This window comes from Rhodococcus sp. BP-241, from assembly GCF_019836145.1.
Lineage (GTDB): Bacteria > Actinomycetota > Actinomycetes > Mycobacteriales > Mycobacteriaceae > Rhodococcoides.
Window position 1 is genome coordinate 288,358 of sequence record NZ_JABUEI010000003.1, and the last position, 56,064, is coordinate 344,421.

57 protein-coding genes (2 of these 57 cut by a window edge) are annotated in these 56,064 nt (G+C 69.4%); 33 read left to right on the forward strand and 24 right to left on the reverse strand.

Translation table 11 applies throughout. From position 1 onward, the window contains the following. Window positions 1-384 carry the final stretch of an alpha/beta hydrolase gene (locus HQ308_RS07765; protein WP_261775847.1) on the forward strand. The gene continues 441 nt to the left of window position 1, outside the view, so only the last 384 of its 825 coding nucleotides appear in the window; the start codon falls outside the window, past its left edge; its stop codon occupies window positions 382-384. Here HQ308_RS07765 and HQ308_RS07770 read toward each other — a convergent pair. From HQ308_RS07770 to HQ308_RS07780, 3 genes are read right to left on the reverse strand one after another with little or no spacing between them, the layout of a single operon-like run. After that, window positions 371-1,174 (reverse strand): carbon-nitrogen hydrolase family protein, encoded by an 804-nt coding sequence (locus HQ308_RS07770; protein ID WP_222646076.1) that lies wholly within the window; start codon window positions 1,172-1,174, stop codon window positions 371-373. The two genes, HQ308_RS07765 and HQ308_RS07770, sit on opposite strands and share 14 nt — an antisense overlap. A 6-nt stretch (window positions 1,175-1,180) precedes the next feature. Continuing rightward, a complete protein-coding gene (glyA, locus tag HQ308_RS07775; RefSeq protein ID WP_222646077.1) occupies window positions 1,181-2,485 on the reverse strand; it encodes a serine hydroxymethyltransferase in 1,305 nt (434 codons plus the stop codon). 23 nt (window positions 2,486-2,508) lie between these two features. Then, entirely contained in the window at window positions 2,509-3,702 is a 1,194-nt protein-coding gene (locus tag HQ308_RS07780; protein ID WP_222646078.1) for a DUF885 domain-containing protein, read from the reverse strand. A 78-nt stretch (window positions 3,703-3,780) separates the two neighbouring features. On the opposite strand from HQ308_RS07780, the gene coaA reads away from it, so the two are divergent. Next, a complete protein-coding gene (gene coaA / locus HQ308_RS07785) occupies window positions 3,781-4,713 on the forward strand; it encodes a type I pantothenate kinase (RefSeq protein ID WP_027503933.1) in 933 nt (310 codons plus the stop codon). A 30-nt stretch (window positions 4,714-4,743) separates the two neighbouring features. Here the strand turns inward: coaA and HQ308_RS07790 are convergent, their stop codons facing one another. Beyond that, on the reverse strand, window positions 4,744-5,511 hold the full coding sequence (locus tag HQ308_RS07790; RefSeq protein ID WP_027503934.1) for an isoprenyl transferase: 768 nt from the start codon (window positions 5,509-5,511) through the stop codon (window positions 4,744-4,746). Window positions 5,512-5,667: 156 nt separating this feature from the next. On the opposite strand from HQ308_RS07790, the gene HQ308_RS07795 reads away from it, so the two are divergent. Genes HQ308_RS07795 through HQ308_RS07805 form a run of 3 tightly spaced genes read left to right on the forward strand, consistent with a single transcriptional unit; the run spans window position 5,668 to window position 8,417 of the window. After that, window positions 5,668-6,108, forward strand: a complete 441-nt coding sequence (locus HQ308_RS07795) for an SRPBCC family protein (RefSeq protein ID WP_027503935.1) — start codon at window positions 5,668-5,670, stop codon at window positions 6,106-6,108. Then, on the forward strand, window positions 6,105-7,706 hold the full coding sequence (locus tag HQ308_RS07800; RefSeq protein ID WP_222646079.1) for an NAD(P)/FAD-dependent oxidoreductase: 1,602 nt from the start codon (window positions 6,105-6,107) through the stop codon (window positions 7,704-7,706). The genes HQ308_RS07795 and HQ308_RS07800 overlap by 4 nt, the downstream gene beginning before the upstream one ends. 42 nt (window positions 7,707-7,748) lie before the next feature. Next, on the forward strand, window positions 7,749-8,417 hold the full coding sequence (locus tag HQ308_RS07805; RefSeq protein WP_056447363.1) for a hemolysin III family protein: 669 nt from the start codon (window positions 7,749-7,751) through the stop codon (window positions 8,415-8,417). A 7-nt stretch (window positions 8,418-8,424) separates the two neighbouring features. On the opposite strand, the gene HQ308_RS07810 is transcribed toward HQ308_RS07805, so the two are convergent. The 3 genes from HQ308_RS07810 to mca are packed head-to-tail and all read right to left on the reverse strand — an operon-like array spanning window position 8,425 to window position 11,578. Beyond that, complete coding sequence (locus HQ308_RS07810; protein ID WP_222638198.1) at window positions 8,425-10,434, reverse strand: thioredoxin domain-containing protein; 2,010 nt, start codon at window positions 10,432-10,434, stop codon at window positions 8,425-8,427. A 55-nt stretch (window positions 10,435-10,489) separates the two neighbouring features. Further along, window positions 10,490-10,729, reverse strand: coding sequence for a hypothetical protein (locus tag HQ308_RS07815; RefSeq protein WP_027503939.1), 240 nt, complete (start codon window positions 10,727-10,729; stop codon window positions 10,490-10,492). Beyond that, window positions 10,730-11,578 (reverse strand): mycothiol conjugate amidase Mca, encoded by an 849-nt coding sequence (gene mca, locus HQ308_RS07820; RefSeq protein ID WP_037184227.1) that lies wholly within the window; start codon window positions 11,576-11,578, stop codon window positions 10,730-10,732. It lies immediately after the preceding gene. 136 nt (window positions 11,579-11,714) lie between these two features. Between mca and HQ308_RS07825 the strand changes: the two genes are divergently transcribed. From HQ308_RS07825 to HQ308_RS07835, 3 genes are all read left to right on the forward strand, one after another. After that, on the forward strand, window positions 11,715-12,146 hold the full coding sequence (locus HQ308_RS07825) for a DUF4307 domain-containing protein (RefSeq protein ID WP_027503941.1): 432 nt from the start codon (window positions 11,715-11,717) through the stop codon (window positions 12,144-12,146). A gap of 288 nt (window positions 12,147-12,434) precedes the next feature. Beyond that, complete coding sequence (gene greA / locus HQ308_RS07830) at window positions 12,435-12,929, forward strand: transcription elongation factor GreA (protein ID WP_027503942.1); 495 nt, start codon at window positions 12,435-12,437, stop codon at window positions 12,927-12,929. A 144-nt stretch (window positions 12,930-13,073) separates the two neighbouring features. Next, window positions 13,074-13,796, forward strand: coding sequence for an FAD:protein FMN transferase (locus HQ308_RS07835; protein WP_222646080.1), 723 nt, complete (start codon window positions 13,074-13,076; stop codon window positions 13,794-13,796). A gap of 19 nt (window positions 13,797-13,815) precedes the next feature. On the opposite strand, the gene ilvA is transcribed toward HQ308_RS07835, so the two are convergent. The 3 genes from ilvA to HQ308_RS07850 form a co-directional block, all read right to left on the reverse strand. Beyond that, a complete protein-coding gene (ilvA, locus tag HQ308_RS07840) occupies window positions 13,816-15,033 on the reverse strand; it encodes a threonine ammonia-lyase (RefSeq protein ID WP_027503943.1) in 1,218 nt (405 codons plus the stop codon). 37 nt (window positions 15,034-15,070) lie between these two features. Continuing rightward, window positions 15,071-16,243, reverse strand: coding sequence for a cystathionine gamma-synthase (locus tag HQ308_RS07845; RefSeq protein ID WP_222646081.1), 1,173 nt, complete (start codon window positions 16,241-16,243; stop codon window positions 15,071-15,073). 63 nt (window positions 16,244-16,306) lie between these two features. Next, window positions 16,307-17,692, reverse strand: a complete 1,386-nt coding sequence (locus tag HQ308_RS07850; protein ID WP_027503945.1) for a cystathionine beta-synthase — start codon at window positions 17,690-17,692, stop codon at window positions 16,307-16,309. 118 nt (window positions 17,693-17,810) lie between these two features. On the opposite strand from HQ308_RS07850, the gene HQ308_RS07855 reads away from it, so the two are divergent. Together HQ308_RS07855 and HQ308_RS07860 are read left to right on the forward strand one after the other, a co-directional pair. Then, complete coding sequence (locus tag HQ308_RS07855; protein WP_222646211.1) at window positions 17,811-18,785, forward strand: SGNH/GDSL hydrolase family protein; 975 nt, start codon at window positions 17,811-17,813, stop codon at window positions 18,783-18,785. Between the two features lie 64 nt (window positions 18,786-18,849). Then, window positions 18,850-20,067 (forward strand): acetyl-CoA C-acetyltransferase, encoded by a 1,218-nt coding sequence (locus HQ308_RS07860; RefSeq protein WP_222638200.1) that lies wholly within the window; start codon window positions 18,850-18,852, stop codon window positions 20,065-20,067. A gap of 79 nt (window positions 20,068-20,146) precedes the next feature. Here HQ308_RS07860 and HQ308_RS07865 read toward each other — a convergent pair whose 3' ends face one another. Continuing rightward, complete coding sequence (locus HQ308_RS07865) at window positions 20,147-20,995, reverse strand: Bax inhibitor-1/YccA family protein (protein ID WP_222627467.1); 849 nt, start codon at window positions 20,993-20,995, stop codon at window positions 20,147-20,149. Window positions 20,996-21,195: 200 nt separating this feature from the next. Here HQ308_RS07865 and HQ308_RS07870 point away from each other — a divergent pair, with 200 nt between their 5' ends. Continuing rightward, entirely contained in the window at window positions 21,196-21,651 is a 456-nt protein-coding gene (locus HQ308_RS07870) for a hypothetical protein (RefSeq protein WP_056447352.1), read from the forward strand. 39 nt (window positions 21,652-21,690) lie between these two features. On the opposite strand, the gene HQ308_RS07875 is transcribed toward HQ308_RS07870, so the two are convergent. Further along, window positions 21,691-22,812: a class I SAM-dependent methyltransferase gene (locus HQ308_RS07875; protein WP_222646082.1), complete on the reverse strand. Its 1,122-nt coding sequence runs from the start codon at window positions 22,810-22,812 to the stop codon at window positions 21,691-21,693. 65 nt (window positions 22,813-22,877) lie between these two features. On the opposite strand from HQ308_RS07875, the gene HQ308_RS07880 reads away from it, so the two are divergent. From HQ308_RS07880 to HQ308_RS07910, 7 genes are all read left to right on the forward strand, one after another. Then, complete coding sequence (locus tag HQ308_RS07880) at window positions 22,878-23,861, forward strand: NAD-dependent epimerase/dehydratase family protein (protein WP_222646083.1); 984 nt, start codon at window positions 22,878-22,880, stop codon at window positions 23,859-23,861. A 106-nt stretch (window positions 23,862-23,967) separates the two neighbouring features. Then, the gene (locus HQ308_RS07885; RefSeq protein ID WP_037183888.1) at window positions 23,968-24,555 is read left to right on the forward strand and encodes a biotin transporter BioY; all 588 of its coding nucleotides are present in this window, start codon (window positions 23,968-23,970) and stop codon (window positions 24,553-24,555) included. 1 nt (window position 24,556) lies between these two features. After that, window positions 24,557-25,687, forward strand: coding sequence for a thiolase family protein (locus HQ308_RS07890; protein ID WP_222646084.1), 1,131 nt, complete (start codon window positions 24,557-24,559; stop codon window positions 25,685-25,687). Further along, window positions 25,684-26,364, forward strand: a complete 681-nt coding sequence (locus tag HQ308_RS07895) for an energy-coupling factor ABC transporter ATP-binding protein (protein ID WP_222646085.1) — start codon at window positions 25,684-25,686, stop codon at window positions 26,362-26,364. Before HQ308_RS07890 ends, HQ308_RS07895 begins: the two co-directional genes overlap by 4 nt. Beyond that, window positions 26,361-26,978, forward strand: a complete 618-nt coding sequence (locus HQ308_RS07900; protein WP_222646086.1) for an energy-coupling factor transporter transmembrane protein EcfT — start codon at window positions 26,361-26,363, stop codon at window positions 26,976-26,978. Before HQ308_RS07895 ends, HQ308_RS07900 begins: the two co-directional genes overlap by 4 nt. Then, window positions 26,975-28,384, forward strand: a complete 1,410-nt coding sequence (locus tag HQ308_RS07905; RefSeq protein ID WP_308115716.1) for an AMP-binding protein — start codon at window positions 26,975-26,977, stop codon at window positions 28,382-28,384. Before HQ308_RS07900 ends, HQ308_RS07905 begins: the two co-directional genes overlap by 4 nt. 170 nt (window positions 28,385-28,554) lie before the next feature. Continuing rightward, window positions 28,555-29,562: a substrate-binding domain-containing protein gene (locus tag HQ308_RS07910; RefSeq protein WP_027503955.1), complete on the forward strand. Its 1,008-nt coding sequence runs from the start codon at window positions 28,555-28,557 to the stop codon at window positions 29,560-29,562. A 75-nt stretch (window positions 29,563-29,637) separates the two neighbouring features. On the opposite strand, the gene HQ308_RS07915 is transcribed toward HQ308_RS07910, so the two are convergent. Beyond that, complete coding sequence (locus HQ308_RS07915) at window positions 29,638-30,990, reverse strand: MFS transporter (protein WP_222627478.1); 1,353 nt, start codon at window positions 30,988-30,990, stop codon at window positions 29,638-29,640. A gap of 138 nt (window positions 30,991-31,128) precedes the next feature. Between HQ308_RS07915 and HQ308_RS07920 the strand changes: the two genes are divergently transcribed. Continuing rightward, window positions 31,129-32,514, forward strand: coding sequence for an FAD-binding oxidoreductase (locus HQ308_RS07920; RefSeq protein ID WP_222646087.1), 1,386 nt, complete (start codon window positions 31,129-31,131; stop codon window positions 32,512-32,514). Window positions 32,515-32,537: 23 nt separating this feature from the next. Beyond that, window positions 32,538-33,182: a class I SAM-dependent methyltransferase gene (locus HQ308_RS07925; protein WP_037184236.1), complete on the forward strand. Its 645-nt coding sequence runs from the start codon at window positions 32,538-32,540 to the stop codon at window positions 33,180-33,182. On the opposite strand, the gene HQ308_RS07930 is transcribed toward HQ308_RS07925, so the two are convergent. Genes HQ308_RS07930 through HQ308_RS07940 form a run of 3 tightly spaced genes read right to left on the reverse strand, consistent with a single transcriptional unit; the run spans window position 33,158 to window position 36,235 of the window. After that, a complete protein-coding gene (locus tag HQ308_RS07930; RefSeq protein WP_285188373.1) occupies window positions 33,158-34,255 on the reverse strand; it encodes a prenyltransferase in 1,098 nt (365 codons plus the stop codon). The two genes, HQ308_RS07925 and HQ308_RS07930, sit on opposite strands and share 25 nt — an antisense overlap. Next, on the reverse strand, window positions 34,242-34,994 hold the full coding sequence (locus HQ308_RS07935) for a class I SAM-dependent methyltransferase (RefSeq protein ID WP_222646088.1): 753 nt from the start codon (window positions 34,992-34,994) through the stop codon (window positions 34,242-34,244). The genes HQ308_RS07930 and HQ308_RS07935 overlap by 14 nt, the downstream gene beginning before the upstream one ends. Beyond that, window positions 34,988-36,235, reverse strand: coding sequence for a glycosyltransferase family 4 protein (locus HQ308_RS07940; RefSeq protein ID WP_222646089.1), 1,248 nt, complete (start codon window positions 36,233-36,235; stop codon window positions 34,988-34,990). Before HQ308_RS07940 ends, HQ308_RS07935 begins: the two co-directional genes overlap by 7 nt. A 173-nt stretch (window positions 36,236-36,408) precedes the next feature. Between HQ308_RS07940 and HQ308_RS07945 the strand changes: the two genes are divergently transcribed. Next, entirely contained in the window at window positions 36,409-36,888 is a 480-nt protein-coding gene (locus HQ308_RS07945; RefSeq protein WP_222646090.1) for an SRPBCC family protein, read from the forward strand. A gap of 8 nt (window positions 36,889-36,896) precedes the next feature. On the opposite strand, the gene HQ308_RS07950 is transcribed toward HQ308_RS07945, so the two are convergent. Genes HQ308_RS07950 through HQ308_RS07965 form a run of 4 tightly spaced genes read right to left on the reverse strand, consistent with a single transcriptional unit; the run spans window position 36,897 to window position 41,406 of the window. After that, a complete protein-coding gene (locus HQ308_RS07950) occupies window positions 36,897-38,990 on the reverse strand; it encodes a xanthine dehydrogenase family protein molybdopterin-binding subunit (RefSeq protein WP_222646091.1) in 2,094 nt (697 codons plus the stop codon). Further along, window positions 38,987-40,006, reverse strand: a complete 1,020-nt coding sequence (locus tag HQ308_RS07955; protein ID WP_222638210.1) for a xanthine dehydrogenase family protein subunit M — start codon at window positions 40,004-40,006, stop codon at window positions 38,987-38,989. The genes HQ308_RS07950 and HQ308_RS07955 overlap by 4 nt, the downstream gene beginning before the upstream one ends. Continuing rightward, entirely contained in the window at window positions 40,003-40,560 is a 558-nt protein-coding gene (locus HQ308_RS07960) for a 2Fe-2S iron-sulfur cluster-binding protein (protein ID WP_222646092.1), read from the reverse strand. The genes HQ308_RS07955 and HQ308_RS07960 overlap by 4 nt, the downstream gene beginning before the upstream one ends. A 48-nt stretch (window positions 40,561-40,608) precedes the next feature. Next, complete coding sequence (locus tag HQ308_RS07965; RefSeq protein WP_027503965.1) at window positions 40,609-41,406, reverse strand: PIG-L family deacetylase; 798 nt, start codon at window positions 41,404-41,406, stop codon at window positions 40,609-40,611. 118 nt (window positions 41,407-41,524) lie between these two features. On the opposite strand from HQ308_RS07965, the gene HQ308_RS07970 reads away from it, so the two are divergent. The 5 genes from HQ308_RS07970 (at window position 41,525) to HQ308_RS07990 (ending at window position 45,900) form a co-directional block, all read left to right on the forward strand. Further along, window positions 41,525-41,860 (forward strand): DUF3140 domain-containing protein, encoded by a 336-nt coding sequence (locus HQ308_RS07970; protein WP_056447328.1) that lies wholly within the window; start codon window positions 41,525-41,527, stop codon window positions 41,858-41,860. A gap of 278 nt (window positions 41,861-42,138) precedes the next feature. Then, entirely contained in the window at window positions 42,139-43,377 is a 1,239-nt protein-coding gene (locus tag HQ308_RS07975; RefSeq protein WP_222646093.1) for a glycosyltransferase, read from the forward strand. 185 nt (window positions 43,378-43,562) lie between these two features. Beyond that, window positions 43,563-43,955 carry an STAS domain-containing protein gene (locus HQ308_RS07980; protein ID WP_051612937.1) on the forward strand — a complete coding sequence of 131 codons (393 nt, stop codon included), beginning with the start codon at window positions 43,563-43,565 and terminating at the stop codon, window positions 43,953-43,955. Beyond that, window positions 43,952-44,461, forward strand: a complete 510-nt coding sequence (locus HQ308_RS07985; protein WP_204866650.1) for an ATP-binding protein — start codon at window positions 43,952-43,954, stop codon at window positions 44,459-44,461. The genes HQ308_RS07980 and HQ308_RS07985 overlap by 4 nt, the downstream gene beginning before the upstream one ends. 89 nt (window positions 44,462-44,550) lie before the next feature. Continuing rightward, the gene (locus HQ308_RS07990; protein ID WP_307109085.1) at window positions 44,551-45,900 is read left to right on the forward strand and encodes a PP2C family protein-serine/threonine phosphatase; all 1,350 of its coding nucleotides are present in this window, start codon (window positions 44,551-44,553) and stop codon (window positions 45,898-45,900) included. Here HQ308_RS07990 and HQ308_RS07995 read toward each other — a convergent pair. Then, complete coding sequence (locus HQ308_RS07995) at window positions 45,880-46,431, reverse strand: CinA family protein (RefSeq protein ID WP_308115717.1); 552 nt, start codon at window positions 46,429-46,431, stop codon at window positions 45,880-45,882. The genes HQ308_RS07990 and HQ308_RS07995 overlap by 21 nt on opposite strands. Window positions 46,432-46,570: 139 nt before the next feature. Here HQ308_RS07995 and nadE point away from each other — a divergent pair, with 139 nt between their 5' ends. Beyond that, complete coding sequence (gene nadE, locus HQ308_RS08000) at window positions 46,571-47,395, forward strand: ammonia-dependent NAD(+) synthetase (protein ID WP_027503969.1); 825 nt, start codon at window positions 46,571-46,573, stop codon at window positions 47,393-47,395. A 342-nt stretch (window positions 47,396-47,737) separates the two neighbouring features. Here the strand turns inward: nadE and HQ308_RS08005 are convergent, their stop codons facing one another. Then, window positions 47,738-48,712, reverse strand: coding sequence for a hypothetical protein (locus HQ308_RS08005; protein WP_027503970.1), 975 nt, complete (start codon window positions 48,710-48,712; stop codon window positions 47,738-47,740). Window positions 48,713-48,866: 154 nt separating this feature from the next. Here HQ308_RS08005 and HQ308_RS08010 point away from each other — a divergent pair, with 154 nt between their 5' ends. Beyond that, window positions 48,867-49,121, forward strand: coding sequence for a hypothetical protein (locus tag HQ308_RS08010; protein WP_027503971.1), 255 nt, complete (start codon window positions 48,867-48,869; stop codon window positions 49,119-49,121). Window positions 49,122-49,251: 130 nt separating this feature from the next. Here HQ308_RS08010 and HQ308_RS08015 read toward each other — a convergent pair whose 3' ends face one another. Next, window positions 49,252-49,719 (reverse strand): NUDIX domain-containing protein, encoded by a 468-nt coding sequence (locus HQ308_RS08015; RefSeq protein ID WP_222646095.1) that lies wholly within the window; start codon window positions 49,717-49,719, stop codon window positions 49,252-49,254. Window positions 49,720-49,817: 98 nt separating this feature from the next. Between HQ308_RS08015 and HQ308_RS08020 the strand changes: the two genes are divergently transcribed. Continuing rightward, window positions 49,818-51,476 carry a catalase gene (locus tag HQ308_RS08020; RefSeq protein WP_222638228.1) on the forward strand — a complete coding sequence of 553 codons (1,659 nt, stop codon included), beginning with the start codon at window positions 49,818-49,820 and terminating at the stop codon, window positions 51,474-51,476. 254 nt (window positions 51,477-51,730) lie between these two features. On the opposite strand, the gene HQ308_RS08025 is transcribed toward HQ308_RS08020, so the two are convergent. After that, window positions 51,731-52,642, reverse strand: a complete 912-nt coding sequence (locus tag HQ308_RS08025) for a manganese catalase family protein (protein WP_222646096.1) — start codon at window positions 52,640-52,642, stop codon at window positions 51,731-51,733. A gap of 131 nt (window positions 52,643-52,773) precedes the next feature. Here HQ308_RS08025 and HQ308_RS08030 point away from each other — a divergent pair, with 131 nt between their 5' ends. From HQ308_RS08030 to HQ308_RS08045, 4 genes are all read left to right on the forward strand, one after another. Continuing rightward, a complete protein-coding gene (locus tag HQ308_RS08030; RefSeq protein ID WP_222627492.1) occupies window positions 52,774-54,120 on the forward strand; it encodes an APC family permease in 1,347 nt (448 codons plus the stop codon). A gap of 84 nt (window positions 54,121-54,204) precedes the next feature. Then, window positions 54,205-54,462, forward strand: a complete 258-nt coding sequence (locus HQ308_RS08035) for a hypothetical protein (RefSeq protein WP_027503975.1) — start codon at window positions 54,205-54,207, stop codon at window positions 54,460-54,462. Continuing rightward, window positions 54,459-55,718, forward strand: coding sequence for a cupin domain-containing protein (locus HQ308_RS08040; protein ID WP_222646097.1), 1,260 nt, complete (start codon window positions 54,459-54,461; stop codon window positions 55,716-55,718). Before HQ308_RS08035 ends, HQ308_RS08040 begins: the two co-directional genes overlap by 4 nt. A gap of 8 nt (window positions 55,719-55,726) precedes the next feature. After that, window positions 55,727-56,064: the start of a sucrase ferredoxin gene (locus HQ308_RS08045; protein ID WP_222646098.1), read on the forward strand. 565 nt of this gene lie beyond the right edge of the window; the window shows 338 of its 903 coding nt (coding positions 1-338); the start codon lies at window positions 55,727-55,729; the stop codon falls past the right edge of the window.

Sequence of the window (56,064 nt, forward strand, 5' to 3'; positions counted from 1 at the left end):
GACGAGATCCCCGAGATCCCGATAGACCCGTCCGTGCTGTCCCGCGACCCCGAGGTCGGCGCCGCGTACCAGGCGGACCCGCTGGTCTTCCACGGCCCCTTCGCGCGCGTCACCCTCGAGACCTTCACGGCCGCGGTGGAGACGGTGTCGTCCTCCGGCACTCTCGGCGACCAGCCGACGTTGTGGCTGCACGGCGGCGACGATCAGCTGGTGCCGCTGGAGCCGACGACCGAGGCGATGCGCTCACTGCGCGGCCCGTCGTTCGAGGAGAAGGTCTACCCCGGTGCGCGGCACGAGATCCTGAACGAGACCAACCGCAGCGAGGTCGAGTCGGACATCCTCGACTTCCTGGGCCGCGCCGGCCTGCCGCTCACTCGCGACTGAGGTCGCGGGCGATCGACGAGTAGAGGCCGGGGCGGCGGTCCACCAGGTAGGGGTTGTCTCGATGGGCCGCCGCCACGACCTCGGTGTCCACCGTGCCGAGAATCAGGCCGGTCTCGTCGTCGAGCCGGTCGATCACCTCTGCGTCGGGGCCGACGATGCTGCTACGGCCGACGTAGGTGGTGGCGCGCTCGGTTCCGACGTGGTTGACGTACGCGACGTAGAGCTGGTTCTCCCATGCGCGCGTGCGGATGACGACGTCGGCCACGAATGTGAACGGCACCATCTGCGCGGTGGGAACGAGCAGGGCGTGCGCGCCCGCGAGGGCCGCGGCTCGGACGTTCTCGGGGAACTCGACGTCGTAACAGATCATCAGACCGAGCCGCACCCCGCGGAAGTCGACGACCGTCACCGAGTCGAGCCCGGGCGAGTACCACTCCCGGTCGAGCTCACCGTAGAGGTGCGACTTGCGGTGCTGCGCGATCACACTGCCGTCCGCATCGACGAGTGCGACCGTGTTGTACACCGCTCCCGCCTCGGTCTCCGGCAGACCCACGAGCAGCGCGATGCCGCGGCGGCGCGCCAGTGCGCACACCTCGGAGAGAAGCTCCCGTGACGTCAGCTCACCGAGGCGATCGCCGATGTCGTACCCGGTCACGAACATCTCCGGCGTGACCAGGAGGTCGGCTCCGCGCGCCAGAGCCGCCCCCGCGGCTCCGTCGAGTTCCGCGAGGTTGGCGTCGACGTCACCCGGTGACCCCGCCGTCTGCAGACCCGCCACAGTGAGCCGCATGTCGGATCAGCCCAGCAGTCCCCAGCCCTCGAGTCCCTCGTACAGCGGGAAGTCGTGGGCGAGCGTGCTGACGCGACCACGCAGGTCGTCGGTGGCCTCGCCGGTGGCGAGCGCCGTCGCGATGATGTCGGCGACCTCGGTGAACTCGGCCTCGCCGAACCCACGGGTCGCGAGCGCCGCGGTACCGATACGCAGACCGGAGGTGACCATCGGCGGGCGCGGATCGAACGGCACCGCGTTGCGGTTCACGGTGATGCCGACCTCGTGCAGCAGATCCTCGGCCTGCTGGCCGTCGAGCTGCGAGTTGCGCAGGTCCACCAGCGCGAGGTGGACGTCGGTTCCGCCCGTCAGCACCGAGACACCCTTGTCGGAGACGTCGGCGCCGGTCAGCCGCTCCGCGAGCAGCGACGCACCGAGCAGGGTGCGTTCCTGACGCTCCCGGAACTCGTGAGTGCCGGCGATCTTGAAGGCGACGGCCTTGGCCGCGATCGCGTGCATGAGCGGACCGCCCTGCTGGCCGGGGAACACCGCGGAGTTGAGCTTCTTCGCCCACTCCTTCTTGGCGAGGATGATGCCCGAGCGGGGCCCACCGAGGGTCTTGTGGACGGTGGAGGACACGACGTCCGCGTAGGGCACCGGAGACGGGTGCACACCGGCGGCGACGAGCCCGGCGAAGTGCGCCATGTCGACCCACAGAAGCGCACCGACCTCGTCGGCGATGGAGCGGAACGCGGCGAAGTCCTGGTGCCGCGGGTAGGCCGACCATCCGGCGATGAGCACCTGTGGGCGTGCGTGCAGCGCCTGCTTGCGCACCTCGTCCATGTCGATGCGGTGGTCTTCCTTGCTCACACCGTAGGACTCGACCTCGTAGAGCTTGCCCGAGAAGTTCAGCTTCATGCCGTGCGTCAGGTGGCCGCCGTGCGCCAGGTCCAGACCCATGATCTTGTCGCCCGGGTTGATCAGAGCCATGAGAACGGCGGCGTTGGCCTGGGCGCCCGCGTGCGGCTGCACGTTGGCGAACTCGGCACCGAACAGCTCCTTCGCCCTGGTCCGAGCCAGATCCTCGACGATGTCGACGTGCTCACACCCGCCGTAGTACCGACGACCGGGGTAACCCTCGGCGTACTTGTTGGTGAGGACGCTGCCCTGCGCCTGGAGCACCGCGCGGGGAACGAAGTTCTCCGACGCGATCATCTCCAGGGTGTCGCGCTGGCGTCCCAGCTCGCCGGCCATCGCCGCGGCGACCTCGGGATCCACCTCGGCGAGGGAGGCGGTGTCGATGTTGGTGGCAGAGACGGGCGCAGCAGTCATGCCGCCGAGTCTAATGCCCGTGATCAGCGCAGTTGAGACGGGATGAGGGGTTCGTCGAGCAGCCGCTCGAAGCGGTCGGCTCGGCCGTCCGCCGAGTCGGCCCGGTGCAGCCACGAGTGCAGCAGGCGATACCCCTCGACATAGGTGCTGGTGTAGGCACGCCAGAGCGGTGAGGACAGGAATCGCAACATCTGACGGGCGCGTTCCGGTGTCGCGAGCGACCACTGCCCCAGGAACGCGGCCACGTCGTCCTGGCTGCGGTGCTCGTCGTGCAGCAGCAGCGCGGCGTCCTGACGCACCCCCAGCAGCTTCGCCGACGCGGTCTGCAGCGCCTCGGCGCGTTCCCCGTCGAATCGCAGGCCGAGGTCGGCGTAGATCTCCTGCGCCCACACTCCCCAGCCCGGCCCGACGATCGACTCGAGCGCCAGGTCCGCGAGGCCCTCGGCCATCAGGCACTGCGGAGTGTTGACGACGAAGAGCGTCTGCTCCGCCTGCCCGGCACCGCGCACGAGCCCAGCCTCCTTGCGGCAGTGCTCGGTGTGGTGGCCCGGGTACGACTCGTGTGCGATGAGATGGGGCAGATGCGCCATGTGCTGCTTGAGGTCCGAGTTGATCGCGACGGTGGACCGGTAGTCGCCCAGGTAGTAGTTGAACCCGGACCACGGCTTGTCGCCCACCACCTCGTAGGTGACCTTCTCGGTGTCGGGCAGCGGGTACCGGCCGCGCACCTTGTCGCGCAACGCACTGGAGAACGCCTCGACGCACTCGGCGAGCCGCTCGGGCGGGATCTCGTCGGCCACGCGGTGAGCGCGCACCCGCTCCCCCAGTGGCCCCGCCCCGGCCAGCACCTCGTCCATCAGGCGATGTGCCTCGCGGTAGTCGTCGGTGTCGCCCGGTGCGATCGCGACGTCGAAGTAGTCGTGCACCTCGTCGACGAATCCGATCTCGTCACCGGCCAACTTCCGTGCCGACGTCTCGAGCGCGCGCAGGTGGACGTCGAGGAACGCGGCGCGGTCCTCGGAGAGCCCCGACGAGGGCAGTTCGGTCCGCAGTTCCGTCGCCCGCCGCGCCAGCGCGCGGGGTTCGGGCGGGGGCGCGTTCTCGACCTGGCGTCGCAGAGCGGGGTCGCCGGTGTAGGCGTCGACGAACCCCTCCTCGAGGCGATCGAAGGACAACCCCAGCACGAGGTAGTCGTGGACGAGAGTGTCGGCGTGCATGACGCTCGACTCTAGTCACGCACCACCCGGCTGTCGGTTCGCCGGAGCCACCCAGCACAATTCAGTCATGGAGGCAGCGTGTCCCGAGTGAGCGAGTCGAGTCCGTACGTCGAATTCGACCGTCGACAGTGGCGCACTCTCCGGAACGCGACACCCCTGGTCCTGACCGAGGACGAGCTCACCGGCCTGCGCGGTCTGGGCGAACAGATCGACCTCGACGAGGTCGCGGAGGTCTACCTCCCCCTCGCTCGACTCATCCATCTCCAGGTGGCCGCCCGCCAACGCCTGTTCGCGGCGACGGCCACGTTCCTCGGGGAGAAGACGCCGGACCGCCAGGTCCCGTTCGTCATCGGCATCGCCGGCAGCGTCGCCGTCGGCAAGTCCACGACCGCGCGCGTGCTGCAGGCACTGCTGGCGCGATGGGAGCACCACCCGCGCGTGGACCTGGTGACGACGGACGGGTTCCTCTACTCGTCGGCCGAGCTGGTGCGTCGAGGAATCATGCACCGCAAGGGTTTTCCCGAGAGCTACGACCGGCGCAAGCTTCTGCGCTTCGTCACCGAGGTGAAATCCGGCGCCGAATCCGCACGCGCACCCGTGTACTCGCACGTCTCGTACGACATCGTGCCGGGCAAGTACACCGAGGTGCGACAGCCGGACATCCTCGTCATCGAGGGACTCAACGTCCTGCAGACCGGTCCGCGCCTCATGGTCTCGGACCTCTTCGACTTCTCCATCTACGTCGACGCCCGCATCGAGGACATCGAGAAGTGGTACGTCGACCGCTTTCTCGCCCTGCGCTCCACGTCGTTCGCCGACCCGGCCTCGCACTTCCACCACTACTCGGGACTGTCCGACGAGCACGCCAGGATCGCGGCCGCGGACATCTGGCAGTCGATCAACCGGCCCAACCTGGTGGAGAACATCCTGCCGACGCGCCCCCGCGCCACCCTGGTGCTGCGCAAGGACGCCGACCACACCATCAACCGGCTGCGCCTGCGCAAATTGTGACGACCGGCCTCCGGCCTGCCCGGCTCCGGCTCAGGTACCGAATCTCCGGTGCCGCGCGGCGAAGTCGCGCAGCGCGCGCAGGAAGTCGACGCGGCGGAACTCGGGCCAGTAGGCCTCGGTGAACCAGATCTCCGAGTACGCGCTCTGCCACAGCAGGAACCCGGACAACCGCTGCTCCCCCGACGTGCGGATCACCAGATCCGGATCCGGCTGGCCCGACGTGTAGAGGTGCGAGTCGATGCCCTCGACGGTGACCGAGCGGAGCAACTCGTCCCCGTCGGCACCGTCGGACAGCCGTTCCGCGATGAGCGACTGCACGGCGTCGGCGATCTCCTGACGGCCGCCGTACCCGACCGCGACGTTGACGTGCGTTCCCGAGCGGCCGGCCGTGCCGGCGGCGGCCTCCTTGAGGCGGCGGGCGGATTCGGCGGGAAGCAGATCCATCGTGCCGACGATCTTCACGGACCAGTTCTTTCCCGGTCCGCTGATCTCCTCGACGACGTCCGTGATGATCTCGAGCAGCGAGTCGAGCTCGTCCGGTGACCGGCGCAGGTTCTCGGTGGACAACAGGTAGATGGTGGCCATCTCGACGCCGGCCATGTCACACCACGTGAGCAGCTCCGCGATCTTGAGCGCGCCCATCCGGTGCCCGTGGCTGACGTCGGTGAAGCCGTTCTCCCGGGCCCAGCGACGATTGCCGTCGCACATCACGGCGACGTGCCGAGGGTGCTGAGCGCCCTCGAGCTGACGCAGCAGGCGCCTCTCGTAGAGCGTGTACAGCAGACCGCGAGCCTTCACCCAGCTCCCCACTTCGACAGAATTGTTCAGCAGGTGATCACCCTACGCCCGCAGTACGACGCGATCGGCGTGACCGACTCGTCACCGCGCCGCATGATGGTTCCGTGGCGTACGGGGTACCCGGCTCCGACCGCACACGAGAGAACAGGAGCAGTCATGACTGTTGTCCGGGACACCACGGCGAGCGTCGAAGCCGTGTGGAACGTGCTCTCCGACGGGTGGAGCTACGCGACGTGGGTGGTGGGCGCCTCGCGCATCCGCGCCGTCGACCCCGAGTTCCCCGCGCCCGGCTCGCGGATCCACCATTCGGTCGGGCTGTGGCCCGCCGTGCTGAACGACGAGACGCGGGTACTGAGCATGACGGAGGGACGCGAGGTGACACTCGAAGCGCGCGGGATGCCGGCAGGCAAGGCGACGATCGTCCTGCGCCTGACGCCGCGAGGCTCGGGGTGCCGGATCGAGATGATCGAGCACGCTCGGACCCTCCCGTTCTCGCTCGTTCCCGAGTCGGTCCAGCACGCACTCGTGTATCCCCGCAACACCGAGGCGACACGGCGACTCGCGCTGCTGGCCGAGCGTTCCGCGGTTCCCCGATGACGACCACGACGGTGGACGCCGTCGTGATCGGAGCGGGCCACAACGGACTCGTCGCGGCGTCCGTGCTCGCCGACGCAGGATGGGACGTCGTCGTCCTGGAGTCCGCCCCGGTGCCCGGCGGCGCGGTCCGCAGCGCCGAGCTCACCCCGGGATACGTGAGCGACCTGTTCAGCGCCTTCTATCCCCTCGGTGCGTCGTCCCCGGCGTTCACGGCGCTCGAGCTCGACCGCCACGGACTCCGCTGGACCCACTCACCCGTCGTCTTCGGTCACCCGCGCTCGCCCGACGACGAGGACGCCCCGGTGGTCCACCACGATCCCGAGGACACCGCCGCCATGCTGGCGGAGCACGATCCGCGCGACGGCGAGGCGTGGATGTCCGTGGTGGACCAGTGGAACCGGATCCGCGATCCTCTGCTGCACTCGCTGTTCGGCAGCTCCTTCCCGCCTGTCAAGGGTGCCGCGACGCTCTTCCGGCGCCTCGGGACCGCGGAGACACTGCGGTTCCTGCGCTTCGCAGTACTCCCGGCCCGGGCGATGGCGCACGAGTTGTTCCACAGCGAGGCGGCGCGATGCCTGCTGCTCGGCAACGCCATGCACGCCGACGTCCCCACCGACGCACCCGCGAGCGGCATCATGGGCTACCTGCTGACGATGCTCGCGCAGGATGTCGGCTACCCCGTCCCGGTCGGCGGTGCGCAGAAGCTGACCAGCGCGCTCGTGCGCCGGGCCGAGAGCGCCGGGGCGCGGGTCGTCTGTGGAACCGAGGTGACCTCGATCGACGTCTCCGGCGGTGTCGCCCGCGGCGTGCGGACGGCAGGCGGCGACACGTACGTCGCACGGCGAGCCGTCGTCGCAGACGTGTCCGCTCCCGCGCTGTACGGCTCGCTGTTGCCGCGGGACGCGGTTCCCGCCCGGGTGCACAGCGATCTCGAGAAGTTCGAGTGGGACACCCCGGTGGTGAAGATCAACTACGCGCTCGACTCCCCAATCCCGTGGCGCTCGAAGAGTCTGAACGAGGCGGGCACGGTGCACGTCGGCGCAGACGACGACGGTCTGGTGCGATGGAACGCCGACCTGGTGACAGGCCGCATCCCGGAGCGGCCGTTCATGCTGTTCGGTCAGATGACGACCGCGGACGCCACCCGCTCCCCGGCCGGGACGGAGAGCGCATGGGCGTACACACACCTCCCCCGCGGTGTGACGGACGACGCCTCGGGCGACCTGCTCGCCGAGCGGGTCGACACCGTCCTCGAGGAGTACGCGCCCGGGTTCGCGGCGTCGATCGTCGGCAAGCACGTCCAGCGGCCGGGCGACCTGACAGCGGACGACGCCAACCTGTTCGGTGGCGCGGTGAACGGCGGAACGTCGCAACTGCAGCAGCAGTTGGTGTTCCGGCCCGTTCCCGGACTCGGACGTACGGAGACTCCCGTCGGTCGGTTGTTCCTCGGGAGCGCGTCCGCCCATCCGGGCGGCGGCGTGCACGGGGCACCGGGACTGGCTGCGGCGAGGGCCGCGTTGGCGAGCGACGGTGTGCGCGGATGGGTTCACCGCAAGACGATCAGTGCCCTGATGGATCTGACACTCGGTGACCGCTAGTTCGGCCACGGTCGGAGCGCGAACCTACGGTACCGTAGGTTCGTGACTGTCTTCGGGCTCGACGAACTGCCGGTGAAGCCGCGCATGCGCGGATGGATCCACCTGTACGCCTTCGGGGTGTCGGTGGTCTGCGGGATCGTGCTCGTGGTGCTCGCCTACTCGGCGGTGTCCGTCCGGGCCGGTCTCGCGATCACTGTCTACGCCGTCGCGACGTGCGGTCTCTTCGGAGTGAGCGCGACATACCACCGCGTCCACTGGCAGACCGTGCGCAGCCGGACGTGGATGAAGCGCGCCGATCACTCGATGATCTTCCTGTTCATCGCCGGCAGTTACACGCCGTTCGCAGTGCTCGGGCTGCCGAGCCGCACCGGCACCATCGTGCTGATCGTGGTGTGGGCCGGTGCGCTGGCCGGAGTGACGCTGAAGATGCTGTGGCCCACGGCCCCTCGCTGGCTGGGCGTGCCCCTGTATCTCGTGCTGGGCTGGGCCATCGTGCCGGTCGCGGGCGAACTCACCCATCGTGTGGGCGTCGGACCGATGGCACTGCTGGTGGCGGGCGGCGTGTTCTACAGCATCGGCGCGGTTCTCTACGCAACGAAATGGCCCAACCCGTGGCCCACCACGTTCGGCCATCACGAGTTCTTCCACGCCGCGACGGTCGTCGCCGCGGTGTGCCACTACATCGCCGTGTGGCTGGTGCTCTTCACCTGATCCGGCGTCACCGGACCAGGAGTGCGGTCAGGTCCTCGGGGTCGGTGACCGGTCGGTCGCACACGAAGCCGTGACACACGTACGCGGCCGACTCGCCGCTCACCAGCGGGCGATCCGCGAGCAGCGGGACCGAGTCGGGTGGACCCGCGACCACCACCGTGCCGCCGGCGGCGACGCGGCGGGCGGTGCGTACGAGGTCGTCGTCGACCGACTCCGTGGCGATCGCCACCTGCACCGGTCCCGCCACCGCGGCTTCCGCGACGGTCAACCAGTGGCCGGCTGACCGGGGTGCCCGCTCGAGCAGGATCGACGCTCGCGCAAGCGACCTGTCCGCCGCCGCACCGAAGCGCGAGGAGTTCTCGCTGGACGCGGCCACCGTCAGCAGAGCCTCGGTGATCAGTGCCGCTCCGGACGGGGTCGCGTTGTCGAGTGGATCGCGAGGCCGGGTCACGAGCGTCTCCGCGTCGTCGGCGGTGTCGAACCAGCTGCCCGGCTGCTCAGGATCGGCGAAGTGGTCGAGCGCGACGTCGAGTACCTCCTCCGCCGCCGTCAGCCAGCGTGCCTCCCCGGTCGCCTGGTGCAGCGCGGCGAGAGCGACGGCGAGTGCGCCGTGATCCTCCGCGATAGCCGCCGCATCGCCCACGACACCGCCCAGGGACGCCCGCCGTAGTCGGCCGTCGACGCGGTGCAGGTCCAGGATGCGGTCCGCGCAGCGTGCTGCCGCATCGACCCAGTTCCGGTACCCCAGCGCGGCGCCGCCCTCGGCCAGCGCCGTGATCGCGAAGCCGTTCCAGGCGGTCACCACCTTGTCGTCGCGCCCCGGCTGAGGACGCGTGGCACGCGACGCGGCCAGTGCTGCGCGCATGCGTGCGAAACGCTCGGGGTCCGTCGGTTCGGCCCGCAGCTGCAACACGGACGCCCCCTCCTCGAACGTGCCCGTGTCGGTCACCCCGAACACCTGTGCGGCCCGAGCCCCGTCCTCGTCGCCCAGCACCTCGACCAGCTGCGCGGGTGTCCACGCGTAGGTCAGACCCTCCACCCCGTCGGTGTCGGCGTCCAGGGCGGAGGCGAAGCACCCGTCGTCCGTGCCGAGATCGCGCAGGAGGAAGTCGGCGGTGTCGACGGCCACACGATGAGCGAACGCATCGCCGCGGCGCGCCAGGTGAGCGTAGAAGCGCAGCAGCAACGCGTTGTCGTAGAGCATCTTCTCGAAGTGCGGCACCACCCAGTCCGCATCGACGGAGTACCGGGCGAAACCGCCCCCGAGCTGGTCGTACATCCCGCCGCGGGCCATGGCGTCGGCGGTACGGCCCACCGCAGCGCGGGCAGGCTCCGACCCGGTGCGCTCGACGTGGCGGAGCAGCCCCTCCACGAGAGACGACGGTGGGAACTTCGGTGCTCCGCCGAAGCCGCCGCGCGGCACGTCCTCGTCCGCCAGAACGCGCGCCACCGCCTCGTCGAGCAGGGCGGCGTCGACGACTCGGTCGCCCTCCGGGATGCCCGCGGCGGTCCTGCGCAGTTCCGCGACCACCGAGGCCGACGCCTGCTGCACCTCGTCACGACGGGTGCGCCACGTCTCGGAGATGGCTTCGAGTAGCTGCGTGAACGACGGCATCCCCTGCCGAGGTGTGGGCGGGAAGTAGGTGCCGCAGTAGAACGGTTCCGCGTCGGGGGTGAGGAACGCCGTCATCGGCCAACCGCCCTGACCCGTCATCGCGACCGTCGCGTTCATGTAGACGGCGTCGATGTCGGGACGTTCCTCGCGATCGACCTTGATGCACACGAAGTTCGCGTTCATGATCTCCGCGATGGCGTCGTTCTCGAACGACTCGTGTGCCATCACGTGACACCAGTGACACGCCGAGTAGCCCACCGACAGCAGGACCGGGACGTCTCGTTCGCGAGCCCACGCCAGGGCGTCGTCACCCCACTGCTGCCAGTGCACGGGATTGTCGGCGTGCTGACGCAGGTAGGGGCTCGTCGAGTCGGACAGGGTGTTGCGCTCACGGGTGGCCACCCCTGCAGTGTCCCCCGTGACACCCGGCGCAATCACCGCTCGGGTCGCAAACCCCTCACCGCTCGGGTCGGAAGCCTCCGCGGTCCGTGCCCTCGTCCGCCGCCTGGTCCGGCGTCGGATCCTCCGGCTCGAAGGACGCCGGAAGCTTCTTGAAGTGCGCGTTCATCGACCGCACCAACAGGGCGGTACCGATGAGCAACAGCACGATGATGACGAGGCCGACGGGTGACGCCTTACCGAACTCGGGCCCGGTGTTGTTCTGCGCCAGTATGATCGACGCGCTGAGCACGGTCATCTAGGACTCGATCCCGGCGAACAGGTCGGTCTCGGGCAGCGACGTGCGCACGCGGGTCCGCGCCAGCTCGTACTCCTCGGTCGGCCACAGCTTCTTCTGCACGTCGACCGGGACCGCGAAGAAGCGGCCGTTCGGATCGATCTGGGTGCGGTGCGCACGCAGTGCGTCGTCACGCTGCTGGAAGTAGTCCGCGCACTCCACCTGGGTGGTGACGCGCTCCATGATCTCGCCGCGATCCTTCGGCCACTGCGCGAGCCATTCCGTGAACGGCCCCTCCTGACCGGAGGCGATCATCTCGTCGTCGAACAACTGCATGCGCTGGCGGATGAAGCCGTGGGAGTAGTAGAGCTTCGAGACCTCCCACGCCTCGCCCGTTCCGGGGAACTGCTCGGGATCGCCGGCCGCCTCGTACGCGGCGACCGACACCTCGTGGCAGCGGATGTGGTCGGGGTGGGGGTAGCCACCCTTCTCGTCGTAGGTCGTCATGACGTGCGGCTTGAAGTCGCGCACCACGCGCACCAGAGCCTCGGTCGACTCCTCGAGCGGCACCAGCGCGAAGCATCCCTCGGGAAGCGGCGGCAGCGGATCTCCCTCCGGCAGACCGGAGTCCACGAACCCCAGCCACGTCTGCTGCACCCCGAGAATGGCTGCGGCAGCGGCCATCTCCTCCTTGCGCACCTCGGACATGCGCTCGCGCACACCGGGGATGTCCATGGCCGGGTTGAGGATGTCGCCGCGCTCACCGCCGGTGAGCGTGACCACCAGCACCTCGTTGCCCTCGGCCGCGTAACGCGCCATGGTGGCAGCGCCCTTGGAGGACTCGTCGTCGGGATGGGCGTGCACTGCCATCAGTCGCAGTCCGCTCACGTGTGCCTCACTTCAACTATCGGTGGTGCTCCGGTTCCGGTCCGGGCACCTCCAATAGTTCCACTTCGTCCGGTACCCCGCCGAGGCGGTACCGGGTCCGCGGGTAAGTTCGACGGCGATGTCCACCACGCCGCAGAGTCTCCCCGAGGGTCGCTACCCCACCAGTCGGGGAATCGCCCCGTCCCGTGTCCTCGCCGTGGCTCTGACGCTGCTGGTCATCGCGCTGGGCGTGGCCGTCGCCTACCTCGGATACACCAAGTTCACCACCCCCGACGTCGACGGGACGATGGTGTCGTTCGACATCGTCGGCGAGGACCGCGTCGACGTGCGCCTGAACGTGACCAGGGACGACCCGTCCCAGCCCGCGGTCTGCATCATCCGATCGCGATCGCGCGACGGAACCGAGACCGGGCGACGCGAAGTACTGATCCCGGCGTCCGAGAACGGCACCGAGGACGTCCGCAGCTTCGTGATCACCTCGGCCGCGCCGGGCCTCGCCGACCTCTACGGATGCAGCCTCGACGTGCCGGAACATCTCACACCTCGGTGACCGTCGGGTGCCGACCAAGAAACCACGAAGTTCTTTCGTGGTAAAATCGCTTCGTACACGGCTCACCCAGTGGGGCCGTGTATTGCTGCATTGACGGGCGTAACGCGAGCACTCGAGCCAAGGGCCGTTCGCATCGACCGCGTTCCGCCCCGGCGGAACGCCCTGCTCGTGACGGAGCTCGCGCACCAGCGCGGGCTCTCTTTCACGTGTGGGCTCGGTGACACCACCGCACGCCGCCTACGAATACCGGAGCCGAACGGCTCTGAAGAACACGAGGGAGTGATCGAGATGAGCGAGACCCAGGTGACCTGGCTGACCCAGGAGTCGCACGACAGGCTCAAGGGCGAACTCGACCAGCTCATCGCCAACCGACCCGTCATCGCCGCGGAGATCAACGAGCGACGGGAAGAGGGCGACCTCAAGGAGAACGGTGGATACCACGCCGCCCGCGAGGAGCAGGGCCAGCAGGAGGCGCGTATCCGCCAGCTGCAGGAGCTGCTGAACAACGCCAAGGTCGGCGAGGCTCCCACCCAGTCGGGCGTCGCGCTCCCCGGGTCGGTCGTCAAGGTCTACTACGACGGTGACGAGTCCGATTCCGAGACGTTCCTCATCGCCACGCGTGAGGAGGGCGCACGGGACGGCAAGCTCGAGGTCTACTCCCCCAACTCGCCCCTCGGCGGCGCATTGATCGACGCCAAGGTCGGCGACACGCGCGAGTACTCGCTGCCCAACGGCAAGACCATGAAGGTCACGCTCGCGAGCGCGGAGCCGTACCACAACTGATCTCGCACGACGCATGTCGTTCGGCCCCGCACGTTCGCGTACGGGGCCGAACTGCGTTTCCCATCCGTGTGGCCGCCGGGCTCGAAGCCCTGGTGTAACAGGCACGCGCTCGCCGAGCGATGAACGCCATGGAGGTGCCACCAGATGAGTCTCGCCACGAAGGCATTCGCAGGGTTCGACATCGACGACCGCCACGTGCGGGTGGTCGTCACCGACGCGGCCGTGATCACCGATGCGGCAGCCGCGGCGCGCACCGCCCTGGACACGTGGCTCGACATCGTCTCGCTCACCCGTGCGGACTCCGAACTGCAGCGACTGAACCGCTCCTTCGGCCGGACCGTGCGCGTCTCCCCTGCTCTGGCGGACCAGGTGCGACACGCCCTCGCCGCCGCGGACCTGACGGCCGGCGCCGTCGATCCGCTCCGCAGCTCGCGCACGGACACTCACGAGGCCATCGAGGTCGACGGTCTCGGCGTGCGCCTTCCCGGCTGGGCCACAGTCGATCTGGACGCGACAGCGCTCGCCGTGGTCGTGGAGCGCATCGCCGCGACGATCGCACGCCGCTTCGCCTGCGGGGCACTGGTGTCGGTGTCGGGTGCGAACTCGACCGACACCGACATTGCCGTCGCCGGGCCGGAACCCGTTCGTGGATGGCAGATCTCGGTGATCGACGGCTCGGCGGAACGCCTCGTTCCGATCGCCTCGGGAACCACGATGGTGACCACCACGGGCACCACCACGGCCACGGTGGCCGCGTCCTCCCCCGTGGTGGCAGCCGCGCTGTCGCGCGCCGCGGCAGCGGGCGCCGACGCGCTGGTCGATCGCGCCGCCGACCACGCCTCCGCCGCGGTCTTCATCGCCGCCTGATCACTCCTGAACTGTCCGATCACTCCTGAACTTCGGCCTCGTATCCGGCGGCCGCGAGACCCGACAGCACGGCGGCGCGGTGATCCGGGCCCCGGGTCTCCAGGGTCATCATGATCTCGACCTCGTCCATCGCCAGCCGCCCTGCCGTGCGCGCGTGCACCACGTCGACCACACTCGCGGCCGTGTCGCGTGCCACGCCGAGCACCCCCACCAGGCCACCCGGGCGGTCGGGGATGACGATGCGCACCGTCAGATAGCGACCCGCCGCTCGCAACCCGTGCGCGACGACGTGTGTCAGCAGGAGCGGATCGATGTTGCCGCCGGACAGGACAGCGACGATCGGGCCGTCACCGTGGAACTGTTCGGGATGGTCCATGAGCGCAGCGACGGCTGCCGCTCCGGCGGCTTCGACGATGAGTTTGGCGCGCTCCATACACAGCAGCAGTGCCCGCGACAGCGCGTCCTCGCTGACGGTGATCACGCGGTCCACCATTTCGGTGACGTGCGCGAAGGGGACCGCCCCGGGACGCCCCACGGCGATACCGTCGGCCATCGTCGACATCCGTTCGGCAGAGATCGGCATACCGGCCTCGAGCGATCCGGGCCACGCGGCTGCCTGTTCCGCCTGCACCCCGACGATGCGAATGTCCTTGCCGCTCAACGCGACGGCAGCGGCGATGCCGGCGACGAGACCGCCGCCGCCGGTCGGCACCACGATGGTGCCCACATCGGGCATCTGGTCGAGAATCTCGACGCCGACCGTGGCCTGGCCAGCGACCACGTCGATGTGATCGAACGGGTGGATCAGCACGGCGCCGGTCTCGTCGGCGAAGGCCATGGCCGCCAGGAGAGCCTCGTCGATGGTGGTGCCCACCTGGTGAATGGTGGCCCCGTACGCCTTGGTGGCCACCAACTTCGGCAGCGGCGCACCGTTCGGCATGAACACCGTCGACGCGGCCCCGAGTTCCGACGCCGCCCACGCGACGCCCTGCGCGTGATTGCCGGCACTGGCCGCGACCACCCCACGAGCGCGCTCCTCGTCAGTCAGACCCGCGATCCGGTTGTACGCACCCCGCGGCTTGAACGATCCGGTGCGCTGCAGGTTCTCGCACTTGAGCCACACCTGGCGGTCGGTGCGATCGGACAGGACACGGGACGCCACGAGGGGTGTGCGGCGCATGACCGGGGCGAGCAGCGCGGTGGCGCGGTCCAGCCGGTCGGCGGTGAGGAGATCCATGGCTGGAACCCTAAACCCGAATGCCCCTAGGCGAGCGTCAGGCGAGCGCCTGTTCTATGTCGCCCACCAGGTCGGCGGCGTCCTCGATGCCAACAGACAGGCGCACCAGGTCGTCCGGCACCTCGAGCAGCGAGCCGGCGGTGGAGGCGTGGGTCATGGCGCCGGGATGCTCGATCAACGACTCGACGCCGCCCAACGACTCGGCGAGAGTGAAGATCTCGGTGCGCGCGCAGAGGTCCAGCGCCGCCTGGCGGCCACCCTTCAGACGGAGCGACACCATGCCGCCGAACCGACGCATCTGCTTGGCGGCGACGTCGTGGGACGGGTGGCTCTCGGATCCCGGGTAGATGACCGAGGAGACGGCGGGGTGACCCGTCAGCAGCTCGACGATCTTCTCGGCGTTGTCGCTGTGCCGCTCCATGCGCAGGGCGAGCGTCTTGATGCCGCGCAGTGTCAGGAACGCGTCGAACGGTCCGGGAACACCGCCGGCGCCGTTCTGCAGGAAGGCGAACGACGCGTCCAGTTCCTCGTCGTTGCACACGAGGGCGCCGCCGACGACGTCGGAGTGTCCACCGATGTACTTGGTCGTCGAGTGCAGCACCACGTCGGCGCCGAGCGTGAGGGGCTGCTGCAGATACGGCGACGCGAACGTGTTGTCGACGACGATCTTCGCGCCCGCCTCGTGTGCGACGCCCGACAGAGCCTCGATGTCGCCGACGTTGAGCAGCGGATTGGTGGGCGTCTCGACCCAGACCAGCTTCGTGTTGGGGCGAATGGCCTCGCGCACGGCGTCGACGTCCGACACCGCGGCCACCGAGTACTCGATGCCCCACTGGGTGAACACCTTGTCGATGAGCCGGAAGGTGCCGCCGTACGCGTCGTTCGGGATCACGAGGTGGTCGCCCGGGCGCAGCGACGCCCGCAGGAGGGCGTCCGTCGCGGCCATGCCCGAGGAGAACGCGCGACCGTAGTGGCCGTTCTCGAGGGCTGCCAGGTTGGCCTCGAGCGGACGCCGGGTCGGGTTGCCGGTGCGGGCGTACTCGAACCCGCTGCGCATACCATCCACGCCGTCCTGGGCGAAGGTGGAGCTCGCGTAGATCGGGACGTTGACCGCACCGGTCAGCGGGTCGGGCTCGTACCCGGCGTGCACCGCGCGAGTGGAGAACCCCTGCCAGGACGTCGTGTCGGACTTGCTGCGCTGCTCACTCATGCGCACCAGCCTAACGAGCGGGCAGGCCGGAGGCCGGTCGGGATGGGTCAGTAGTTCCGTGTGTCAGGACGCGGTGGTGACGAATCCGAGGAGATCGTGGCGGGTGATGACGCCGACCGGCTTGCCGTCGTCGACTACCATGACGGCGTCGGTGTCGCCGAGCGTCTTCGTCGCGGCCGAGACCGGCTCACCGGCGCCGATGAGCGGGAACGGCGCACTCATGTGCGTCTTCACGGCGTCGGACAGGTTCGCCCGGCCCTCGAACACGGCACTGAGCAGATCGCGCTCGCTGACACTGCCCGCGACCTCGCCCGCCATGACCGGCGGCTCGGCGCCGACGACCGGCATCTGGGAGACGCCGTACTCGCGCAGGATCTCGATGGCGTCGCGCAGCGTCTCGGACGGGTGCGTGTGCACGAGGTCGGGCAGTGCGCCGGACTTGCCGCGCAGCACGTCACCGACGGTGGGCTCGGCGGTGCCGCCGTCGAGCCGGGTGCGCAGGAAGCCGTAGGAGCTCATCCACTTGTCGTTGAAGATCTTGCCGAGGTAGCCGCGACCACCGTCGGGCAGCAGGACGACGACGAGGGCGTCCGGGCCCTCGCGCTCGGCCACCTGCAGCGCGGCGACCATGGCCATACCGCAGGATCCGCCGACCAGCAGGCCCTCCTCGCGGGCCAGGCGACGCGTCATCTCGAACGAGTCGGCGTCGGACACGGCGATGATCTCGTCCGGGATCGACGGGTCGTACGCGCTGGGCCAGAAGTCCTCGCCCACGCCCTCGACGAGGTACGGCCGGCCCGTCCCGCCCGAGTAGACGGAACCCTCGGGATCGGCACCGATGATCTTCACCGCACCGCCCGACATCTCCTTGAGGTAGCGACCGGTTCCGGTGATGGTGCCGCCGGTACCGACGCCGGCGACGAAGTGCGTGATCTTGCCGTCCGTGTCGTTCCAGATCTCGGGTCCGGTGGTCTCGTAGTGGCTCTGCGGACCACCCGGATTGGCGTACTGGTTGGGCTTCCAGGCACCGTCGATCTCGCGCACGAGGCGGTCCGAGACGCTGTAGTAGCTGTCCGGATCCTCGGGGGCGACCGCGGTGGGGCACACGACGACCTGCGCGCCGTAGGCACGTAGGACGTTGCGCTTGTCCTCGCCGACCTTGTCGGGGCACACGAAGACGCACTTGTAGCCGCGCTGCTGTGCGACGAGGGCCAGGCCGACTCCGGTGTTGCCGGAGGTGGGCTCGACGATGGTGCCGCCGGGCTTCAGTTCACCGGACGCCTCGGCCGCCTCGATCATCTTGACGGCGATGCGGTCCTTCGAACTACCACCGGGATTGAGGTACTCCACCTTGGCGGCGAGGAGTGCGGACCCGGGGGCGACGACGGTGTTCAGCTTCACCAGCGGGGTGTTGCCGATGAGGTCGACGACGCTGTTTGCAATGCGCATGCGTCCATCCTCCCAGATGTCCGGCCGGACACCCACCGAGCCTCGTCGCGCTGCGGCGATCGCACTGCACGGCACCACCGTCGGCGCACCTAGAATCGGACAGGTGAACGGAGGTGCGATGCAGCAGGGCGGCTCGGGTCGCGGTGGGTGGCGACAGGCAGCGGTGGCGGGAGCCGCCACCGTCGTCGCGGGATCCGGCGCGGGAACGCTGTCCTGGGCCGCGTACCGGCACCTGCTGGCGCAGGCGGCCGCTGCCCGGACCGTGATCGGCCGCAGCACGGACCGGCCGCCCGAGGCCGACGGTGTGTACGCCCCGGGTGCGCGCGTCCCGCAGCGGTGGCGCCCCGGCGTGCAGTCCGACCTGCACCTGATGATCTTCGGCGACTCGACGGCGGCCGGCATGGGCTGCGTCGTCGCGGACGAGGTGCCGGGCGTGCTGATCGCGCGGGGTCTCGCCGACGAGAGCCGGAAGCGGATCCGGTTGAGCACCAAGGCCATTCCCGGCGCGACATCCAAGGGACTCGAGGGTCAGGTCGATGCGATGCTGGTCGCCCACCACGACCGGCCCGACGCGGCGGTCGTCTTCATCGGCGCCAACGACGTCACCAAGAAGCATGCGGTGGCGGCCTCGGCCGAGCGTCTGCGTACCGCGGTGCGTCGCCTGCGGGCGGAGGGCACCGTCGTGGTCGTCGGAACGTGCCCGGACCTCGGTGTCGTCACCGCCATCCCGCAGCCGCTCCGCGCTGTCGTGCGGACGTGGGGCCACCGACTCGCGCGGGCTCAGACGTCGGCGACGCTCGCCGCCGGCGGCCACCCCGTCGCGCTGGCGGATCTGCTCGCCCCGGAGTTCCTCGCGGCACCGGAGCGGATGTTCTCGGCCGACCGTTTCCATCCGTCCGCGGCCGGATACGAACTCGCTGCCCAGCAGATCCTGCCCGTGCTGGCGGCCGCGCTGGGCGAATGGGCGGGCGGCCCCCTGCCGACGCTGCCCACGGTGTCGGACGTCGCCGAGCAGCGTCGCCTCGTCTCCCGCCTCACCGCCTCGGCCAACCGCCACGTGTCGCGGCTACGGCCGCGAGACGCCCTGCAGTGACCGGGGGCCCACCGGACGAGAGTTACCCTCCAGTCATATCGTCGCCAACCCCAGGAGTCCTCCCATGCCAGAAGCAGTGATCGTGTCCGTGGCCCGTTCGCCCATCGGGCGCGCGATGAAGGGGTCGCTCGTGAGCATGCGTCCCGACGACCTCGCAGCGCAGATGGTCAAGGCAGCCCTCGACAAGGTGCCCGCCCTCGACCCCACCATGATCGACGACCTCCTCATGGGGTGCGGTCTGCCCGGCGGCGAGCAGGGCTTCAACATCGGCCGTAACGTCGCCATCCAGCTCGGCTACGACTTCCTCCCCGGCACCACCATCACCCGCTACTGTTCCTCGTCGCTGCAGACCACCCGCATGGCACTGCACGCCATCAAGGCCGGCGAGGGCGACGTGTTCATCTCCGCCGGAGTCGAGACCGTCTCCCGCTTCGTCAAGGGCAACTCCGACTCGTACCCAGACACCCAGAACCCCATCTACGCCGACGCCCAGGCCCGCACCGAGAAGATCGCCGAGGGTGGCCAGACCTGGTCCGACCCCCGCGAGAACGGCAACCTCCCCGACGCCTACATCGCGATGGGCCAGACCGCGGAGAACGTCGCCCAGCTCACCGGCATCAGCCGTGAGGAGCAGGACCACTGGGGCGTCCGCAGCCAGAACCGCGCCGAGGAAGCCATCGCCAAGGGCCACTTCGAGAACGAGATCACCCCGGTCACGCTGCCCGACGGCACCGTCGTCAGCACCGACGACGGCCCCCGCGCCGGCACCACCTACGAGAAGATCTCGCAGCTCAAGCCGGTCTTCCGCCCGGACGGCACCATCACCGCCGGCAACGCCTGCCCGCTGAACGACGGCGCCGCGGCACTGGTGATCATGTCCGACACCAAGGCCAAGGAGCTCGGGCTGACCCCGCTCGCCCGCGTCGTGTCCACCGGCGTCTCGGGCCTCTCGCCCGAGATCATGGGCCTCGGCCCCATCGAGGCCTCGAAGAAGGCGCTCGCGCTCGCCGGCAAGACCATCGACGACATCGACCTGGTCGAGATCAACGAAGCCTTCGCCGTCCAGGTGATCGGCTCCGCACGGGAATTGAAGATCGACGAGGACAAGCTCAACGTCTCCGGCGGCGCCATCGCCCTCGGACACCCCTTCGGCATGACCGGTGCCCGCATCACCGCGACCCTGCTCAACAACCTGCGCGCCCACGACAAGCAGTTCGGTCTTGAGACCATGTGCGTCGGCGGCGGACAGGGCATGGCCATGGTGCTCGAACGCCTCAGCTGAGTCGTCCCGTACACAGCGAACAGCCCCCGCCCTCCGAGAGGAGGACGGGGGCTGTCGGCTGTGACGACTACTGCTGGAACTAGTCGTTGTTGAAGTAGCTCAGCAGTCGCAGGATCTCGACGTACAGCCAGACCAGGGTGATGGTCAGACCGAGCGCGACGCCCCAGGCAGCCTTCTCCGGTGCCTGGGCACGGATCAGCTGGTCGGCGGAGTCGAAGTCGAGCAGGAAGCTGAACGCGGCGATGCCGATGCAGACGAGGCTGAAGATGATGGCGACGGTGCCGCCGTCACGCAGTCCGAGCCCGCCGGGGGTGAAGAAGCTGGCGACCAGGTTGCCGAGCATGAGCACGACGACACCGATGAGGGCGCCGACGACCATGCGGGTGAGGCGCGGCGTGACACGGATGGCGCCGGTCTTGTAGACGACGAGCATGCCGAAGAAGACGCCGAAGGTGCCGAGCACGGCCTGGGCGATGAGCGCACTGCCGCCGACGCCGCCGAAGCTGATGTCGGTGAACATGAGCGACAGGGCACCGAGGAACACGCCCTCGAAGGCCGCGTACGCGAGCACCAGGGGCGCACTGTCCATCTTGCGGCCGAACGTCGCCACGAGGACGAGGACGAAGCCGATGAGTCCGCCGCCGATGACGAACATCGGGGCCAGGCCGGGGTTGTTGCTCGCGAGCACGTAGGACGCGATGGCGAACACCGTCAGGACACCGAGGGTGGTGGCCGTCTTGGTGACGACGTCGTCGATCGTCATCGCACGCTGCTGCGGACCGGTCTGGTACGGCTGCGGCTGTCCCTGCGGGGAGCCGTACTGCTGGGTGACCGCACCGGCACCGGCGGCGGCCGAACCGAAGGAGGCATATCCGCCTCCCGCCTGCTTGGGCAGATTGCGGAACACCGGGTTGCTGGAAGTGCGCACCGTGTCTCATCCCTTTCGTGTGGTGGAGCCTGTGTATCTCTCAACGTTCGGATGCGACGGAAAAGTTCCCATCGGACAAAACGGACTGTACCGGGCGGACGTCGCCGTTCCCCCAGCGCAGTACCGCATCAGTACACACGGTCGGCGCACGTTTGTCCGCTCACGTTTGTCGCTCGGGCGATCCGGGCACCTTCTTCCTCATGAGCATCGAAGACGGACCCGGAGACACGCTGGACCAGAGTGAGAGTCTCGACTCGGACGAGATCCGAGGCACGGACGACGTCGACGACGTGGTCACCCCGCCGGACTCGTGGACCGAGGCCGACAAGTTCGGCACCACCGAACGCGAGGCGCGTGAGGGTGAGAGCCTCGACCAGAAGCTGGCCGAGGAAGTGCCGGACGTCCCGCTGGAGGAGGAACTCGACGTCCCCGTGGCGGCGACACCCGACGACGATCTGACCGAGGAACTGGTGGACCGAGTCGTCGACAGCGACGACGAGAACGACTACATCGCGGACGCCACGGAGGACGACGGCACCGACGGCGCCGCCGTGAAGGACGCGGACGTGGTGGACGGAGTCGTGGTGGAGAACTCTGCGACGCACCGCGGCCAGATCGACGGGACCCCCGAGGACGCGGGCTCCTACTTCGACTGAGTCACGTCCGCCTGACTTGTGCGGCCGACACATTCACCGTCACCTGATCGACCGGGTGACGGTGAATTTGTCGTTGCGGCCCATCACCTCCGTCGGCCCGACCATGCGCGCGAGCATGGAGCGGAACCGCAGGTGTGAGTTGTGCACCGCCCACAGTTCGCCGCCGGGGCGCAGGACGGTCCGCGCGGCCGCGAACAGTTTCTCCGCTCCCCCGGTGTGCACGGCCGCGTTCTCGTGGAACGGTGGATTGCACAGGATCACGTCGGCGCTCGCGGGCGCCTCCGACGCCATGGCGTCGTCCCGACGCGCCGTGACCCGCACGCCGGACGCCTCCGCCGTGGCCGCCGCCGAGGCCACCGCCGCGGCCGAGCGGTCTGTGGCGACCACCTCCGCGTCCGGCCGCAGGCGCGCGGCGAGGACCGCGAGAATGCCGGTCCCGCACCCCAGATCGACGATGCGGCGCGCGTCGGGCGACATCCGGTCGAGGAACGTGCACAGGTACCGGGTGCCGATGTCCAGCCGGTCCCCGGAGAAGACGGCACCGTGGGCGACCACGGTGAGGTCCAGATCGGCGAGGACGGTCGACACGGGGTACGTCGCGCTCTCGCGAGGCAGCGGCCCGGTCGCCACCAACCCGCGGGACTTCTGCGCCGCGCGGGTGGCCGCCACGTCGGTGAAGTTCGCGGCGAGCACGTCGTTCATCGACCGACTCATGTGTTTGAGTCGACCCGCCGAGATGACGCGGACCGACGGATCCGCCCAGCGGGCAACGGCTTCGGCGATCTCGGTGAGCTCGGCGAGGGCGCGGGGAAGCTGCAGCAGCACCACGGTCGCACCGTCGAGCAACTCTCGGTCCAACGCGTGGCTCGTGTAGACGTCGCCGAGGCCGAGCGCGCCGGCGTTGCGGGCCAGCGCGAGCTCGGAGGTGAGGGGATCCTGGTGCACGCGAATGCCGGTGAGGCCGTGCGCAGCGGCGGTCCCGAGGGTCAGCGCGCCGTACCGGTCGCCGATCACCGCGACCGACCCGGGCTCGGCGGTGGAGGTCGACTCCGCGGCCTCGGCCAGGATCAACCGGTCGGAGGCGTCGACGGCGTGGAGATTGGGCGCCTCGGCATCGGGTGAGCGACGGAGCGCGCCGAGAACATGGTCCGGATCCTGCATCGTCGCAGTCTCTCACTCCCACCGAACCTTGCTTGAATCCCGACGTCAGCGGGCATCATCGACCTATGGGACTCACAGTGGCAGTGACAGGTCCGACCGGCGAGATCGGCATGTCGGCGGTGGACGCGCTCGAGCGCGATCCGGCCGTGGACCGCATCCTCGGCATGGCGCGACGACCGTTCGACGTGGACGAGCACGGCTGGACGAAGACGGAGTACCGGCAGGGCGACATACTCGATCGTGCGGCGGTGGACGCCTTCGTCGCCGAGGCGGATGTCGTGGTGCACCTCGCCTTCCTCATCATGGGATCGCGTGCCGAGAGTTCACGGATCAACCTGGCCGGGACTCGCACCGTCTTCGAGGCGACGGTGGCCGCCGCGCGGCCGACACGGCTCGTCTACACCTCGTCCGTCGCCGCGTACGGCTATCACTCGGACAACCGGGTGCCGCTGACCGAGGACACGCCGACGCGCGGATCGAAGGAGCACTACTACTCCGAGCAGAAGGCCGAACTCGAGGAGGTCCTCGACGAGGTCACCGCGGGATCGGACCTCGAGGTGTACGTCCTGCGGCCGTGCATCGTCGCCGGCCCGAAAGCGCCCGCCCTGGCCGACTCCATGCCGTGGCGCTCGATCGCCGCCCAGCTCCCCGCACCACTGGGGGCCGTGGTCGGCGCGGTGCGTCCGGTGTTCCCCGACCCGGGACACCCGCTGCAACTGGTGCACCACGACGACGTGGCGACGGCCATCGCGCTCGCCGCGACCACGGACGCACCTCCCGGCCCGTACAACATCGCGGGCGACGGGGTGGTGTCCCTGTCGCAGGTGGCGGCCGCGCTGGGCGCCTTCCCGGTGCGGGTGCCGTCCCTGCTCGGGTCTGCGGCGTCGGCGGTGATCCGCACCCTCCCGTTCGTCCCGTCGATGGTGGAGTGGGTGCACGTGGGACGGACGTCCGTCGTCATGGACACCTCGAAGGCCAAGCGCGACCTCGGGTGGCATCCCGCGCACAGCAGCTCCGCCACTCTGAACGCCCTCGTCGCGTCGCTGTGACACGACGGGGAGTTGCACCGGGTACGAGCACCCCACTAGCGTGACTCCGCGCACTTGAACACCGTTCAAGTGGTTCTCGCTCACGCCACGCACAGGAGTCCCGACCGTGTCCCCTCGTTTCTCGGCTCGTGACCTCGCTCAGGTCGCCGTCTTCGCGGCACTGATCGCGGCACTCGGCCTTCCCGGCTCCATCACGGTCGGCATCAGCGGTGTGCCCATCACCCTGCAGACCCTCGGCGTCATCGCCGCGGGCGCGGTTCTCGGCGCCCGCAAGGGTGCGGCCGCGGTACTGGTCCTGCTCGCACTCGTCGCGATCGGCCTCCCGTTGCTCGCCGGCGGACGCGGCGGTCTCGGCGTCTTCGCGGCCCCCAGCGTCGGGTACCTCGTCGGATGGGTCGTGGGCGCCTTCGTCATCGGCGCGCTCACGCGGCTGATCGTCCCGTCCTACCCGCTGTGGGCCGGTCTGCTCGTCAACGCCGTGGGCGGCATCGCCGTCATCTACGTCTTCGGCGTCCTCGGCCTGCTGCTGCGCACCGACCTCGGAGTAGGGGCGGCCATCGCGTCCACGGGCGCCTACGTTCCCGGCGACGCGGTCAAGGTCGTCGTCGCGACCGTCGTCGCGAAGGGCGTGCACCGCGCCTACCCCGGTCTCGTCGCGCCGCGGCGTCGCGCGACCGTCGGGTCCGCCGCCTGACATGGTGCGCTCGTCCCCGCGCGATCCGATCCTGCTGGCGGGACTGCGGACGGCGATCGGCACGGCGGGGCATGCGTTCGCCGACCTGACGGCCGCCGACCTCGCGGCACCCGTCCTCGCCGACGTCGCTCGCCGGGTGCACCATCTCGGCCGCATCGACGACGTCGTCCTGGGCAACTGCCTCGGTCCCGGCGGCGACCTCGCTCGGGTCGCCGCGCTGCAGGCCGGTCTCGGTCATCACGTCCCCGGCGTGACGGTCGACCGCCAGTGCGGCTCGGGCCTCGACGCCGTGGCCCTGGCCTCGTCCCGTGTCCGCGCGGGTGACGACGCCCTGATTCTCGCGGGGGGAGTCGAATCGGCGAGCACGGCGCCGTGGCGTTTCCACGCCCCGGTCGGCGACGGGGGTCCGCAGCGGTACACGCGCGCACCGTTCACCCCGCGCGGTCACCCCGACCCCGACATGGGCACGGCCGCGGACGATCTCGCCCGCACGCTCGGCATCGACCGGGAGCGACAGGACAGGTACGCCGAACGCTCGCACCGGCTCGCCTCGCAGACGGACTTCTCGACGGAGATCGTCACCGTCGCCGGGATCGATCGGGACGAGCGGGTGCGCAGCGGACTCACCACGGCGCGTCTGAACAAGCTGCGTCCGGCGTTCTCCCCCGACGGCACCGCCACCGCGGGCAACTCGTGCGGCATCTCCGACGGCGCGGCCGTGATCGCCGTGACGACCGCGGACCGGGCCGACGGCCCTGCCCTGCGGGTACTCGGCTGGGCCGTCGCCGGGACGGATCCCGCGCTCCCCGGACTGTCCCCCGTGCCCGCGGTCCGCGCCGTCCTCGACCGCTGCGGAGTCAACCTGTCCGACGTCGGGATCGTCGAGATCACCGAGGCCTTCGCCTCGGTGGCCCTGGCGGCCGTCGACCGGCTGGGCATCGATCCGGACATCGTGTGCCCGCACGGAGGGGCCATCGCGCTCGGACACCCGTGGGGCGCCTCCGGAGCGATTCTCCTCGTCCGGTTGGCTGAGCAGATGGCCGCGACCGACTCCCCCGCTCTCGGTCTTGCGGTGTGCGCCATCGGCGGTGGTCAGGGCATCGCCATGCTCGTGGAACGAGTCGGAGCATGAGCGTGATCCGGTTCGATCACGTCTCGCACGGATACGGCGATCGGCCCGTGCTGCGCGACATCGATCTCGAGATCACCGAACACCGCGTCGGCATCGTCGGATCCAACGGCTCCGGGAAGTCGACCCTGGCCCGCATGATCAACGGTCTGGTGTCGCCGAGTTCCGGCACCGTCACCGTCGACGGTCTGAACGTCGCGCGCAAGGGTGGCCAGGTGCGACGGAAGGTCGGGTTCGTGTTCACGGACCCGGACAACCAGATCGTGATGCCGACCGTCGCCGAAGATCTGGCGTTCTCGCTGCGCCGCACCGGAGCGTCGAAGGACGAGGTGGCGGACCGCGTCGCCGACATGCTCGACCGTTTCGGGCTGGCCTGTCACGCCGATCATCCCGCGCACCTGTTGTCCGGCGGACAGAAACAGATGCTGGCGATCGGCGCAGTGCTGATCCGCCGACCCGAGGTCCTGGTGGCCGACGAACCCACCACGCTTCTCGATCTCCGCAACTCCCGCAAGGTCGGCGCGGTGTTCGACACTCTCGAGCAGCAGGTCGTCGTGGTGACACATCACCTCGACCTCCTGACGAACTTCGATCGCGTCATCGTGATCCACGACGCTCGGGTCGCCCACGACGGACGGCCCGCCGACGCCCTGCCCGCGTACGAGGCGCTGCTCGAATGATCGGCCTCTACCGACCCGGTCACTCGCTCCTGCACCGACTTCCGGCCGGGTGGAAGCTTCTGCTGCTCATGGTCGGCGTCATCGCGGTCATCGCCCTCGTTCGCCGACCGGTCGACGTCGCGGTCGCTGCCGGCGTGGTCGCCGTTCTCTTCGGGATCGGGGGCATCGGCCCACGGACCGCACTCGCGCAGATCCGGCCGCTCTTCTGGATGATCGCGATCATCGCGGTGTTCCAGGTGATCATCACGACCCCGGCTCGCGCCGTGGTCGTGTGCGGGATCCTCGTCGTCACGGTGGCCGCGGCGAGTCTGGTCACCCTCACCACCCGGGTGACCGCGATGCTCGACGTGTGCGGCCGCGTCCTGGAACCGTTGCGGCGCTTCGGCGTCGACCCCGACCGCATCGGACTGCTCCTGGCCCTGACGATCCGGCTCGTACCCCTCCTCACCGGCATCGTGCACGAGGTCTCCGACGCGCGGAAGGCCCGCGGACTGCAGTGGTCGATGACCGCGCTCGCGACACCCGTGGTGGTCCGTGCGCTGCGGACCGCGGACGCGTTGGGAGACAGTCTCGTCGCCCGCGGCGTGGACGACGACCGGGACGATGACGCGTGATCGCGGACTCGATCGACGAGCGCATCGGTCGTCGCGCCCGGGACCGTCCGGACTCGCTCGCGGTCGTCGCCGCGGACGGCAGTCTCACCTATCGTGAGATGTGGGATCGGTCGGGACGCGTCGCCGCACGCCTGCTCGGGGCGAAGCGGGTGGCCGTACTCCCGGCGTCCGATCTCGGTTCCGTCGTCACGGTTCTCGGCGCGATCCGTGCAGGTTGCTCGCTAGTCCTCCTGCACCGCCACCTGCTTCCCGACCACCTCGCATCGGTTCTCGAGATCGGTCGCCCCGCTGCGGTGATCGCCACGGAGCGCGGGCGGACCCGGCTGCGTCGACTCGGCGTCACCGGCACGCTCACCTCGCCCGACGACCTCGCCGCCGCGCCCGCGGTCCCCCTCCCGGCACCGGACGAGGCCGGAGAACTGCTGGCGGGGTTGACTTCCGGCACGTCGGGCACCCCCAAGCTCTTCGTCCGCTCGCGGCGGTCGTGGTCGCGCACGCTCGATCGGTCCGACGAGGAGTTCACCGTGGACCGGCACTCCCGGGTGGCCGCACCGGGCGTCCTGGACCACACCCACTTCCTCTACGGACTGGTGCACGCGCTCACGCGAGGTGCTGCCGTGGACCTACGACCCCTAGAGTCGTGGTCCTCCGCGGGAGATGTCGACCCGACGCACGTCTACACCGTGCCCACCCTCGCACACGACATCGCCGTGTCCACCCGACCCGGGCTGGCGCAGGTCCGAGAAGTGTTGTCCTCGGGTGCTTTCTGGCCGCGTTCCGGTCGCGACGCCCTGTCCGCTCGCGTTCCCGGCGCTCGGCTCGTGCACTTCTACGGCGCCTCGGAACTGTCGTTGGTGGCCGTGGACTCCTCCACCGAACCGGTTCCCGACGGCTCCGCCGGGCGGCTCGTCTCGGGTGTCCGCACGAGAACCGTGGACGGGGTCGTCAGCGTGCACAGCGACATGCTGTTCGACGGATACCTGACCCACCCCGATCACGCGGAACCGTCCGACGGGCCCGTGAACGGGTGGACGAGCGTGGGCGATCGGGGCGAGATCCGCGGCGGGTGGCTGTTTCTCGCGGGCCGCAGTTCCGACACCATCGTGCGCGGCGGCCTCAAGGTGGAGCCACTCGATGTGGAGACCGCCCTGCGGGGGTTTCCCGGCGTGCTCGACGCGGCGTGTGTGGGCGAGCCGGATCCGAGGATGGGGTACGTCCCGGTCGCGGCGATCACGGTCTCGGAGCCGGTCGACCGCACCGCTCTGCGGCGTCATCTGCGGGCGCACCTGGAGGCACCGGCGATGCCCACCCGCGTGGTCACGGTGCCCGCGCTCCCCCGCACGGCCCGCGGCAAGCTCGACCGCCCGGCCGTCCTGGCGATGATCGCGACCGGACCTCGATCCTGACGGCTCGCTGTGCTGCGGACGTATTGTCCGAACAAACTATTGACTTCCCTTGTGATGTGGATTACACATATGTCGGGCCGCGACCGAACAGGTCACCGGCTCGATCCATTCCAGTCGTACCCAGTATGTCGCCGCGTTGTTCTCTCGTCGGCGTTCGAGAAAGAGACCGAATGACACGTCATTTCACCCGTCGGGGCACTGCTGTCGCTCTCGGCGTGGCACTGAGCGTCAGCCTGGCAGCGGGCTGCTCCAGTTCGGGCGGCGCACCGGAGTCCTCCGGTGACGGCGGCGGCAACGCCGGCACGGCCGACACCCCGCGCGCCACGATCGCGATGATCACGCACGAGGTTCCCGGTGACACGTTCTGGGACCTCATCCGCAAGGGCGCCGAGGCGGCTGCGGCCAAGGACAACATCGAGCTGCGCTACTCGGCCGATCCCGAGGCACCGAACCAGGCCAACCTGGTGCAGAGCGCCATCGACTCCGACGTCGACGGCATCGCGGTCACACTGGCCAAGCCCGACGCCATGGCACCCGCCGTCGAGGCCGCCACGGCCGCCGGCATCCCGGTCGTCGCCTTCAACTCCGGCTACGACGCGTGGAAGGACCAGGGCGTCCAGCAGTACTTCGGCCAGGACGAGACCATCGCCGGCCAGGCCGTCGGTGCGCGTCTGACCACCGAGGGTGCGAAGAAGACCCTCTGCATCATCCAGGAGCAGGGCCAGGTCGCCCTCGAATCCCGTTGCGCCGGTGTGACGCAGGGCTTCACCGGCGGTTCCACCGAGATCCTGAACGTCAACAGCAAGGACATGCCGTCCGTCGAGGCCACCATCACGGCCAAGCTGCAGCAGGATCCGACCATCGACCACATCGTCGCCCTGGGCGCTCCCATCGCGCTGACCGCGGTGCAGTCCAAGGCGAACGCCAACTCCGAGGCCACGGTGGTCACCTTCGACACCAACGCCGCACTCGTCGAGGCCATCCAGAGCGGCGACGTCGCGTGGGCCGTCGATCAGCAGCCGTACCTCCAGGGCTACCTGGCCGTCGACTCGCTGTGGCTGTACCTGAACAACGGCAACACCATCGGTGGCGGCACGCCCGTTCTGACCGGCCCGGCCTTCATCGACTCGACGAACATCGACGCGATCGCCGAGTACGCCAAGGGCGGCACTCGCTAGCCTCCACGCACACGAGATCCGGTGCAGAGATCCGCGTTCACCGCGGATCTCTGCACCGGATTCGTCGTCGTGGGGTCAGGTCAGGTCGTTGTTCTTCGTCTCCACCAGTGCTCGCGTGCAGATCAGACTGAGGACCGACAGGAGCGCCAGCATGACGCCCACGGCGATGCTGCCGAACTGCGCCGTCAACGGAGCCGCCAGCAGCGGTGGGATCGCACCGCCGAGCACGCCCGCCAGGTTGTAGCCGAGACCGGCACCGGTGTAGCGGAACCGGGTCCGGAACAGCTCCGGGAGCAGCGCACCGGTGGGGCCGTAGGCGATACCGAAGATGGACAGGGTCACGCACATCGCGATCACGTACGCCGTACTCGATCCCGTGTCGAGGATCGGGAACAGGGCGAGCGACCAGGGAACGGCCGCCGCGCAGGACACCATGATGACGCGGCGCCGACCCACCCGATCCGAGAACGTCGCCGACAGCGCGATGGTGATGCCGAAGATCACCGCACCGACGATGCCGGTCCACAGCACGAACGGCCGGTCGAAGCCGAGGGTCTTCGTGCCGTAGCTCGTGAGATACGCGGTGCCCATGTAGAACAGCGAGAACAGCGACGCCAGCGCACCGGCCGCGAGCAGCACCTCGCGCTTCTGCACGTGCCACGCCTCGAGCACCGGGAGCCGGGTGGGAGCGGACGGCGTGGTCGCGGCGGCGGCCTGATCGGCCTTGAACACCGGCGTCTCCTCGATCGCGAGGCGCATGTAGAGACCGATCAGCACCAGCACGGCGCTGAAGAGGAACGGGATTCGCCACCCGTAGTTCAGGAACGTGTCGTTGGTGTCGCCGAACACGGCGCCGGTCACCAGGAACGTCGCGCTGGAGAGGATGAAGGCGGCGGCCGGACCGAGCTGCGGGAACATGCCGTAGAAGCCGCGCCGCTTCGCCGGTGCGTACTCGGCGGTCAGCAGCGTCGCTCCCGCCCATTCGCCGCCGACGGCGAACCCCTGCCCGAACCGCAGCACCACCAGGATGATCGGTGCGGCGACGCCGATGGTCGCGGCACCGGGGAGCAGCCCGATGACGAAGGTGGAGACACCCATCAGCAGCAGCGTCGAGATCAGCGTCTTCTTGCGGCCGATGCGGTCGCCGAAGTGACCGAACAGCACGGCTCCCGCGGGACGCGCGACGAAGGCGACGGCGAAGGTGGCGAACGAGGCGACGGTGCCGGCCGTCGATCCCAGTGCCGGGAAGAACACCGTCGGGAACACCAGCGCGGCCGCGGTGCCGTAGATGAAGAAGTCGTAGAACTCGATGGTCGTTCCGATGCCGCTGGCGACGGCCACCTTGCGGACGCTCGTGGCGGGCGGTGCCGCGACGGGTGGTGCCGAGGTGGCGCGCGCCGTCGCGTCGTCCGGCGAAACTGTGGTCATGGTTCTCCATCCGAGGTGAGGATCGTCCGAATCGTCGGACTCGGGAGGAACGTATGTGACCTGAACCACTCCCACCACCCTCCGAAGAGGGGGGCGGGATCCGGCGGGCGGGCGGTCGCCCGGCGCTACGCTCGACCGATGATCGTCGATGCCCTGCTCGCCGTACTCCCCGCCGATCGGGTGGTGGTCGATCCCGACGTCATGGCGTCCTACCAGCACGACGAGGCCGAGTGGGCGCCGTCCGCGACCCCTCTCGCGGTGGTGCGTCCCGCCACGGCCGACGAGGTCCAGGCGACGGTACGGGCGTGCCTCGACCACGGCACTGCCGTGGTGACCCGCGGCGCCGGGACAGGGCTCTCCGGCGGCGCGAACGCCACCGCGGGGTGCATCGTCCTCGCGCTCGACCGCATGACCGCGATCACCGAGATCGATCACCTCGAGCGGTACGCCGTCGTGCAACCGGGCGTGATCAACGACGATCTGCGCGCGGCCGTCGCGGAGGTCGGCCTCTGGTACCCACCGGATCCGGCGAGTTCGCCGTGGTCGACCATCGGCGGCAACGTCGCCACCAACGCCGGCGGCCTGTGCTGCGTGAAGTACGGCGTGACCCGCGACTACGTCATGGGCATGGAGGTGGTCACGGGCACCGGTGAGAAGGTCCGACTCGGCCGACGCACCGCGAAGGGCGTCGCGGGGTACGACCTCGCCGGACTGATGGTCGGCTCGGAAGGAACACTCGGCGTCATCACCGAGATCACCGTCAAACTGCGCCCCCTCCAGGACCCGCAACGGACCGTCGCCGGCTACTTCGACTCGATCGTCGACGCGGGCCGAGCGGTCGCCGCCGTCGCCGCCGCCGGGCTCACCCCCTGCGCTCTGGAACTGGTGGACAAGCAGTGCCTCCTCGCGGTGGACGCGTGGAAGAACATGGGACTGTCCGTCGACGCCGAAGTGGTGCTGCTCGGCCGCGTGGACACCCCCGGGCAGATCGGTGACCAGGAGGCTGAGAAAATGCTCGCCTGCTTCGACGAGGGCGGCGCCACCTGGTCGGCGGTGTCCACCGATCAGGAGGAGGCGGACGCGCTCTTCGCGGCGCGGCGCCTGGCCTACCCGGCCATGGAACGACTGGGCCCGGTGCTCACCGAGGACGTGTGCGTCCCCAAACGCCATGTGCCGGAGATGCTGTCGCGGATCGAGAAGATCGGCATCGCCCACGACGTCGTCATCGCCAACATCGCCCACGCCGGCGACGGCAACCTGCACCCACTGCTCATCACTCCCCCGGGCGACGACGCCGCCCGAGCACGCTCGCAGGCGGCGTTCGCCGAGATCATCGACGCCGCACTCGCCCTCGGCGGCACGGTCACCGGCGAGCACGGCGTCGGCCTGCTCAAGATGCACGGACTCGTCCAGGAACTCGATCCGGTGGTCCTCGCGATGCACCGCGCGGTCAAGGACGCACTCGATCCGCAGGGCATCCTCAACCCGGGCAAGGTGTTCGACCAGCTAGGCTCGCCCGTGTGACCGACACCCCCGCACGTCCCGTCATGCCCGACGACCTGCGCGAGTTCGCGGAGGCGGCAACAGGATTCATGCCCGCCGACGAGGGACTCGCGCTCTTCGATGCCACCGCCGAGTTCCTGGGCGACGGCGTGGTGGTGGAGATCGGCACCTACTGCGGCAAGTCGACCGTGTACCTCGGCGCCGCGGCGCGCGCCACGGGCGGCCGTGTGGTCACCGTCGACCACCACCACGGATCCGAGGAGCACCAGGTCGGCTGGGAGTACCACGACACCACGCTCGTCGACCCGGCCACCGGTGCGCTGGACACTCTCGGACGATTCCGCCGCACCCTGGCGGGGGCGGGCCTCGAGGACGTCGTCGTCGCCGTCGTCGGCCGTTCCGGCGACGTCGCCACGCTGTGGAAGCATCCCGTCGACGTGCTGTTCATCGACGGCGGCCACACCGACGAGGCGGCCACCGTCGATTTCCAGGGGTGGGCGCCGTGGGTCGCGGTCGGAGGCGCCCTGCTCATCCACGACGTGTTCCCGGATCCGGCGGACGGCGGGCAGGCCCCGTACCGCATCTACCGGCGTGCCCTCGACAGCGGCATGTTCACCGAGAACCGCGTGGTCGGCTCACTGCGAGTGCTGGTGCGGACCTCGGGTCAGCCGGGCACGCTCGCCGGGTAGGACTCCCCCGCGCAGCCGCAGCTGCGATGCGCGCCGGAGAGCCCGACGGGCAGATCGTCCCCCCGGAAGATGCCGGATCCGGCACTGGACCGGGACAGGGCGTCGGCCGCCAGAATCATGGCTCCGGTGGTCCACGTCGTCCTCTCGACGGGCCACCGCTTGCCGTCCGCATAGACCAGCCCGGTCCAGTACGACCCGTCGTCCTCCCGCAGGTGCTGCATGCTTCCGAGCAGGTCCGTCGCCACGTCGACCCGGTCCATCGCGTCGAGAGTCAGAACCAGCTCACACGTTTCGGCACCGGTGACCCACGGTCGGTCGTCGACACAGCGGATGCCGAGCCCCTCCACGACGAAGTCCGACCACCGGTCGTCGATGCGCCGCCCGGCCGCCCGTCCGCGCACGGCGCCGCCCAGGATCGGGTAGTACCAGTCCATGGAGTACGACGGCTTCGGCGTGAAAGCCGAGAGGTGATGCCGCAGAACGTGACCCAGCCGGCCGACGGCGACCTCCCAGTCCGGCTGCGGGTCGCCGATGTACGCCGCGAGCGCCAGCGCGCACCGCAGACTGTGGTGGATGCTGGCGTTCCCGGTGAGCAGGGCCTCGGCACGCGATCCGTTCGGCCCTGCGGCCCAGGCGATCTCGCCGCGGTCGGTCTGCAGACCGAGGACGAAGTCGACGGCGCGGCGCACGGTGGGCCACAGGGCCAGGGCGAAGTTGTCGTCGCCGGTGACGAGGAAGTGGTGCCACACCCCCACCGCGATGTATGCGCAGAAGTTGGTGTCGGCGCCGGCGTCCTCCACGACGTCGCCGCGCAGCCGGATCGGCCAGGTGCCGTCGCTGCGCTGCGTGCGCCGCGACCACTCGTACGCGGCGTCGGCCTCCTCGACGAGGCCCGCGGCGCTGAGCGCCATGGCCGATTCGACGTGGTCCCACGGGTCGAGGTGCCCGCCCTCGGACCACGGAATCGCCCCGGACCGGACCTGGACGGCGGCGATGCTGCGCGCACTGGCGAGACACTGCTCGGCGGACAGGATTCCGGGAACCGACGGCGTCACGTGATCAGTGAGCGCCACGTCCGGCCCCCGGTCCGCCGATCCCGGTCTCCGGCTTGCGCAGGTAGATCACCACGGACTTGCCGATGACGGGATTCAGGACCTGCTCGAGCACTCGGGTGGTGCGCGGGGCCTTCATCATGTCCCACACCAGCATCGAGTGATAGCCGCGCACCAGCGGGTGATCGTCGTTCCGCACCCCGACCGCGCACTTGAGCCACCAGTACGGAGCGTGCAGTGCGTGCGCGTGGTGGGTGTGCGTGACCTCGAGGCCCGCCGCGGTGAGCGACGCCGCCAACTCACTCCCACGGTAGATCCGAACGTGGCCACCCTCGTTCGCGTGGTACTCGTCGGAGAGGGACCAGCAGACCCGCTCGGGCAACCAGCGCGGGACACTCACCGCCACCGTGCCGCCGGGGCGCACCACGCGCGCGATCTCGGCGATGGCCGACGCGTCGTCCGGCACGTGCTCGAGCATCTCGGACACGATCACCCCGTCGAACCACTCGTCCGGGAACGGCAGGGACAACGCGTCGCCGACGACCGTCTCCGCCGTGGCGGACTCCGGTACCTGCTTCTCCTCGGCCATCGCGCCGAACATGACCTTGACCTCGTCGAGTTCGTCCGCGTTCTGGTCGAGGGCGGTGACATGGGCCCCGCGGCGGTACAACTCGTAGGAGTGGCGCCCCTGGCCGCACCCGATGTCGATGACGCGATCGCCCGCACCGAAGCCGAGCCGGTCGAAGTCCATCGTCAGCATGTCGTCTCTCGATTCCCTCGTCCACGGCGATCGGCGATCGCCTTCTCGTACTCCGCGACGGTCGCGGCGGCCACCGCCGGCCAGCCGTAGGTCTGCGTGGCCCGTTCCCGCCCGCGCTCGCCCATGGCGCGTCGGCGGGGCTCGTCGTCCAGCGCGCGCATCAGGGCCCGCGCCAGGGCGTCGCTGTCACCGGGAGGCACCAGATCGGCGCAGAGCCCGTCGGGCCCCACGACCTCGGGGATCGCCCCGGTGCGGCTCACCACGAGGGGGGTCGCGCAGGCCATGGCCTCGATGGTCGGGAGCGAGAAGCCCTCGTACAGCGACGGCACGCAGGCCACGTCGGCCGACGCCAGCACGCGCGCCAGTTCGGCGTCGTCGAGACCGCTCCGCGTCCGCACGATGTCGTCGATACCGAGATCGTCGATCAACGTCCGGGTCGGCCCTGCGGGGTCCACCTTCGACACCAGTTCGAGTTCGACATCCCGCTCGGTGCGCATCTTCGCGACCGCCTCGAGAAGGTGCCGCACACCCTTGAGGGCGACGTCGGCACTCGCGACGGCGACGATGCGGCCGGAAACTCGCGGCGCCGCGCCGGGGGTGAACACGGTGGTGTCGACCCCGAGCGGGACCACCGTCACCGCACCCGGAGCGACCCCGAACGCGTCCACGATGTCCACCGCGGACGAGCGGGACACGGTCAGCAACCGCGGGATCCGGCGCGCCACCCGCCGCTGCATGGTGAGGAAGCCGTACCAGCGCCGCACGGTGATCCGTCGTCGCCACGGCGCCGCCGCGAGGTCGAGGGCACGGTCGCGGGTGATGGGGTGATGAATGGTGGCCACGAGCGGCAACGGGATGCGCAGCAATCCGTAGCTCAGCGACTGGTTGTCGTGCACCACGTCGAACTCGTCGGCTCGCGCGCGCAGCAGACGAGCGGCGCGCGCCCCGAACGTGCGGGGCTCCGGGAACCCGGCCGTCCACATGGTCAGCACCTCGGACACGTCGACCAGGTCTCGGATCTCGGAGGGCCGCGGGGTGCGGAACGGATCGTCGTCCCGATAGAGGTCGAGGCTCGGTACTCGCGTGAGCCGCACCCGCGGGTCGAGATCGGGATAGGGCTGACCGGAGAACACCTCGACCTCGTGCCCCTCGTCCACCAGCGCTCGACTCAGACGCGCGACGTAGACACCCTGACCGCCGACGTGGGGCTTGCTCCGGTAGGACAGCAGAGCGATACGCACGTGGGTCCCCCGAGCTGTCGCGGCAGTGTGATGGCAGACACCCTCGCCGCGGTGGAACCGGCGATCATGTCCCGATGTGTCTACCACCTTCCGTTCTTCTCGAATCCACACGACCGACGACCAGCACTGATTCACACTGGACCTCCCCGCCACCCGAGATCGAGGAGACGACGATGACCGGAACCGGCGACAGGGCGCTGCACATCCACTCACCGGCGGGTCTGCCGTTCATCGATGTCCGGCGCGAGTTCGACGCACCCGTGTCCGCGGTCTTCCGGGCGCACGCGGAGCCCGAACTGGTGTCCCGCTGGCTCGGTCCCGCCGGCTACGAGATGTCGGTCGAGGAGTACGACTTCCGCGGCGGTCGCCGGTACCGCTACGTCCACCGTGATCCCGGCGGTGCGGAGTACGCGTTCCACGGCGTGTTCCACACGGTGCGGACCAACGAGTTCGCCGTGCAGACCTTCGAGTACGAGGGCTTCCCCGACGTGGTGAGCATCGAGTTCCTCACGTTCGTCGACCTGGGTGACCGCTGCCGGTTGGAGGGCCACTCGGTGTACCCGACACTGGAGGCGCGGGACTCGATGGCAGCGAGCGGCATGGAGAAGGGCATGCGGGAGGGCTACGAGCGCCTGGACGATCTGCTGGGCTGAGCGGGTGGTCACAGGCGCAGCGCGGGGTCCATCCGCTCGATCAGGGTGTCGAGAGTGATGGGCAGGTCTCGCACCCGGACACCGCACGCGTGGAACACCGCGTTGGCGATGGCAGCAGGCGACCCCACGATGCCGATCTCGCCGATCCCCTTGCTGCCCATCGGGTTCAGATCGTCGTCGTGCTCCTCGACCCAGATCGCCTCGATGTCGGCGACGTCGGCGTCCACCGGGACGTGGTACTCCGCGAGGTCGGCGTTGAGGAAGCCGCCGTGTCGTCGATCCACGATGCCCTCCTCCATGAGTGCCATGCCGATACCGAACACCATGCCGCCCAGGAGCTGTGACCGAGCCAACCGAGGGTTCAGCACACGGCCCACGGAGAAGACGCCCAGCATCCGCGTCACGCGGACCTCCCCCGTGTCGACGTCGACGTGCACCTCGGCGAAATGGGCGCCGAACGCCTGCCGCGCCAGCGCCGCACGCTCCTCGAGGTCGTCGGTGGTGTCCGCGGTGGCCGTCGCACCCGGTGCGAGGTCTCCGTCCGCGCGCAGCGCACGACAGGCCTTGGTCACCGCCCAGCCCCACGACGAGGTACCCGAGGACCCGCCTGCGCCGGGCGCCGTGGGCAGCGCACTGTCCCCGACGTGGATGTGGACCCGGTCCAGCGCGACCTCGAGCGCGTCGGCGGCGATCTGGGCGAGCACCGTTCGCGCGCCGGTACCGATGTCCGACGCGGCGACGGACACGTCGACCGCCCCGTCGTCACGGACGGTCGCCCGCGCCGTGCTCGGCGACGTCATCGCGGGGTAGGTCGCCATCGCGACACCGGTCCCGACGAGGGTGCGTCCGTCTCGGCGTATCGCGGGCCGCGGGTCACGACCGGCCCAACCGAAGCGCCGCGCGCCCTCCTCGAAGACGGCGCGGACGGTACGTGAGCTGTAGGTCTGCCCGTCCGCGGGATCGACCGACGGCTCGTTCCGCAGCCGCAACTCGACGGGGTCCGTTCCGAGCGCGTGGGCCAGTTCGTCCACCGCGCACTCCAGAGCGAACATGCCGGGCGCCTCACCGGGAGCGCGCATCCAGCGCGGTGTCCCGACGTCCAGCGCGACCGCGCGATGCGTGGTCGAGACGTCGTCGATGTCGTACACGTGGCGACTGCCCTCGGACGTCTGCTCCACGAACTCCATCACGGTGGAGGTCTGCTGGAGCGAATCGTGCAGCAACGCCGTCATCGAGCCGTCCGCGTCCGCCGACAGTCGGACCCGCTGGATCGTCGGCGTCCGGTAGCCGACGAAGTCGAAGGTCGACCGGCGTGGAACCGGAAACGAGACCGGTCGACCCACGACGGACGACGCCATGGCCGCGACGACCGCGTTCGGTCGCGTGCTCCCTTTCGATCCGAAGCCGCCGCCCACGTGCCGGGCGATGACGCGCACGGCGTCCGAGTCGACGCCGAAGAGCTCGGCGAGATCTCCGGCCACGCCGGACGGCGCCTGCGTCGAGTCCCAGACCGTGAGGGTCGACCGGTCCTCGCTCCACGCGGCGATCGACGCGTGCGGCTCCATGGGCGCATTGTGTTCGGGCGGCGTCGTGTAGCGGACGTCGACGCGCACCGCGGACTCCTCGAAGCGCCGCTCCGGTTCCCCGGTGACGACATCGGTGTCGAAGCCCGCGTTCACCTGCTCGGGTGCGTAGATGCCCGGGTGATGCTCCCGTAATTCGTTGTCGCACTGGCGACTCTCGTACGTGACGTCCAGAACGGAGGCCGCACACGTCGCCTGCTCCGACGTCTCCGCCACGACCACGGCGACGATCTGCCCGCGGTAGGCGACGACATCGGACTGGAGCACCTGCAACTCGCCGTCCCCGGCGGACCCGAGCGTCGGAGCGTTGCCGTGCCACAGCACGGCGAGGACACCCGGAAGCGTCAGCGCCGAGGCACGATCCACGTCCAGCACACGCCCCGCCGGAACGGCGGCGCCGACGATCGCCGCGTGCGCTGGTTCTCCACCGACGTCCCGGTACTCCGCCGCGTACCGGGCGGCTCCGGTGACCTTGTCGTGGCCCTCGAGCCGCTCGACCGGTGTTCCCGTGACGGTCATCGGGTGGCCGCCTCGTCCGCGGCCGCGTCGGCGAGGGACATCACGGTGGAGGCCACCGTCGACGCGAGGAGTGACAACTTGTAGTCGTTGTCGGGGAACGTGTGTGCCGCGGCGAGCTCGCGCTCCATCGCAGCGATCACGCCGCTCCGGGACGGGATCGCCCCGAGCAGCTCGGACTCGGCGACCGTGGCCCGCCACGGCTTGTGAGCGGCTCCGCCCAGCGCGATGCGCGCCGTGGTGAACACCCCGTTCTCCACGACCACGACGGCGGCGACGGACACCCTCGCGAAGGCGTAGGACGCACGGTCCCGCACCTTCCGATAGGTCGAGCGCGCACCGGGTGGAAGCGGCGGTATGTCGAGGTGCGTCACCCACTCGTCCTGCCGCAGAGTCGAATCGCGTTCGGGTGCGGACTCGGGAAGCCGATGCAGATCGGCGAACCGGATCTCGCGTACGCCGTCGGTGCCGACGACGGTGACAGTGGGATCGAGCACCGCGAGGCCCACGGCCATGTCCGAGGGATGGGTGGCGATGCAGTGCTGCGATGCGCCCAGCACCGCGGCGTTGCGCCGATCGCCGTCCAGGGCCGAACAGCCCGAGCCCGGTTCACGCTTGTTGCAGGCTGTGTCGACGTTCATGAAGTACGGACAGCGGGTGCGCTGGAACAGGTTCCCGCCCGTGGTCGCCATGTTCCGCAGTTGACCGGACGCACCCGAGAGCACGGCGCGCGACAGGACGGGAAACCGCGAACGCACGACGGGGTCGGCGGCCAGATCGCTGTTGCGGACCAGGGCCCCGACACGAAGACCCGGCACCCCGCCGCCACTGCCGTCGTTCCACTCGATGTCCGCCAGGGCCAGACCCGTGATGTCGACGAGCCGGTCCGGGGTCTCGATTCCCAGCTTCATCAGATCCACGAGGTTGGTTCCGCCGGCCAGCACGCGGGTGGACCCCTCGGCGAGTGCGGACGCGATGGTCGACGCGTCGGCGGCACGGTCGTACGCGAATGTTCTCACCGGTCCGCGCCCGTCTCCGTCGTCGTTGCAGATATGCCGTCGATGTTCTCTCGCACGGCATCGACGATGTTGGGGTAGGCGCCGCACCGACAGATGTTGCCGCTCATCCGTTCTCGGATGTCCGCGTCCGAGGCCGTCGGCACGCCGTCGAGGTCCTCGGTGACGGCGCTGGGCCATCCGTTCTTCACCTCGTCGAGCACGGCGACGGCAGAGCAGATCTGACCGGGGGTGCAGTAGCCGCACTGGAATGCGTCGTGCGCGAGGAACGACGCCTGCACGGGATGCAGGTCCTCGCCGTCGGCGAGCCCCTCGACGGTGGTGATGTCGTCGTCCTGTGCCGCGACGGCCAGCGTCAGGCAGCTGACCACGCGCCGACCACCGGACAGCACCGTGCACGATCCGCACTGACCGCGGTCGCACCCCTTCTTGGCGCCGGTCAGCCCGAGCCGCTCACGCAGCGCGTCGAGGAGGGTCGTCCGGACGTCGCACTCGATCCGGTGCTCCTCGCCGTTGACCGTGAGGCGTACTCCGACATCTCCTGCGACGAGGCTCATGCTCCGGGCTACCCTGCGCTCCCGCCACCAAACCGCCCCGGTGCCGGACTACAGGGGCAGTGCGGTCTCGCGCACGGCGCCGGGCGCGTCGACCGGGGGCACGATGCGTCGGAACCACTCGGTGCCGAACGCGGACGCGAGATCCTCGTCCGACATGGGGATGAACGGGCCGAAGTCACCGATCTGCGACTCGTGCACCACCATCGCCGCACGCTTGGCGGCCAGGACACCGGACACGTCCACCGCGGTGGTGAGTTCCGACTCGGGCAGGCCGAACGCCTCGATGTCGAGCTGCGAGGCGTCCTCGTTCTCGCCCGGATCCCAGTTGGGGTTCGCCGTCATCATCTCGCGCATGCGGTCACGGTTCATCGTCGCCTCGTAGACGAACGGCACCTCGGCGATGGCCGCGGCGCGCACCCCCACGTGGTGCACCTGCACGTGGTCGGGATGGCCGTAACCACCGTGCGAGTCGTAGACCGTCAGGACACGGGCCTGCTCCTCGACGAGAACGTCCGCGAGCCGCCGAGCGGCCTCCTCGACATCCACGTTGGCGAAGGCGTGCGGGTTCGTGTTGCCCTCGGTCCCGGCCATCCCCGAGTCCGCGTATCCCAGCACGACCACGCGCTGTGCCCCCAGCACCTCGGCCGAGCGCTCCAGTTCACGCTGCCGCCGATCGTGCAGCGACTCGCCCTCGGTCAACAGGCCGTCGGGCACCTCACCGAGCGCACCGTCGGTCGCCGTCACCAGCACCACTCGGTGGCCGGCGTCGGCTGCCGACCGCATGATCCCGCCTGTGCCGAACACCTCGTCGTCGGGATGGGCATGGAAGCACACCAACACACTCATCGGCAGATGGTCGCACGGGCGCGGTGCGCGGGCTCGATCACGTCGGGTGTCGACCCGCCGCGTCGGTGCGCCGACAGATCGTGATTGTCGCCGTCGCTTCCGGGGAACGCGATGCGTCATGACGCAGAGGAACGAGACGGTGGACGACGTGTGGGACGACTGGAAGGACGCGGTCACCATGACGCGGAAGGAGCTCGAGGACTGGCTGACGACCGACGAGTCCCGCTCCGTCGGTGACTCGAAGGACGGTGAGTCGACGGGGCACGAGATGGGGCGGCGCATCACCTCGATCCTGGACACGAAGAAATCCGATCTCACGGACGACGACGTCGCCGCGATGCGCAAGGTCGTCGGATACGTGCACCGACATCGCGCCCAGGGCCCCTCGAAGGACGTGGAGCACTCGCGGTGGCGCTACTCGCTGATGAACTGGGGACACGATCCGCTGAAGTGACACCCACGTCAGATGAGGAGCAGGCGTTCGGAGCCGATCGGCGTTCGGATGTTTTCTTCTCTCGATTCGGGATATTCACGACCTAGCTCGTCGGCGTGTTCATCACTCACGGTGTTCGACGGCCCGCGTACTTCCGCCTGCTCTCGACATACCCGCGGGCCCGACGTTCTGTCCGATCCGGTCTCCAGCCGACCTCGACTTGCACCACCGACAGTAGCGAGACGTCGTTCAGTCACCAGCGACGACTCGGAACGCACGATCCGAGGGACGGATTCCTCATGCGCATCGCCATGGTGTCAGAACACTCCAGTCCGCTCGCCGCGCCCGGCGGCATCGACGCCGGGGGGCAGAGCGTCCACGTCGGATGCCTCGCCGTCGCTCTCGTCGACCGCGGCCACGAGGTGTCGGTGTTCACCCGACGTGATTCGCGTGAGCAGCCCGACGAGGTCGTCGTCGATGAGGGCTACCGCGTCGTCCATGTTCCAGCGGGTCCGCCGGAGCCGGTCCCGCGGGACGAACTGCTTCCGTACATGGGCGACTTCGCCTCTCACCTGTCCGAGCGCTGGACGCGAGACCGGCCCGACGTGGTCCACGCCCACTACTGGATGTCGGGCTTCGCGACCCAACTCGCGGCGTGCCCGCTCGCGATTCCCACCGTGGTGACGTTCCACGCGCTCGGTGTGGTCAAGCGTCGGCACCAGGGCACGCGGGACACGTCGCCGCCGAGCCGACCCAAGATCGAGCGGCTCATCGCACGCGGAGCCGATCACGTCGTCGCGACGTGCTCGGACGAGGTCACCGAACTGGTCCGGATGGGCATACCGCGCCGACGGGTGTCGGTGGTGCCGTGCGGCGTAGACCTCGAGAAGTTCCAGCCGGCGCCGGTCAGCTCTCCCGGCCCCGCGCGACGGCGGCGGTTGGTCGCGGTCGGCCGTCTGGTGCCTCGCAAGGGTTTCGACCTGATGATCGCGGCTCTCGCGTCGATTCCGGACACCGACCTCATCATCGCCGGCGGCGAGCGCAGCGACGTCTCGGACGACGACGAGGCTCGACGCCTGAAGCAGATCGCGATCGCCCACGGTGTGGCCGACCGCGTCCGCCTGGTCGGGCAGGTCTCCCGTGAGGCGATGCCCGACCTTCTCCGCTCCGCCGACATCGTGGTCTGCACTCCCACGTACGAGCCGTTCGGCATCGTGCCGCTCGAGGCGATGGCGTGCGGGATCCCTGTGGTAGCCACCGCGGTCGGCGGTTTCCTCGACACCGTGATCGACGGTGTCACCGGCGTGCTGGTCCATCGCCGCACACCTGCCGCCGTCGCCGACGCCGTCCGTCGCCTGCTGAACGACGAGGGTCGACGCACCGGCTACGGCATGTCGGCCGCCGATCGCGCTCGCGCCCGGTATTCGTGGGAGCAGATCGCCGTCGACACCGATCGGGTCTACCGGTCATTGCTTCCGGAGCCGACCTCCACCGACACCGCGGACGTATCGGGGGACGACCAGCTGGACCGGGTGTGAGGCCCTGTCACCAGCCCACGACGAGAACGCGTCGGCCGTCCGTACCGATGCTGCTCATCGGGGCTCGATACCCTGGAAAAACCCCGTCAAACTCCCCACCCGGCGCTCGGAGCCGGTGTGGCATCGGTCGGACTCGGCTGCTTGAATGGCCTTTCTGGACCGAACACCGAAAGGCAGGACATCCGATGTCGATCGCCGAGAACACCACGGACGCATTCCGTGTCGACACCGAATGGCACGACGACGCAGCGATCCTGACAGTCGTGGGCGAACTCGATCTGGCCACCGCGCCGATTCTTCAGGACGCGGTGGACGCCGTACGGACCACGGCGTCGAGCGCGCTGATCATCGATCTGACGGGTGTCGATTTTCTCGCGTCGGCCGGTATGACCGTGCTGGTGACCTCGCATCAGGCGGTGGGCGACGACGTCGCCTTCGCCGTCGTCGCCCGCGGTGCGGCCACCGCTCGCCCCCTGCAGTTGGTCGGTCTCGACGAGACGTTCCCGGTGCTCGACACCCGCGAGGCGGCGCTCGCGGCCGTCACCACGTCCGGTTCGCCCGTCGACGACCTCGCATGAGCAGCGCTCCCGGTGTGAGGACCGGGCACGCGTGGGGTACTCCTCCCCTCGTGATCGACGACGCGACGACTGAGCACCACCAGCCCCCCACCCAGTTGTCCCTCACCGATCTCGACGCCGAACCGCAGCGCATCACCGACGCACGCGTCCGCTTCGGTGCGTGGTTGACGCACACGCCGTTCGACACGGCGCGGACGTACGACATCGTGCTCGCCGTCTACGAGGCGATGGCCAACGTCGTCGAGCACGCCTATGCCGCCACCACCGGTCGACGCGTCTTCGACCTCCAGGCCACCTACGACTCCGCGCGGCTCGAGGTCGCCGTCCGTGATCACGGGACGTGGTCCGACTCGTCGCCGGGGCCCCTGCGTGGCCGCGGTCTGCCGCTGATCGAGACCCTGTCGGACGACGTCACGCTGTCGTCCGCCGACTCGGGCACCACCGTGACCATGGCATGGGACGTGGCACCGACATCCGGCATCGACACCGACGATCAGGTCTCGTAGACTCGTACGCGATTGCTGAGGCTCCCCGTGAGTCTCTCCTCCTCCAGCCCCGGGGAGAGCATTACCGCTCTCGTCTCACCGGAGGCTTCGTGACTGCACTCTCGTCCCACGCGTTCGACTCCCCGCGCCGTGCCACGTCGAGAACGGCGATCGATGCCCTCGATCTCGGTCCCGACCTCGCGCAGGCCGCCGAGGCGGCACGCCTGGCCGCGTTGGCCCGGTACGACGTCGAGCACACCGCCGCCGACGGCGCCTTCGACCGCATCGCCCGCCTCGCGGCCCGCTGGTTCGACGCGCCGTACGCGTCCGTGTCCATCATCGATGCCGACCTGGTGCGGTTCACCGCCACCTACGGCGACGGGCTCCCGGACCACACCGAACGTCACGACGCCCTGTGCACGATGGCGATGACGCACGACGGGCCGTTCGTCGCGTCGGACACCCTGGCGAACCCGGCCACCGCCGGTAGTGCCTTCGTCCGCGGCGATCTCGGCATCCGCTTCTACGCCGGCGCCCCCATCGTGACCGCCGACGGCTTTCGGCTCGGCACGGTCAACGTCTACGACGTGGTGCCGCGCACGGTGTCCGACGATCGCGCGGACATCCTGATGGAACTGGCCGACATCGCGATGGACGAGTTCGAGTTGCGACTGTCGGCCGCGACCACCGTGCGCGCCGAGCGGGAACTCCGCACGCGCGCCGAGGCGGACTCCGCGATCATCGGTGACTACGCCGCCGTGCTGCAGCGCACGCTGCTCCCACCCTCCCTTCCCACCATCGAGGGTCTGACGCTCGCGTCGCACTACCACGCCTCGTCACCCCTGCAGGTCGGCGGCGACTTCTACGACGTCTTCGCGCTGGGCAAGGACCGGTGGGCGTTCTTCCTCGGCGACGTCCAGGGCCACGGTGCCGGCGCCGCGGCCGTCACCTCGCTGGTCCGCTACACCCTGCGGGCCGCGGCGCTGCACCACGACGATCCGACGGAGGGGCTCGCCGAGCTCAATCGACTGTTGTTGATGGACACCTCGCATCAGCGTTTCTGCACCGTGCTGTTCGGTGTGATCACCCCGGATCCTCGCGGCGGTTTCCGCGTCACACTGGCGACGGGCGGGCACCCACCCGCCCTGCTCCTCGATCCCGCTCGCGGCGAGGTGCACGAGATCCGTTCCAGTACAGGCATGTTCGTCGGCGCTCTGCCGAACGCGACCTTCAGTGCGTGCAGTTTCCGGTTGCAGGAGGGGCAGACACTGCTGCTCTACACGGACGGCATCACCGAGGCACGTCCCGACGGGCGCACCATGTTCGGCGAGGACGGTCTCGCGCAGTTCACGCAGGCCCGCCTCGGACTGTCCACGACGAAGATGGTCGAGGATCTGGTCGCCCTCATCCCCGACCTCTCTCCGATCGACGACATCGCCCTACTCGCGCTGGGCGCCTGACCGGGCGTGGTCGCGCAGCAGGCGTAGCGCGCGTTCGATGGTCGCGGCCAGGACGTCCTTCGGGTCGCCCTCGAAGACCACGCGCTCCGCGCTGGTCGTCCCGTGGTCGGCGATGCCGAACCAGACCGTTCCGGGTTCCACGTCCTCGTTCGTCTCCGGTCCCGCCTCACCGGTGACGGCCACGGCGAGATCCGCGCCGAGCGCCGACGCCGCTCCGCTCGCCATGGCCGTGGCGGCCTCCTCGCTCACCACGGGGCCGCGGGGTACCTGCAACAGCGAGTACTTCACCTCGCTGGCGTAGGCGACGATCGACCCGCGGAACCACGTTCCGGACGACGACGCGCGGCCCAGGTTGGCAGCGATGTTCCCGGCGGTGAGCGACTCGGCGGTGCCTATACGGAGGTCGCGTTCGAGAGCGAGTTCCGCGATCTCCGAACAGAGCTCGGCGAGATCCTCGTCGGTGTCGACGCGCTGCTCCGGTTCGGCCGCCTCGCCCTCGATGAGTTCCTCGTGCCCGGCGTGCTGCGACACGCGACTTCGGGACGTACGACTTCGGGACATGTGACTTCGGGTTTCCTCTCGACGTGATGCGCGGACCGGTAGTCCTTCCCGCTCCGTCCGGTGACAAACATCCCCGGCACGCGCGGAGGATCGGCGCTAGCGTTGAGTCATGCCAAGCCTTCGCGACACCATTCGAACCGAACTCGAGGTCCGTCCGACCATCGATCCCGCAGCGGAGATCGACACGCGGGTGGGCTTTCTCGCCGACTACGCCGTCGCCACCCGAACTGCCGGCTTCGTACTCGGCATCAGTGGCGGACAGGACAGCACACTCGTGGGACGCCTGTGCCAGCTCGCCGCGGAACGCGTTCGCGCCGGCGGCGGCGACGCGACGTTCATGGCCGTACGACTCCCCTACGGTGAGCAGGCGGACGAGGCCGACGCGGCGATCGCGCTCGATTTCATCCGCCCCGACACCACGGTGACGGTGGACATCAAGCCGTCCGCGGACGGCGCAGGCGTGGCGGCTGCCACGGCCCTCGGAGTCGATCGACTGCGCGACTTCGTTCGCGGCAACATCAAGGCACGCGAGCGGATGGTCGCCCAGTACGCGCTCGCGGGCGAGCGGAACCTGCTCGTCGTCGGTACCGATCACGCTGCCGAGGCCGTGACGGGGTTCTTCACCAAGTACGGCGACGGCGGTGTGGACCTCACGCCGCTGACCGGCCTGACCAAGCGCCAGGGTGCGGCCCTGCTGCGCGAACTCGGTGCCCCGGAGAGCACGTGGAAGAAGGTACCCACGGCCGACCTCGAGGACGACCGGCCGGCGCTGCCCGACGAGGAGGCACTGGGTGTGACGTACGCCCAGATCGACGCCTACCTCGAAGGCGAGGACGTGCCCGACGAGGCCGCCGCCACCATCGAGAACTGGTTCGTCAAGACCCGGCACAAGCGCACCACTCCGGTCACCCCCAGTGAGACGTGGTGGCGCTGACCGTCTCGGTCGGTCGGTGTGATCCTGCTCCGAACGGGTAATCCGCCTCACAGCGCTCGAGAAGTGAGGCGTCGACGCATTCCGGTGTTTCGACAGGAGATGAGCAGATGGACATCGACACGGTGGTCTGGACCGAGACCGGTCCGCGGCAGGAATGGTGGGAGGCCGTGATGGCACGGTGCGGAGCGGAGACTGCACGACCGGTTCCCCTCGACTCGGCACCCTCCCGCCGAGAACGACCGGACCATGCCGACACTCCGACCAGGCGTGCGGGCTGACCGGACCGACGAACGACGAAGCCCCCGAGGATCGATGATCCTCGGGGGCTTCCGTGTGAGTGGATCAGGAGATGCCGACGATGTCCTTCGCCAGCGCTGCCAGACGAGTCTGCGCGGCGGAGACCACCGAGTGGCGGTTCTTGTTGCGCTCCTCGTAGGCGACCACGGTGCGCAGATCTGCCGGATCGGTCAGCTCCTTGATCTCGGCGACTGCTGCGGCGACGTTCAGACCGTCGTAGTCGGCGATGGGAAGTTCGTGCTCCTCGAGCGTCCCGCCGGCCGCACGGGTGCGGTGGATCGCGTCGGCGACACCGGTCGCGCCGCCGTCACGAGTGACCTCCTCGGCCGTCTCGAGTGCCGCGTCGCGGCTCGCGGTGACGGTGTCGACGGCCAGTTCGGTCGCGCGCTGGCCGCGGCCGATGAGGGTGGACACCTTCGCGGGAACGTCCTTCGCCGTGCCGACGACGCGGTCGACACCTCGCGACGACCAGGTGACCGGCGTGTTGATGAGACGCACGGCAGCACCGGTGGCGGCCTGGATCGGGGTGCGGCGCAGTGCGGCCGGTCCACCGAGGGCGTCCTCGGCGAGGACGGTGGTGAGCCACTCGACGGTCGCGGTGTGGGCGGTCACGAGATCGTCTGCGAGCGACACGACGCCCGGCGTGGACGCGGTCGTGGCGAGAGCCTTGACGTAACGGGCGCGGTCGAGCAGCTGGTGCTCCAGCGCGAGATCGCCGAGAAGGGCCTCGTCGAACGGCTGCGCCTGCTCGCCGATGGCCTTGAGCAGCGCGGTGAGGCGCCCGACGACGGGTGCGACGACGCCGGGGAAGCCGCCGAGTTCACGAATGGCGGCATCGATGCGAGCAGCGCGATCGCGTCCGTTCGACGCGTTCTGGAGCAGTTCCTCGCGGACAGCTTCCGTCCGAGCCTGTGCGACGCGGGTCTCGGCCACCTGAACCTCGGTGTTGGTGAGCGCGAGCAGAGCGCGAAGCTGGGCGACGAGCGTCGCCCGTTCGGTGTGTGCGGTGGTGCTGACCATGTGATGTGCCCCCTGTGATGGAAGTTGAGTCTCGGTGCAAGAGCAGCCGGAACGACCGCTCCGTGTCATTCGGTGACAGATCGTGGTTACCCGCCGGTACAACGGGGAAAACGCAGTGTGACGAGGCACATTCCCCGCGATCGAAGGAGTTCTCATGGCCGACGAACTGGACGAGACGATGCTCGACTCCGTGCAGGAGAAGATCGACGAGGCCAAGCAGGCGGCGGGAGACATCCCCGAGCGGCGTGAGGGCGGGCCGGATCAGGACGATCTCCACGATTCCTCCGACGGTGCCGCCGAACAGACCGGCGACGCGGCGGAGGCGACACTCGACGAGTTCCGCAACGCCGACGGTGACCGTGACGAGGGCATGACCGAGGGCGGCGGCGGAGGTCAGGGCGCCGCCTGAGTGGGCTGAGCGATCCGTCTCATCACGTCGGCGCCCAGTCCGCTCCGCGATGCGTCGACGGTCTGTGTGCAGAGATCCGCGTTCACCGCGGATCTCTGCACACAGGTTCTCCGCCCGCGCGACGTGCGCCTCAGAGCTGCTCGAGGTGGCGGTCGAGGGCGTCGAGTAGCGGAACCTGCCCGCTCAGCAGCCGACGCCGCGCGGACGTCCGATCACACCACTCCACGCGGTCGACCTCGGGAAACACCAGCCGTCGCCCCGATCTGGGTGGCCAGTCCATCTCCACACTGTTGCTCACGGCGGTCGAGGGGTCGAGTTCGCCGCGCACGGCGAACGCACGAACCGACTTGGCTCTGGACTGCGCGACCGTGCCGAGATCGATCCAGTCCCCGTCGGGCACCGGGGACCCGAGTTCCTCCGCGAACTCTCTGGCCGCCGCTGTGCGCGCATCCTCGGTGTCGGCGTCGTACTCGCCCTTCGGTATGGACCAGGCGCCGGCGTCCTTGCGCGCCCAGAAGGGTCCGCCGGGATGAGCCAGCAGCACCTCCAGCTCGCCCCCACCCCCGCGGAACAGCAGCACACCGGCACTCGTCCTCATTCCGGGATTCTGTCCGATCACGTTTTCTCGCGATCGTGTCGGGTACGCGGTCCGCTGCACGAAGCCTCCGTTCCACAGAGCAGTCAAGGAGCCGACACATGACAGACGTCGCGTCGCAAGGGTCGACACCGGCAGACGACCGGGACATCCTCACCAATCGTCAAGGGCATCCCGTCTACGACAACCAGAACCAGCGCACCGTGGGCTCACGCGGTCCGGCCACCCTCGAGAACTACCAGTTTCTCGAGAAGGTCAGCCATTTCGATCGCGAGCGCATCCCGGAGCGCGTCGTCCACGCCCGCGGAGCCGTCGCCTACGGCTATTTCGAGGCCACCGGGAAGTGGGGTGACGAACCCATCGAGAGGTACACCCGCGCGAAGCTGTTCGCCGAGGCCGGCAAGCGCACGGACCTCGCCGTCAGATTCTCGACGGTGATCGGCGGGCGCGATTCGTCCGAGGCCGCGCGTGACCCCCGCGGCTTCGCGATCAAGTTCTACACCGAGGACGGCAACTGGGACCTCGTCGGGAACAACCTGGGTGTCTTCTTCATCCGTGACGCCATCAAGTTCCCCGACGTCATCCACTCGCTCAAGCCGGATCCGGTGACGTTCCGGCAGGAGCCCGCGCGCATCTTCGACTTCATGTCGCAGACGCCCGAGGCGACCCACATGCTCGTGAACCTGTTCTCCCCCCGCGGGATTCCGGCCAACTACCGGACGCAGCAGGGTTTCGGAGTGAACACCTACAAGTGGGTCGACGCCGAGGGCGAGACTCACCTGGTGAAGTACCACTGGATCCCCAAGGCGGGAGTCGCGTCGCTCACCGAGGCGGACGCCGCCGCGATCCAGGCGAACGATCTGGGCCATGCGAGCAAGGATCTGTACGAGCACATCGAGCGCGGCGATTTCCCTGAATGGGAACTGCGCGTGCAGGTGATGAGCGACGACGAGCATCCCGAGCTGAACTTCGACCCGCTCGACGACACGAAGGTGTGGCCGGAGAACGAGTTCCCGCCGAAGGTGGTGGGCCGCATGGTGCTGGACCGCAACGTCTCGAACCACTTTGCCGAGAACGAGCAGATCTCGTTCGGCACCGGTGTGCTCGTCGACGGCCTGGACTTCTCCGACGACAAGATGCTGGTCGGCCGGACCTTCTCGTACTCGGACACCCAGCGCTACCGCGTGGGGCCGAACTACCTGCAGCTGCCCGTCAACCAGGCGAAGAACGCGCGGGTGTCCACGAACCAGCAGGGCGGCCAGATGCAGTACTCGGTGGACAACACCGGCAGCAATCCGCACGTGAACTACGAGCCCTCCATCACGGGCGGTCTCCGTGAGGCCGAGTACCCGACGCACGACGAGCAGGGTCCGGAGATCCACGGCCGCCTCACCCGCAAGCGGATCGATCGCACCAACGACTACGAGCAGGCCGGTCAGCGGTACCAGCTGATGGACCAGTGGGAGAAGGACGACCTCGTGGCGAATCTCGTCGCGAACATCTCGGAGGCGACGCGCGAGGTGCAGGAGCGGATGGTCTGGCACTTCTTCATGGCCGACGACGAACTCGGCGCCCGCGTGGGAGAGGGGCTGGGCATCTCGGCCGACGACGTCCGCGGACTCGAACCGCTCGCATCGCAGACCCTGTCGGAGGAGGAGGACCGGCGGCGCGCGAATCTCGGGAAGAACGGCCCCCGCGATGTCGCCGACCTGCAGATGACGCACTGCGTCCCGAACGAACGCGCGACGACTGCCGGATGACGTCGTCATGACGCAGGTGTGGACAGCGTCACTCCGCGGGGTTATCGTCGGAGGCGCAAGCCGAACAGGTCGTAGGACGAACTCGAGGCAGGTGGTGCGTATCAACACGGTGACGACGAGACACGTGTTCATTCCGACGCGAGGACGATCACGCGGAGCCTGTTCTCCGGATCGACTCGCACCATCCACATCAACCTGACAGAACCCCGGCGCCGTTATCGGCGCCGGGGTTCTTCGTCGTTCGGGTCGGCCGATCAGCCAGCGTTGGGGTCCAACGTCTCCTTGATCTTGCCCATGACGCCCTTCTCCGTGCCGAGAGCCGCGTTCGACGGTTCGCCGAGTCCGCCGTCGTAGGTGGCGTAGAGCTTCGGGTCCGGCGGCGGTCCACTCTGCTTGTTGCCCAGCGGCTGCGGATCGGCGAGGAACCTGTTCTCGTGGCGGCCGTCGGGTGCGGTGCCGTGCGCCCACCGGCCCTTGTCGGACTCGGTGCCGTCCGACAGATGCCACAGCGTGCTCGCGTGCTCGTCGTACTCCTCGTCGAACAGGTCGTTCGGCGCCACCACACCCTCCAGACCGTCCGCCTGCAGCTCCTCGATGGCCGCGAGCCACATGTTCTGGTGATACGTGTCGCGGGCGAGGTTGAACTCGAGCATGTTCTTGACACCGGGATCGTCGGTCATGTGCCACAGGCGTGCGGTCTGCACGCGGCCCTGCGCCTCCGCCGCGACGTTGGCGCGGAAGTCCGCCAGCAGGTTGCCGCTGGCGACGATGAAGCGCCCGTTCCACGGGACACCGTTGCTGTCGGCGAGGGTGGGTCCGCCACCGGACACGATGGCCTGCTGCGGATCCATCCCGCCCAGCACCGCGGCGACGACGGGATCGGCGGCAGCGTTCTTGGTGGACTCGGTGGCCGGTGCGCCCTCGAGGAGCCGCGCGACCATGGTCGCGATCATCTCCACGTGACCGATCTCCTCGGTCGCGATGTCCATGATGAGGTCCTTGTACTTGCCTTTCATGCGACAGTTCCATCCCTGGAACAGGTACTGCATCGTGACGGTCATCTCGCCGTACGCGCCGCCGATCAACTCTTGCAGCTTGCGGGCGTAGACGGGATCCGGCTTCTCCGGCTTCACGTCGAACTGGAGGTGGTCGGTATGACGGAACATGAAGGCTCCTGACAGTGCTCGGGGTCGTGCTCTTGTCGCGCCCCGGCTACCCGGAGGCGGACCCGACAAACGACCCGGATCGCCGGGTCGTGCGCGTGGGTAACGGCCCCGCGAACGGGTAACCCGGTGCGATGAGCACTGACCTGAACGACCCTGCGGCACCGGGCGACTCCCCCGGTCTGCGTCGCGCCGTCACCGGCAAACTCCTGTTCGTCTTCATCCTGGGTGATGTTCTCGGAGCGGGCATCTACGCACTCGTGGGCGAGATCGCCGGCGAGGTCGGCGGTGCCGTGTGGGTGCCGCTGCTGGTGGCACTCGCGATGGCCATGCTCACCGCGGCCTCGTACGCCGAGCTGGTGACCAAGTACCCGCGCGCAGGTGGTGCCGCCGTGTTCGCCGAGCGGGCCTTCGGACGGCCGGTGGTGTCGTTCCTCGTCGGGTTCTCGATGCTGGCGGCGGGTGTGACGAGCGCGGCCGGGCTGTCCGTCGCCTTCGCCGGTGACTATCTGGGCGCCTTCCTCGACGTCCCGACGGTTCCTGCCGCGCTGGTGTTCCTCGCCGTCGTCGCTCTCCTGAACGCGCGTGGCATCAAGGAGTCGATGCGGGCGAACGTGGTCATGACCGTTGTCGAGGTCAGCGGACTCGTCCTCGTCGTCGTCCTCGCCTGCATCGTGCTCGGTCGCGGCGACGGCGATCTCGGCCGCACCCTCGAGTTCACCGATGCCGTGAACCCTGCCGTGGCGGTCCTCGCGGCGGCACTGCTCGCCTTCTACTCGTTCGTCGGGTTCGAGACCTCGGCCAACATGGCGGAGGAGGTCCGGGACGTGCACCGCGTCTACCCTCGCGCGCTCTTCCTCTCGCTGGCGACGGCCGGTGCGGTCTACGTCGCGGTCGGACTCGCGGTGAGCGCGGTCGTGCCCGCGAGCGACCTCGCGGACACGTCGGCGCCCCTGCTCGCCGTCGTCTCGGCGGCCGACGTCGGTGTCCCCGACAGGCTCTTCGGACTCGTGGCGTTGATCGCCGTGGCCAACGGCGCCCTGCTGACCATGATCATGGCCAGCCGACTCACCTACGGGATGGCCGGACAGCGACTACTGCCCGCCGTCGCGGGCCGGGTGTTGCCACGTCGGCAGACTCCCTGGGTGGCCATCGTCGCGACCACGGTGGTGGCGATGATTCTCGCGGCCACCGGGACCGTCGCAGCGCTCGCGGAGACCGTCGTCCTGCTGCTCCTGATCGTGTTCGTCAGCACCAACCTCGCCGTGCTGGTGCTGCGCAAGGACCAGGTGGACCACCCGCACTTCCGCACCCCGGTGATCCTTCCGGTGCTCGCTCTGATCAGCTGCGGCGTGCTCGCGACGCAGCAGACCGCGCAGACGTGGCTGCGTGCCGGCGTGCTGCTCATGGTCGGCGGCGTGCTCTACGCGGCGATGCGGTGGACACGGAGTTTGAGAAGTCCCGAAATCGTCAACACGTGACCTGTCTCCTGTAGAACGGGGACGTTCGATGTGTGTCCGACGCCGGAATTCCGGCGTCCGGTCGTGACGACTGAAAGGTAGACGATGGCTATCAACGACGACGACATCACCACTTCCGGAGCAGCAGGCGGCGAAGGCCCCGCCGACGGCGGCTCCAACCCGAACGGTCACGACGGCGGCGCCGACGGCACCGCGTCCAGCACGGAGGGCCCCGCCGACGGCGGCTCGAACCCGGGTGGACACGACGGCGGCGCGGACGGCTCCGCGGCCAGCGGCGAGGGCCCGGCCGACGGCGGCTCGAACCCCGACGGCCACGACGGCGGTGCGGACGGTACGGCTTGAGCCGACCGACCGACGACGAGCGCGGACCGGGAGACCGGTCCGCGCTGCGTCGTCTTCTGAGCATCGAGCCCCGCGCCTTCGCCGAGGACCACTGGGGACGCGCGCCGCTCCTGACGCGCGCGGCCGACCTTCCCGCTCCGTTCACCGATCTGCTGTCGACGGACGCCGTCGACGAGCTGGTGTCCGAACGCGGCGTGCGCACACCCTTCGCCCGGATGGCCAGGAACGGCGCGCTGACCGACCGCGGTCAGTTCACCGATTCGGGTGGCTTCGGGGCCGAGGTGACCGATCAGCTCGACTCCGCCGGAATCCTGGCGGCCTTCGCGGACGGCCACACCCTGGTCCTGCAGGGACTCCATCGACTGTGGCCTCCCCTCATCCACTTCACCGGCGACCTGGTCGCCGATCTCGGCCACCCGGTGCAGGTCAACTCGTACATCACCCCCGCGTCGTCGCGCGGATTCGATCCCCACTACGACGTGCACGACGTCTTCGTCCTCCAGATCGCCGGCGAGAAGCGGTGGATCCTGCACCCCCCGGTGCACGAGCACCCGCTGTCGAACCAGCCGTGGTCGGACCGCAGGGACGCCGTCGCCGCCATGGCGCGCACGGACCCGACCCTCGACGTCGTTCTGCGCGAGGGTGATTCGCTGTACGTTCCGAGGGGCTGGATCCATTCCGCCGAGGCCCTGGGTGACACCTCGATCCATCTGACCGTCGGAATGTCGGCCTTCACCCGGTACGACCTCCTGCATCACGTGCTGGGCACCCTCGCGGACGACGCGAGCTTCCGGGCCCCGCTGCCCGTGGGGCTCGATCTGACCGATCCGGACGCCGTCGTACCGCACGTGCGCGCGCTGATCGCAGATCTGACCGCGACCCTCGCCGACACCGACGGCCGCGACGGTCGAGCGCGGACGGCGGCAGAGCGTGTCGGCCGTCGCTTCGTCGAGGTCACGCGGCCGGCCCCGGTGCGTCCTCTCGAGACCGTGCGCACGATGGCCGGCCTGTCCGCGGCCACCGTGGTGACGTGGCGATCCGGGCTCGCCGCGAGGGTGACGCAGTTGCCCGAGTCGGTCGCCGTGACGACGCGGACCAAGACGATCACGCTGCCCTCGATCGCGGCGGACGCCGTTCGGCAGCTGCACAGCGGGAAAGACTGCGCGGTCGGCGACCTCACGGGTCTCGACGATCAGGACGCGATCGTCGTGGTGCGTCGCCTGCTCCGCGAGGGTCTCGTCGTCGCCCGATCGTGACGACGCCGGTGAGCACCACCGCGGCGTGGCGCCCGTGCAGCGACAATGCTCGTGATCGGGGAGACACGTTGGCGGGAAGCGGTTCTCGCGGAGAACGATGGTTCCTCGTCGAGGTCGCGGGAAGTTGGGGCCCGTCGGCGTTCCTCGATTCCTCGTCCGTCCTCGATCCCGTACTGGGTGGAGCGCTGGTGCGCCGCATCGAGAGTGCCGGGTTCCGCCCCCTCGCCGTCCGGGAGCCCGGCCGTCGCCGAGGCCGCGGCCGGTGGCGGTGGGCGTCGGTGGACGCACGGCCGGGGCACGAGAGCGTGCACCGGGGCGAGGTGTCCGACGCGGCCGAACTGCTCGA

Excerpts from the sequence above, each read along its gene's own strand:
- HQ308_RS08015 (WP_222646095.1), bottom strand. The coding sequence starts at position 49,719 with ATGAGGACGAGTGCCGGTGTGCTGCTGTTCCGCGGGGGTGGGGGCGAG.
- HQ308_RS07845 (WP_222646081.1), bottom strand. The coding sequence starts at position 16,243 with ATGAGTGAGCAGCGCAGCAAGTCCGACACGACGTCCTGGCAGGGGTTC.
- HQ308_RS07860 (WP_222638200.1), top strand. The coding sequence starts at position 18,850 with ATGCCAGAAGCAGTGATCGTGTCCGTGGCCCGTTCGCCCATCGGGCGC.
- HQ308_RS07915 (WP_222627478.1), bottom strand. The coding sequence starts at position 30,990 with ATGACCACAGTTTCGCCGGACGACGCGACGGCGCGCGCCACCTCGGCA.
- HQ308_RS07925 (WP_037184236.1), top strand. The coding sequence starts at position 32,538 with ATGCCCGACGACCTGCGCGAGTTCGCGGAGGCGGCAACAGGATTCATG.
- HQ308_RS07850 (WP_027503945.1), bottom strand. The coding sequence starts at position 17,692 with ATGCGCATTGCAAACAGCGTCGTCGACCTCATCGGCAACACCCCGCTG.
- HQ308_RS07800 (WP_222646079.1), top strand. The coding sequence starts at position 6,105 with ATGACGACCACGACGGTGGACGCCGTCGTGATCGGAGCGGGCCACAAC.
- HQ308_RS07975 (WP_222646093.1), top strand. The coding sequence starts at position 42,139 with ATGCGCATCGCCATGGTGTCAGAACACTCCAGTCCGCTCGCCGCGCCC.
- mca (WP_037184227.1), bottom strand. The coding sequence starts at position 11,578 with ATGGCAGTGCACGCCCATCCCGACGACGAGTCCTCCAAGGGCGCTGCC.
- HQ308_RS08035 (WP_027503975.1), top strand. The coding sequence starts at position 54,205 with ATGGCTATCAACGACGACGACATCACCACTTCCGGAGCAGCAGGCGGC.
- HQ308_RS07770 (WP_222646076.1), bottom strand. The coding sequence starts at position 1,174 with ATGCGGCTCACTGTGGCGGGTCTGCAGACGGCGGGGTCACCGGGTGAC.
- HQ308_RS07920 (WP_222646087.1), top strand. The coding sequence starts at position 31,129 with ATGATCGTCGATGCCCTGCTCGCCGTACTCCCCGCCGATCGGGTGGTG.
- HQ308_RS07950 (WP_222646091.1), bottom strand. The coding sequence starts at position 38,990 with ATGACCGTCACGGGAACACCGGTCGAGCGGCTCGAGGGCCACGACAAG.
- HQ308_RS08010 (WP_027503971.1), top strand. The coding sequence starts at position 48,867 with ATGGCCGACGAACTGGACGAGACGATGCTCGACTCCGTGCAGGAGAAG.
- HQ308_RS07855 (WP_222646211.1), top strand. The coding sequence starts at position 17,811 with ATGCAGCAGGGCGGCTCGGGTCGCGGTGGGTGGCGACAGGCAGCGGTG.
- HQ308_RS07985 (WP_204866650.1), top strand. The coding sequence starts at position 43,952 with ATGAGCAGCGCTCCCGGTGTGAGGACCGGGCACGCGTGGGGTACTCCT.
- HQ308_RS07890 (WP_222646084.1), top strand. The coding sequence starts at position 24,557 with ATGGTGCGCTCGTCCCCGCGCGATCCGATCCTGCTGGCGGGACTGCGG.
- HQ308_RS07815 (WP_027503939.1), bottom strand. The coding sequence starts at position 10,729 with ATGACCGTGCTCAGCGCGTCGATCATACTGGCGCAGAACAACACCGGG.
- HQ308_RS08030 (WP_222627492.1), top strand. The coding sequence starts at position 52,774 with ATGAGCACTGACCTGAACGACCCTGCGGCACCGGGCGACTCCCCCGGT.
- ilvA (WP_027503943.1), bottom strand. The coding sequence starts at position 15,033 with ATGGATCTCCTCACCGCCGACCGGCTGGACCGCGCCACCGCGCTGCTC.
- HQ308_RS08020 (WP_222638228.1), top strand. The coding sequence starts at position 49,818 with ATGACAGACGTCGCGTCGCAAGGGTCGACACCGGCAGACGACCGGGAC.
- HQ308_RS07880 (WP_222646083.1), top strand. The coding sequence starts at position 22,878 with ATGGGACTCACAGTGGCAGTGACAGGTCCGACCGGCGAGATCGGCATG.
- HQ308_RS07875 (WP_222646082.1), bottom strand. The coding sequence starts at position 22,812 with ATGCAGGATCCGGACCATGTTCTCGGCGCGCTCCGTCGCTCACCCGAT.
- HQ308_RS07960 (WP_222646092.1), bottom strand. The coding sequence starts at position 40,560 with ATGAGCCTCGTCGCAGGAGATGTCGGAGTACGCCTCACGGTCAACGGC.
- HQ308_RS07965 (WP_027503965.1), bottom strand. The coding sequence starts at position 41,406 with ATGAGTGTGTTGGTGTGCTTCCATGCCCATCCCGACGACGAGGTGTTC.
- HQ308_RS08025 (WP_222646096.1), bottom strand. The coding sequence starts at position 52,642 with ATGTTCCGTCATACCGACCACCTCCAGTTCGACGTGAAGCCGGAGAAG.
- greA (WP_027503942.1), top strand. The coding sequence starts at position 12,435 with ATGAGCGAGACCCAGGTGACCTGGCTGACCCAGGAGTCGCACGACAGG.
- HQ308_RS07945 (WP_222646090.1), top strand. The coding sequence starts at position 36,409 with ATGACCGGAACCGGCGACAGGGCGCTGCACATCCACTCACCGGCGGGT.
- HQ308_RS07970 (WP_056447328.1), top strand. The coding sequence starts at position 41,525 with ATGACGCAGAGGAACGAGACGGTGGACGACGTGTGGGACGACTGGAAG.
- glyA (WP_222646077.1), bottom strand. The coding sequence starts at position 2,485 with ATGACTGCTGCGCCCGTCTCTGCCACCAACATCGACACCGCCTCCCTC.
- HQ308_RS07900 (WP_222646086.1), top strand. The coding sequence starts at position 26,361 with ATGATCGGCCTCTACCGACCCGGTCACTCGCTCCTGCACCGACTTCCG.
- nadE (WP_027503969.1), top strand. The coding sequence starts at position 46,571 with ATGCCAAGCCTTCGCGACACCATTCGAACCGAACTCGAGGTCCGTCCG.
- HQ308_RS07780 (WP_222646078.1), bottom strand. The coding sequence starts at position 3,702 with ATGCACGCCGACACTCTCGTCCACGACTACCTCGTGCTGGGGTTGTCC.
- HQ308_RS07895 (WP_222646085.1), top strand. The coding sequence starts at position 25,684 with ATGAGCGTGATCCGGTTCGATCACGTCTCGCACGGATACGGCGATCGG.
- HQ308_RS07825 (WP_027503941.1), top strand. The coding sequence starts at position 11,715 with ATGTCCACCACGCCGCAGAGTCTCCCCGAGGGTCGCTACCCCACCAGT.
- HQ308_RS07935 (WP_222646088.1), bottom strand. The coding sequence starts at position 34,994 with ATGCTGACGATGGACTTCGACCGGCTCGGCTTCGGTGCGGGCGATCGC.
- HQ308_RS07795 (WP_027503935.1), top strand. The coding sequence starts at position 5,668 with ATGACTGTTGTCCGGGACACCACGGCGAGCGTCGAAGCCGTGTGGAAC.
- HQ308_RS08005 (WP_027503970.1), bottom strand. The coding sequence starts at position 48,712 with ATGGTCAGCACCACCGCACACACCGAACGGGCGACGCTCGTCGCCCAG.
- HQ308_RS07910 (WP_027503955.1), top strand. The coding sequence starts at position 28,555 with ATGACACGTCATTTCACCCGTCGGGGCACTGCTGTCGCTCTCGGCGTG.
- HQ308_RS07980 (WP_051612937.1), top strand. The coding sequence starts at position 43,563 with ATGTCGATCGCCGAGAACACCACGGACGCATTCCGTGTCGACACCGAA.
- HQ308_RS07835 (WP_222646080.1), top strand. The coding sequence starts at position 13,074 with ATGAGTCTCGCCACGAAGGCATTCGCAGGGTTCGACATCGACGACCGC.
- HQ308_RS07870 (WP_056447352.1), top strand. The coding sequence starts at position 21,196 with ATGAGCATCGAAGACGGACCCGGAGACACGCTGGACCAGAGTGAGAGT.